This window comes from Agrococcus sp. Ld7, assembly GCF_045064095.1.
GTDB lineage: Bacteria > Actinomycetota > Actinomycetes > Actinomycetales > Microbacteriaceae > Agrococcus.
This window is the reverse complement of sequence record NZ_JBISGY010000034.1, coordinates 110,373-166,332: the sequence shown is the minus strand read 5'-3', so window position 1 is coordinate 166,332 and position 55,960 is coordinate 110,373. Positions and strand designations below refer to the sequence as shown.

54 protein-coding genes (2 of these 54 only partly in view) are annotated in these 55,960 nt (G+C 70.9%); 27 read left to right on the top strand and 27 right to left on the bottom strand.

Going from position 1 to position 55,960, the window contains the following annotated elements; all coding sequences use genetic code 11:
* Positions 1 to 529, bottom strand: the 5' portion of a protein-coding gene (locus ACJJVL_RS11605) for an ABC transporter ATP-binding protein (RefSeq protein WP_405218819.1). 515 nt of this gene lie to the left of the window's left edge; only the first 529 of its 1,044 coding nucleotides appear in the window; it begins with the start codon at positions 527 to 529; its stop codon lies off the left edge, out of view.
* A 222-nt stretch (positions 530 to 751) separates the two neighbouring features.
* On the opposite strand from ACJJVL_RS11605, the gene ACJJVL_RS11600 reads away from it, so the two are divergent.
* Both ACJJVL_RS11600 and nucS read left to right on the top strand, forming a co-directional pair.
* The gene (locus tag ACJJVL_RS11600) at positions 752 to 1,930 is read left to right on the top strand and encodes an MFS transporter (RefSeq protein ID WP_405218818.1); all 1,179 of its coding nucleotides are present in this window, start codon (positions 752 to 754) and stop codon (positions 1,928 to 1,930) included.
* Positions 1,927 to 2,622: an endonuclease NucS gene (gene nucS, locus ACJJVL_RS11595; RefSeq protein WP_405218817.1), complete on the top strand. Its 696-nt coding sequence runs from the start codon at positions 1,927 to 1,929 to the stop codon at positions 2,620 to 2,622. Before ACJJVL_RS11600 ends, nucS begins: the two co-directional genes overlap by 4 nt.
* Positions 2,623 to 2,784: 162 nt before the next feature.
* Here nucS and ACJJVL_RS11590 read toward each other — a convergent pair whose 3' ends face one another.
* From ACJJVL_RS11590 to hemB, 4 genes are read right to left on the bottom strand one after another with little or no spacing between them, the layout of a single operon-like run.
* Positions 2,785 to 3,579 carry a hypothetical protein gene (locus ACJJVL_RS11590; protein ID WP_405218816.1) on the bottom strand — a complete coding sequence of 265 codons (795 nt, stop codon included), beginning with the start codon at positions 3,577 to 3,579 and terminating at the stop codon, positions 2,785 to 2,787.
* A 49-nt stretch (positions 3,580 to 3,628) separates the two neighbouring features.
* On the bottom strand, positions 3,629 to 3,916 hold the full coding sequence (locus ACJJVL_RS11585; protein ID WP_405218815.1) for a cupin: 288 nt from the start codon (positions 3,914 to 3,916) through the stop codon (positions 3,629 to 3,631).
* A 9-nt stretch (positions 3,917 to 3,925) separates the two neighbouring features.
* Complete coding sequence (hemL, locus tag ACJJVL_RS11580; protein ID WP_405218814.1) at positions 3,926 to 5,227, bottom strand: glutamate-1-semialdehyde 2,1-aminomutase; 1,302 nt, start codon at positions 5,225 to 5,227, stop codon at positions 3,926 to 3,928.
* On the bottom strand, positions 5,224 to 6,204 hold the full coding sequence (hemB, locus tag ACJJVL_RS11575) for a porphobilinogen synthase (protein WP_405218813.1): 981 nt from the start codon (positions 6,202 to 6,204) through the stop codon (positions 5,224 to 5,226). The genes hemL and hemB overlap by 4 nt, the downstream gene beginning before the upstream one ends.
* 94 nt (positions 6,205 to 6,298) lie before the next feature.
* Between hemB and ACJJVL_RS11570 the strand changes: the two genes are divergently transcribed.
* On the top strand, positions 6,299 to 6,715 hold the full coding sequence (locus ACJJVL_RS11570) for a hypothetical protein (protein WP_405218812.1): 417 nt from the start codon (positions 6,299 to 6,301) through the stop codon (positions 6,713 to 6,715).
* Positions 6,716 to 6,830: 115 nt separating this feature from the next.
* Here the strand turns inward: ACJJVL_RS11570 and ACJJVL_RS11565 are convergent, their stop codons facing one another.
* The 9 genes from ACJJVL_RS11565 to hemE form a co-directional block, all read right to left on the bottom strand.
* A complete protein-coding gene (locus ACJJVL_RS11565) occupies positions 6,831 to 8,321 on the bottom strand; it encodes an APC family permease (protein WP_405218811.1) in 1,491 nt (496 codons plus the stop codon).
* Between the two features lie 86 nt (positions 8,322 to 8,407).
* Complete coding sequence (locus tag ACJJVL_RS11560) at positions 8,408 to 8,797, bottom strand: hypothetical protein (RefSeq protein ID WP_405218810.1); 390 nt, start codon at positions 8,795 to 8,797, stop codon at positions 8,408 to 8,410.
* The gene (locus tag ACJJVL_RS11555; RefSeq protein WP_405218809.1) at positions 8,794 to 9,807 is read right to left on the bottom strand and encodes a serine hydrolase domain-containing protein; all 1,014 of its coding nucleotides are present in this window, start codon (positions 9,805 to 9,807) and stop codon (positions 8,794 to 8,796) included. Before ACJJVL_RS11555 ends, ACJJVL_RS11560 begins: the two co-directional genes overlap by 4 nt.
* A gap of 146 nt (positions 9,808 to 9,953) precedes the next feature.
* A complete protein-coding gene (locus tag ACJJVL_RS11550) occupies positions 9,954 to 10,757 on the bottom strand; it encodes a uroporphyrinogen-III synthase (RefSeq protein ID WP_405218808.1) in 804 nt (267 codons plus the stop codon).
* A 175-nt stretch (positions 10,758 to 10,932) separates the two neighbouring features.
* A complete protein-coding gene (gene hemC, locus ACJJVL_RS11545) occupies positions 10,933 to 11,871 on the bottom strand; it encodes a hydroxymethylbilane synthase (RefSeq protein ID WP_405218807.1) in 939 nt (312 codons plus the stop codon).
* Positions 11,868 to 13,046 carry a ferrochelatase gene (locus tag ACJJVL_RS11540; protein ID WP_405218829.1) on the bottom strand — a complete coding sequence of 393 codons (1,179 nt, stop codon included), beginning with the start codon at positions 13,044 to 13,046 and terminating at the stop codon, positions 11,868 to 11,870. The genes hemC and ACJJVL_RS11540 overlap by 4 nt, the downstream gene beginning before the upstream one ends.
* Before the next feature lie 194 nt (positions 13,047 to 13,240).
* The gene (hemQ, locus tag ACJJVL_RS11535) at positions 13,241 to 13,933 is read right to left on the bottom strand and encodes a hydrogen peroxide-dependent heme synthase (RefSeq protein WP_405218806.1); all 693 of its coding nucleotides are present in this window, start codon (positions 13,931 to 13,933) and stop codon (positions 13,241 to 13,243) included.
* Positions 13,930 to 15,732, bottom strand: coding sequence for a protoporphyrinogen oxidase (gene hemG, locus ACJJVL_RS11530; RefSeq protein WP_405218805.1), 1,803 nt, complete (start codon positions 15,730 to 15,732; stop codon positions 13,930 to 13,932). Before hemG ends, hemQ begins: the two co-directional genes overlap by 4 nt.
* Positions 15,729 to 16,841, bottom strand: a complete 1,113-nt coding sequence (gene hemE / locus ACJJVL_RS11525; protein ID WP_405218804.1) for a uroporphyrinogen decarboxylase — start codon at positions 16,839 to 16,841, stop codon at positions 15,729 to 15,731. The genes hemG and hemE overlap by 4 nt, the downstream gene beginning before the upstream one ends.
* Positions 16,842 to 16,938: 97 nt before the next feature.
* On the opposite strand from hemE, the gene ACJJVL_RS11520 reads away from it, so the two are divergent.
* The 3 genes from ACJJVL_RS11520 (at position 16,939) to ACJJVL_RS11510 (ending at position 21,994) form a co-directional block, all read left to right on the top strand.
* A complete protein-coding gene (locus ACJJVL_RS11520) occupies positions 16,939 to 18,345 on the top strand; it encodes a glutamyl-tRNA reductase (protein WP_405218803.1) in 1,407 nt (468 codons plus the stop codon).
* 106 nt (positions 18,346 to 18,451) lie between these two features.
* Positions 18,452 to 19,846 carry an MFS transporter gene (locus ACJJVL_RS11515; protein WP_405218802.1) on the top strand — a complete coding sequence of 465 codons (1,395 nt, stop codon included), beginning with the start codon at positions 18,452 to 18,454 and terminating at the stop codon, positions 19,844 to 19,846.
* 132 nt (positions 19,847 to 19,978) lie between these two features.
* Positions 19,979 to 21,994 carry a glycogen debranching N-terminal domain-containing protein gene (locus ACJJVL_RS11510; RefSeq protein WP_405218801.1) on the top strand — a complete coding sequence of 672 codons (2,016 nt, stop codon included), beginning with the start codon at positions 19,979 to 19,981 and terminating at the stop codon, positions 21,992 to 21,994.
* Here ACJJVL_RS11510 and ACJJVL_RS11505 read toward each other — a convergent pair.
* Genes ACJJVL_RS11505 through ACJJVL_RS11490 form a run of 4 tightly spaced genes read right to left on the bottom strand, consistent with a single transcriptional unit; the run spans position 21,991 to position 26,282 of the window.
* A complete protein-coding gene (locus tag ACJJVL_RS11505) occupies positions 21,991 to 22,821 on the bottom strand; it encodes a carbohydrate ABC transporter permease (RefSeq protein ID WP_405218800.1) in 831 nt (276 codons plus the stop codon). The two genes, ACJJVL_RS11510 and ACJJVL_RS11505, sit on opposite strands and share 4 nt — an antisense overlap.
* Complete coding sequence (locus ACJJVL_RS11500) at positions 22,818 to 24,002, bottom strand: carbohydrate ABC transporter permease (protein ID WP_405218799.1); 1,185 nt, start codon at positions 24,000 to 24,002, stop codon at positions 22,818 to 22,820. Before ACJJVL_RS11500 ends, ACJJVL_RS11505 begins: the two co-directional genes overlap by 4 nt.
* 13 nt (positions 24,003 to 24,015) lie before the next feature.
* Positions 24,016 to 25,257: an extracellular solute-binding protein gene (locus ACJJVL_RS11495; RefSeq protein ID WP_405218798.1), complete on the bottom strand. Its 1,242-nt coding sequence runs from the start codon at positions 25,255 to 25,257 to the stop codon at positions 24,016 to 24,018.
* A gap of 11 nt (positions 25,258 to 25,268) precedes the next feature.
* Positions 25,269 to 26,282 carry a LacI family DNA-binding transcriptional regulator gene (locus tag ACJJVL_RS11490; protein ID WP_405218797.1) on the bottom strand — a complete coding sequence of 338 codons (1,014 nt, stop codon included), beginning with the start codon at positions 26,280 to 26,282 and terminating at the stop codon, positions 25,269 to 25,271.
* 115 nt (positions 26,283 to 26,397) lie between these two features.
* Here ACJJVL_RS11490 and ACJJVL_RS11485 point away from each other — a divergent pair, with 115 nt between their 5' ends.
* Positions 26,398 to 28,278 carry a glycogen debranching N-terminal domain-containing protein gene (locus tag ACJJVL_RS11485; RefSeq protein ID WP_405218796.1) on the top strand — a complete coding sequence of 627 codons (1,881 nt, stop codon included), beginning with the start codon at positions 26,398 to 26,400 and terminating at the stop codon, positions 28,276 to 28,278.
* Positions 28,279 to 28,288: 10 nt separating this feature from the next.
* Here ACJJVL_RS11485 and ACJJVL_RS11480 read toward each other — a convergent pair whose 3' ends face one another.
* The 3 genes from ACJJVL_RS11480 to ACJJVL_RS11470 all read right to left on the bottom strand — a co-directional run bounded on the left by ACJJVL_RS11480 (position 28,289) and on the right by ACJJVL_RS11470 (position 32,216).
* Positions 28,289 to 29,263: a carbohydrate ABC transporter permease gene (locus tag ACJJVL_RS11480; RefSeq protein WP_405218795.1), complete on the bottom strand. Its 975-nt coding sequence runs from the start codon at positions 29,261 to 29,263 to the stop codon at positions 28,289 to 28,291.
* On the bottom strand, positions 29,260 to 30,423 hold the full coding sequence (locus ACJJVL_RS11475; RefSeq protein ID WP_405218828.1) for a carbohydrate ABC transporter permease: 1,164 nt from the start codon (positions 30,421 to 30,423) through the stop codon (positions 29,260 to 29,262). Before ACJJVL_RS11475 ends, ACJJVL_RS11480 begins: the two co-directional genes overlap by 4 nt.
* A 461-nt stretch (positions 30,424 to 30,884) precedes the next feature.
* Complete coding sequence (locus ACJJVL_RS11470) at positions 30,885 to 32,216, bottom strand: ABC transporter substrate-binding protein (RefSeq protein ID WP_405218827.1); 1,332 nt, start codon at positions 32,214 to 32,216, stop codon at positions 30,885 to 30,887.
* 278 nt (positions 32,217 to 32,494) lie between these two features.
* Here ACJJVL_RS11470 and ACJJVL_RS11465 point away from each other — a divergent pair, with 278 nt between their 5' ends.
* Both ACJJVL_RS11465 and treS read left to right on the top strand, forming a co-directional pair.
* Positions 32,495 to 33,517 carry a LacI family DNA-binding transcriptional regulator gene (locus ACJJVL_RS11465; RefSeq protein WP_405218794.1) on the top strand — a complete coding sequence of 341 codons (1,023 nt, stop codon included), beginning with the start codon at positions 32,495 to 32,497 and terminating at the stop codon, positions 33,515 to 33,517.
* A gap of 97 nt (positions 33,518 to 33,614) precedes the next feature.
* Positions 33,615 to 35,333, top strand: coding sequence for a maltose alpha-D-glucosyltransferase (gene treS, locus ACJJVL_RS11460; protein WP_405218793.1), 1,719 nt, complete (start codon positions 33,615 to 33,617; stop codon positions 35,331 to 35,333).
* A 4-nt stretch (positions 35,334 to 35,337) separates the two neighbouring features.
* Here the strand turns inward: treS and ACJJVL_RS11455 are convergent, their stop codons facing one another.
* Positions 35,338 to 36,069, bottom strand: coding sequence for a GPP34 family phosphoprotein (locus ACJJVL_RS11455; RefSeq protein WP_405218792.1), 732 nt, complete (start codon positions 36,067 to 36,069; stop codon positions 35,338 to 35,340).
* 127 nt (positions 36,070 to 36,196) lie between these two features.
* Between ACJJVL_RS11455 and ACJJVL_RS11450 the strand changes: the two genes are divergently transcribed.
* Positions 36,197 to 37,441 (top strand): anion permease, encoded by a 1,245-nt coding sequence (locus ACJJVL_RS11450; protein WP_405218791.1) that lies wholly within the window; start codon positions 36,197 to 36,199, stop codon positions 37,439 to 37,441.
* Positions 37,441 to 37,668, top strand: a complete 228-nt coding sequence (locus tag ACJJVL_RS11445) for a hypothetical protein (protein ID WP_405218790.1) — start codon at positions 37,441 to 37,443, stop codon at positions 37,666 to 37,668. Before ACJJVL_RS11450 ends, ACJJVL_RS11445 begins: the two co-directional genes overlap by 1 nt.
* A gap of 3 nt (positions 37,669 to 37,671) precedes the next feature.
* On the opposite strand, the gene ACJJVL_RS11440 is transcribed toward ACJJVL_RS11445, so the two are convergent.
* Positions 37,672 to 38,409, bottom strand: a complete 738-nt coding sequence (locus ACJJVL_RS11440; RefSeq protein WP_405218789.1) for an RDD family protein — start codon at positions 38,407 to 38,409, stop codon at positions 37,672 to 37,674.
* 116 nt (positions 38,410 to 38,525) lie between these two features.
* Between ACJJVL_RS11440 and ACJJVL_RS11435 the strand changes: the two genes are divergently transcribed.
* On the top strand, positions 38,526 to 39,530 hold the full coding sequence (locus ACJJVL_RS11435) for a pirin family protein (protein ID WP_405218788.1): 1,005 nt from the start codon (positions 38,526 to 38,528) through the stop codon (positions 39,528 to 39,530).
* A 728-nt stretch (positions 39,531 to 40,258) separates the two neighbouring features.
* Here the strand turns inward: ACJJVL_RS11435 and ACJJVL_RS11430 are convergent.
* Positions 40,259 to 40,852, bottom strand: a complete 594-nt coding sequence (locus ACJJVL_RS11430; protein WP_405218787.1) for an HhH-GPD-type base excision DNA repair protein — start codon at positions 40,850 to 40,852, stop codon at positions 40,259 to 40,261.
* A gap of 170 nt (positions 40,853 to 41,022) precedes the next feature.
* Here ACJJVL_RS11430 and ACJJVL_RS11425 point away from each other — a divergent pair, with 170 nt between their 5' ends.
* Positions 41,023 to 41,283 carry a hypothetical protein gene (locus ACJJVL_RS11425; RefSeq protein WP_405218786.1) on the top strand — a complete coding sequence of 87 codons (261 nt, stop codon included), beginning with the start codon at positions 41,023 to 41,025 and terminating at the stop codon, positions 41,281 to 41,283.
* Between the two features lie 40 nt (positions 41,284 to 41,323).
* Here ACJJVL_RS11425 and ACJJVL_RS11420 read toward each other — a convergent pair whose 3' ends face one another.
* Positions 41,324 to 41,800 carry a hypothetical protein gene (locus ACJJVL_RS11420; RefSeq protein ID WP_405218785.1) on the bottom strand — a complete coding sequence of 159 codons (477 nt, stop codon included), beginning with the start codon at positions 41,798 to 41,800 and terminating at the stop codon, positions 41,324 to 41,326.
* Positions 41,801 to 41,863: 63 nt separating this feature from the next.
* On the opposite strand from ACJJVL_RS11420, the gene ACJJVL_RS11415 reads away from it, so the two are divergent.
* The 14 genes from ACJJVL_RS11415 (at position 41,864) to ACJJVL_RS11350 (ending at position 54,252) form a co-directional block, all read left to right on the top strand.
* The gene (locus ACJJVL_RS11415) at positions 41,864 to 43,237 is read left to right on the top strand and encodes a glucose-6-phosphate dehydrogenase (protein ID WP_405218784.1); all 1,374 of its coding nucleotides are present in this window, start codon (positions 41,864 to 41,866) and stop codon (positions 43,235 to 43,237) included.
* Positions 43,237 to 43,509, top strand: coding sequence for a DUF2470 domain-containing protein (locus tag ACJJVL_RS11410; protein ID WP_405218783.1), 273 nt, complete (start codon positions 43,237 to 43,239; stop codon positions 43,507 to 43,509). The genes ACJJVL_RS11415 and ACJJVL_RS11410 overlap by 1 nt, the downstream gene beginning before the upstream one ends.
* 62 nt (positions 43,510 to 43,571) lie before the next feature.
* The gene (locus ACJJVL_RS11405) at positions 43,572 to 44,201 is read left to right on the top strand and encodes a heme oxygenase (biliverdin-producing) (protein WP_405218782.1); all 630 of its coding nucleotides are present in this window, start codon (positions 43,572 to 43,574) and stop codon (positions 44,199 to 44,201) included.
* The gene (locus ACJJVL_RS11400) at positions 44,198 to 44,956 is read left to right on the top strand and encodes a DUF3159 domain-containing protein (RefSeq protein ID WP_405218781.1); all 759 of its coding nucleotides are present in this window, start codon (positions 44,198 to 44,200) and stop codon (positions 44,954 to 44,956) included. Before ACJJVL_RS11405 ends, ACJJVL_RS11400 begins: the two co-directional genes overlap by 4 nt.
* Before the next feature lie 245 nt (positions 44,957 to 45,201).
* Positions 45,202 to 45,600, top strand: a complete 399-nt coding sequence (locus tag ACJJVL_RS11395; protein WP_405218780.1) for a GntR family transcriptional regulator — start codon at positions 45,202 to 45,204, stop codon at positions 45,598 to 45,600.
* Between the two features lie 4 nt (positions 45,601 to 45,604).
* Positions 45,605 to 46,300 carry an ABC transporter ATP-binding protein gene (locus ACJJVL_RS11390; protein WP_405218779.1) on the top strand — a complete coding sequence of 232 codons (696 nt, stop codon included), beginning with the start codon at positions 45,605 to 45,607 and terminating at the stop codon, positions 46,298 to 46,300.
* Entirely contained in the window at positions 46,297 to 47,127 is an 831-nt protein-coding gene (locus ACJJVL_RS11385) for a hypothetical protein (RefSeq protein WP_405218778.1), read from the top strand. Before ACJJVL_RS11390 ends, ACJJVL_RS11385 begins: the two co-directional genes overlap by 4 nt.
* 16 nt (positions 47,128 to 47,143) lie before the next feature.
* The gene (locus ACJJVL_RS11380; protein WP_405218777.1) at positions 47,144 to 47,755 is read left to right on the top strand and encodes a protein-L-isoaspartate O-methyltransferase family protein; all 612 of its coding nucleotides are present in this window, start codon (positions 47,144 to 47,146) and stop codon (positions 47,753 to 47,755) included.
* 51 nt (positions 47,756 to 47,806) lie between these two features.
* Positions 47,807 to 48,985 (top strand): M24 family metallopeptidase, encoded by a 1,179-nt coding sequence (locus ACJJVL_RS11375; RefSeq protein ID WP_405218776.1) that lies wholly within the window; start codon positions 47,807 to 47,809, stop codon positions 48,983 to 48,985.
* The gene (locus ACJJVL_RS11370) at positions 48,982 to 50,211 is read left to right on the top strand and encodes a M20 family metallopeptidase (protein WP_405218775.1); all 1,230 of its coding nucleotides are present in this window, start codon (positions 48,982 to 48,984) and stop codon (positions 50,209 to 50,211) included. Before ACJJVL_RS11375 ends, ACJJVL_RS11370 begins: the two co-directional genes overlap by 4 nt.
* Positions 50,212 to 50,271: 60 nt before the next feature.
* On the top strand, positions 50,272 to 51,756 hold the full coding sequence (locus ACJJVL_RS11365) for an MFS transporter (RefSeq protein WP_405218774.1): 1,485 nt from the start codon (positions 50,272 to 50,274) through the stop codon (positions 51,754 to 51,756).
* Between the two features lie 85 nt (positions 51,757 to 51,841).
* Positions 51,842 to 52,198, top strand: a complete 357-nt coding sequence (locus ACJJVL_RS11360; protein ID WP_405218773.1) for a PadR family transcriptional regulator — start codon at positions 51,842 to 51,844, stop codon at positions 52,196 to 52,198.
* Between the two features lie 64 nt (positions 52,199 to 52,262).
* Entirely contained in the window at positions 52,263 to 53,069 is an 807-nt protein-coding gene (locus ACJJVL_RS11355) for a hypothetical protein (protein ID WP_405218772.1), read from the top strand.
* Positions 53,070 to 53,079: 10 nt separating this feature from the next.
* The gene (locus ACJJVL_RS11350) at positions 53,080 to 54,252 is read left to right on the top strand and encodes an alcohol dehydrogenase catalytic domain-containing protein (protein ID WP_405218771.1); all 1,173 of its coding nucleotides are present in this window, start codon (positions 53,080 to 53,082) and stop codon (positions 54,250 to 54,252) included.
* Between the two features lie 9 nt (positions 54,253 to 54,261).
* On the opposite strand, the gene ACJJVL_RS11345 is transcribed toward ACJJVL_RS11350, so the two are convergent.
* Both ACJJVL_RS11345 and ACJJVL_RS11340 read right to left on the bottom strand, forming a co-directional pair.
* A complete protein-coding gene (locus tag ACJJVL_RS11345; RefSeq protein WP_405218770.1) occupies positions 54,262 to 54,888 on the bottom strand; it encodes a response regulator in 627 nt (208 codons plus the stop codon).
* On the bottom strand, positions 54,885 to 55,960 hold the 3' portion of the coding sequence (locus ACJJVL_RS11340) for a sensor histidine kinase (protein ID WP_405218769.1). 199 nt of this gene lie beyond the right edge of the window; 1,076 of the gene's 1,275 nt are visible here — the last part of the coding sequence; its start codon lies beyond the right edge, outside the window; its stop codon occupies positions 54,885 to 54,887. The genes ACJJVL_RS11345 and ACJJVL_RS11340 overlap by 4 nt, the downstream gene beginning before the upstream one ends.

The following is a 55,960-nucleotide window of genomic DNA, read 5'->3' as shown; positions in this document are numbered from 1 at the left end:
GACGGATCTCGGCCTGGAAGACGCTCTCCATCAGCGGATCGAGGCCGCTGGTCGGCTCGTCGAGGATGTACAGCTCGGCCTCGCTCGCGAACGCCGCGATGAGCGCCACCTTCTGCCGGTTGCCCTTGGAGTAGGTCTTCGCCTTGCGCCGCGGATCGAAGTCGAAGGCCTCGATGAGGCGCTGCCTGTCGGCTGCCGGGGCCCCATGGCCGCGGAGCCTCGTGATCGTGTCGATCGCCTCGCCGCCGGTCAGACTCGGCCACAGGGTCACGTCGCCGGGCACGGTGGCGACGCGGCGGTGGATCGCGACGGCGTCGCGCCAGGGATCCATCCCGAACACGGTCGCCTCCCCCGCGCTCGCGCGCAGCATCCCGAGCAGCACCCGGATGGCGGTGGACTTGCCCGCGCCGTTCGGCCCCAGGAAGCCGTGCACGTCGCCCGGCTCGACGACGAGGTCGAGCTGGTCGAGCGCCTGCACCCGACCGAATCGCTTGTCGAGACCCCGGGTCTCGATCACCGGCTCTGCCATGCCCCCGACGCTACCCCCGCGGGGCCTCCGCGGCGCCCGCACAACGCAAGCCCGAGCCCCGCATTGCGCGACGCGGGACGACATCGACGGCCGCCCGCCGCCCGATGCCGCCGCCGGGCTTGCGTTGTGCGCGCCGCGCTGCCGGGTGACTGCGGCGGCCGTGGGGTGACCGCGTGGCGCGCGGCAGCAGCGGGCGGGCGCGAAGCACGGCAGAATAGCCCGGTGCCCTCCCTGATCGCCTGGCGGAACGCCGTCTTCGCCACCTTCTTCGCCATGGGCTGCAGCCTCGCCAGCTGGCTGGCACGCGTGCCCTACGTGCGCGACCAGCTCGACGTGTCCACCGGCGAGATGGGCCTCATCCTGCTGGGCATCTCGATCGGTTCGGTGTCCGGCCTGCTGCTCGCGAGCCACATCATCCACGCGCTCGGCGCTCGGCGCGTGATCCCGCTGGGGATGGTGATCGTGGGCGTGGGGCTCGCCATCGCGGGCTGGGCTGCCGATGCGAGCCTCATGTGGCTGGTCGTCGCCGGATTCATCCTGGGCGGCAGCGTGATCGGCATCACCGATGTCGGCATGAACCTCTCCGGCGCAGCGTACGAGCGGGCGTTCGGTCGGCCGATCATGCCGCTGTTCCACGCCTCCTTCTCGCTGGGCACCGTCGCGGGCGCCGGCCTCGGCGGGCTCTGCGAGTTGCTCGGCATCGGCATCGGCTGGCAGGCGACGGGCATCAGCATCGGCCTGACGGCACTCGCGGCCGCCGTCGCCCGCGCCCTCCCGCCTGAGGTGGTGGAGGAGGACCACGAGCCCGTCAACCTCCGCGAGCGGCTCTCGGTCTGGAAGGATCCGCGCACGCTGCTGCTCGGCCTGCTGGTGCTGGGGATGTCGCTCACCGAGGGCAGCGCGAACGACTGGCTCGCGCTCACGATGGTCGACGGCCACGGCTTCTCGAACGAGGGCGGCGCGTTCGTGCTCGCGCTCTTCCTCACCGCCATGACCGTCGGCCGCGTGCTCGGCGTGCCGCTGCTCGAGCGCTTCGGCCGCGTCGCGGTGCTGCGCGCGACGGCCGCCATGGCCGCGGCAGGGCTGCTGCTGGTGATCTTCGCCGATCCCGCACCGCTCGTCATCGCAGGCGTCGTGCTGTGGGGCGTGGGCGCGAGCCTCGGTTTCCCGGTCGGTATGAGCGCCGCAGCCGACGAGCCGCGGTTGGCTGCGGCTCGCGTGGGCACCGTCTCGGCGATCGGCTACCTGGCCTTCCTCGCCGGGCCGCCGCTGCTCGGCCTGCTCGGCGACGTCGTCGGCCTGCGATTCGCGCTCCTCGCCGTGCTCGCCTTCGTCCTGCTCTCGCTCTTCACCAGCCCCGTCGCCCGCGAGCGCGGCACGACCATCAAGGAGGACGCGTGAGAATCGTCGTCGCCCACTGCTCCGTCGACTACGCCGGTCGACTCTCGGCCCACCTGCCGCTGGCGCCGCGCGTGCTGATGCTGAAGGCCGACGGCTCGATCCTGGTGCATTCCGATGGCGGCTCCTACAAGCCGCTCAACTGGATGAGCCCGCCCGCGGTGCTCAGGGCATCCGAGCCCGATGAGACCCAAGCGGATGCGGGGGTGACCGAGATCTGGAAGGTCACCCACAAGAAGACCGGGGACTCGCTCATCGTGTCGGTGCACGAGATCCTCTCGGACACCTCGCACGAGCTGGGCGTGGACCCCGGCCTCGTCAAGGACGGCGTGGAGGCGCACCTGCAGGTGCTGCTGGCCGAGCAGATCGACCGCCTGGGCGAGGGCTTCGAGCTGTGGCGGCGGGAGTACATGACGCCCATCGGGCCGGTCGACATCCTCGCCCGCGACGATTCGGGAGCGACGGTCGCGGTGGAGATCAAGCGGCGCGGCGAGATCGACGGCGTCGAGCAGCTCACGCGCTACCTGGAGCTGCTGAACCGCGATCCGCGCATCGCGCCCGTCACCGGCGTGTTCGCCGCGCAGGAGATCAAGCCGCAGGCGCGCACGCTCGCCGAGGATCGCGGCATCCGCTGCGTCGTGCTCGACTACGACGACATGCGGGGCATCGACTCGGGGCACGCCCGGCTGTTCTGAGGTCGTCGCAGTCGTCGCCAAGAGCTTTCGCAGCTGCGTCACGAGCGTTGCCGAAGTCCCAGAAGGAGGACGAATCGCGAGGCGAGGACGATCTGTCCTCCGGCGGCGACCGATCCCGCAATCCATCCTCGATCCGGGGCGGCGCGGCACGGGCCCGCCGCACTACTCGGGGCCGCGCGCCGGCCAGCCCTCTTCCTCGGCGTCAGTGAAGTCGCTGGTGTCGAGCGAGTGCAGATCCAGCGCCTCGCCGGGCATCGGCTCCCCCGGCACGCCCTGCGAGCCCGGGTCCGCGGCGAACGGGTCGATGCGCTCGCGCCATTCGCCATCCCGGTCCGGCACCGGGTCCTCCCGCGATGCGTACGGGTCGACGCGATCCGCCGATGGCGCACCGGGATCCGGCACGGGATCCTCCCGCGACGCGTACGGCTCTACGCGATCCGGCGCCGACGCCGCCCGGTCCGGTATCCGGTCGTCGCGGGATGCATAGGGCTCCACAGGAGCGGACGATGCGGACGAGGGCTGCGGCACCTCGTCCTCCCGGGAGGCGTAGGGCTCGACGTGATCGCGCCAATCGCCACCCGAGGCGATGCCGCCGAAGTCCTCGTCGATGAACGGCGCCCCATCGGCCGTCTCGGCGCCGCCGGCATCGCCGGCGTCCTTCGAGTGCTCACGCATGGTGACCTCCTGTCTCGGATGCTGCGCATTGCTGAAGGCGACGCCGAACGGATGCACGGTGGTCTCCGGGGTCGGCCTCTCGAGCGCGATGCCGTGCTCGTCCGTGCGCGTGCCGCACGCGGGGCACTGCAGCGCCGCGACCCGGCCGATGTCGTCGACCTCGATGACGCAGCCGCCGATCACGACGTCGCCCGCGTCGGCGACATCCGCGATCGTGCCGTAGCCCCAGACGATCTCGCGCATGAGAGTGCCGCACGTGGGGCATGCCGTCTGCATCGTCATGCAGCCAAGGTATGCCCGTGTCGGCCCCGCGACCAGGGCACAGATCCGCTCAGGCGCGAGGCGTCTTGACCTCGACCTCCGTGAACACGACGCTCGCCGTGCCACGGTTCTCCATCCTGTGCGTCGCGCCGGCCTCGCGGGCGTACGCCTCGCCCGGCACGATCTGCACCTCGAGCTCTGTGCCATCGGGCAGCACCGCCCACATGGTCGAGCGCGCGATGCCCACCACCGCGTAGTCGAACTCGTGCGTGTGCTGGTCGATCGCGCCGCCGGGCTCGATCGTCCACTCGATGATGCGGAACCGGTCGTCGTCGACGAGTAGCCGGGAGCTGGCCATGACGCGTCCCTACAGCGTCGCGGCCGCGGCAGCCCGCGCAGCAGCCGGCAGCGCGTCGACGATGCGCGCGAGCGGCTCGTCGCCGTGCGCCGCGGTGACGAACCACGCCTCGAACACGCTCGGCGGCAGGCTCACGCCCGCATCGCGCATGGCGTGGAAGAACGGCGGGTAGCGGAACGCGTCCTGCGCCCGCACCTCATCGAAGTTCGCTGGCGCCCCGTCTCGGAACGCAACCGAGAAGAGGCTGCCGACCCGCGTGATCGCGTGGGCGACGCCCTCGGCGTGCAGCGCATCCGTGAGCGCATCCGTGATGACGTCGGCCGCGTGATCGAGCCGCTGGTAGACGCCGTCGGTCGTGAGGCGCAGCGTCGCGAGGCCAGCCGCCACAGCGACCGGGTTCCCGGAGAGCGTGCCCGCCTGGTAGACGGGGCCGGTGGGTGCGAGCTGCTCCATGAGGTCGGCGCGACCGCCGAGCGCGGCGAGTGGCATGCCACCGCCGATCACCTTGCCGAAGGTCACGAGGTCGGGTGCCTCGTCGCCCGTCCATTCCTCGAGCCCCCACATGCCACTGCGGTGCACGCGGAAGCCGGTGAGCACCTCGTCGCTGATCAGCAGCGCGCCGTGCGCGTGCGCGACGCGGGCCAGGAAGCCGTTGAAGTCGCCGTCGGGCTCCACGACGCCCATGTTCGCGGCCCCAGCCTCGACGATGACGGCCGCGATGCGCTCGCCGTGCTCGGCGAAGACGGCCTCGACGGCGTCGCGGTCGTTGTAGGGAACGACCAGCGTGGTGGCGGCGACGGCCTCCGGGATGCCGGCGGAGCCGGGCATCGCGAGCGTGGCGAGGCCGGAGCCCGCCGCGACCAGCAGGCCGTCGGAGTGCCCGTGGTAGTGCCCGTCGAACTTGACGAGCAGGTCGCGACCGGTGGCGCCGCGCGCGAGCCGGATGGCGGTCATGGTGGCCTCGGTGCCGGTGGAGACCAGCCGCAGCCGCTCCACCGGTCCCACGCGGCGCTCGACCTCCTCGGCGAGCAGCGCCTCACCCGGCGTGGACGCACCGAACGAGAGGCCGCGGCCGGCGGCATCCTGCACGGCCTCGACGACCTCCGGATGCGCGTGGCCGAGGATGGCGGGCCCCCAGCTGGCGACCAGGTCGACGAACTCGCGACCCTCGGCATCGGTGACGTACGCGCCCTTGGCGCTGATCAGGAACGAGGGCGTGCCGCCGACGGACCCGAAGGCGCGCACGGGGCTCGAGACGCCGCCGGGGATCGCCAGCTTGGCGCGCTCGAACAGCTCGGCATTGGTGCTCATGAACGGACTCCCAGCCACTCTGCCTGCTCGATCGCCCAGTAGGTCAGCACCGTGTCGGCGCCGGCACGGACGATCGAGGTGATGCTCTCGGTGATGAGGCGGTCGCGGTCGATCCAGCCGCGCTCGGCGGCCGCCTCGACCATCGCGTACTCGCCGGACACCTGGTAGGCCCAGACGGGCACGTCGGATGCGGCGGCCACGTCGGCGAGCACGTCGAGATAGAGGCTGGCGGGCTTCACCATCACGATGTCGGCACCCTCCGCCAGGTCGAGCAGTGCCTCGCGCAGCCCCTCGCGGCGATTGGCCGGGTCCTGCTGATAGGTCTTGCGGTCGCCCGTGAGACTTGAGTCGACGGCCTCGCGGAACGGGCCGTAGAGGGCGGAGGCGTACTTGGCGCTGTAGCCGAGGATCGCGGTGCTCTCGTGGCCCGCGGCGTCGAGGGCGGCGCGCACCCGCTCGACCTGGCCATCCATCATGCCGCTGAGCCCCAGGATCTGGCTGCCCGCCTCGGCCTGCGCGATCGCCATGTCGGCGTAGCGCTCGAGCGTGGCGTCGTTGTCGACCGAGCCGTCGCCAGCGAGCACGCCGCAGTGACCGTGGTCGGTGAACTCGTCCAGGCACAGATCGGTCTGCACGACCGTCGCGTCCCCGAAGCGCTCGGCGAGGAACGCGGTCGCGCGGTTGAGGATGCCGTCGGGGTCGGTGGCACCGGAGCCCTGCGCGTCCTTCTCCTGCGGCACGCCGAACAGCATGATGCCGCCGACGCCGGCGGCGATCGCGCGCTCGACCTCGCGGGCGGCGGAGTCGAGCGTGTGCTGCACCTGGCCCGGCATCGAGCTGATCGGGCGAGGCTCGCTCAGGCCCTCGGCGATGAACATCGGCAGCACGAGCTGCGCGGGGTGGATGCGGGTCTCGGCCACGAGGCGACGCATGGGCGCGCTGGCCCGCAGGCGGCGGGGACGGATGATGGGAGGCATTGCCTCCAGGGTACTCGCGGCCCTGCTCAGCGGGAGGCTCCGCTGCAGGCGGTTGCCGGACCGGGCTCGGGGCTTCTCGTGTGGAGCAGGGCTGATGACCGTCCGCAGCAGGGCGGCCCGCACGGCCGCGGCAACCAACGCCGGGTACGGCGCCTTCCCGGAGGGCGTGCCGCTGCACGAGTGCATCGCCGACCTGCACGGGCATGGCGCGATGGGCGTGCATTGGGTCAACGGGAGCCTCGTCGACACCACGCTCGACCCGGCGCATCCAGAAGTGCTCCTCTACGAACCGACCAGGAACGGACGACTGGCCCTGGTGGCTGTCGAGTACTTCGTCTTCGCAGACGCCTGGGCCGCCGAGCACGGCGACACGGCACCGCGACTGTTCGGAGCGGACCTGACCTACGTCGCGTCACCGAACCGGTATGAGGTCCCCGCCTACTGGCAGCGCCACGCATGGTTGTTCTCGCACAACCCGATGGGATGTTCGCAGATCACAACCCGAGAGTGACCTGCGACCACTGGTGATCTGCGCGGCGAGGGCCGGGCGGGCTGGCGCTGCCGCGCGCCTGGCAGTGCAGTGCGCTCCACCGGCCAACCGTCGCGGCAGCCGGTGGAGCGGGTGCTCACACTCCAGCTGCATCCAGCTCGTCGACGCGCTCGATATCGGTGTCGAGCTGCTCGTAGACGTCAGGCCGACGCGAGCGGAGGTAGACCGCGTAGCCGATGCCGCCGACCAGTGCCACTACCAGCAGCCACGGCATCAGCCGCACGTAGAGCGCCTCGGAGCCGGCGACGAGCGTGAAGTTGAAGATCGCGCCGACGCTGAAGCCGAGCAGCGCCAGGAAGCCGAGACCCGGTGCGATCAGGGTGCTCCACAGGCGGGGATCCGACTGCTTGCGGAAGTACGCGACGACCGACAGCGCTGCGATCGTCTGCACGATCAGCACCGCCAGGGTGCCGAAGCCGAGGCCCACGGGCACGAGCGTGAGCACCGGCGGCAGCGGGTTGCCGTCGGGGTCGGTCTCCACCGCGAGCGCGAAGATGCCGGCCACGGCTACCGCGAAGAGCAGGTTCGCGAGCTGGGCACGCTCGGGTGCGCCGTTGCGGTTGGTCTTGGCGAGCCACCTGGGCAGCACCCGCGCCCTGCCGAGCGCGTAGAGGTAGCGGGCGGCGGCGTTGTGGAACGCGAGCTGCGCCGCGAACAGGCTCACCACCAGCAGGACGAGCGCGATCATCCCGATGATCGGGCCGAGATACGTGTCGATGAGCACGAGCGTCATATCACCGGCCGCGAGGCTGTCGAGCGCGACCGCCTGCGCGCCGTCGACGCCGACGGCGCTGACGATCGCCCATCCGGTGAACGCGTGCAGCACGCCGATCGCGATGATCGCGGTGTAGGTCGCCCGCGGAATGGTCTTGCGCGGCTCGCGCGCCTCCTCGCTGAACAGCGCCGTGGCCTCGAAGCCGATGAACGCGGTCGCGACCATGAGGAACGCGATCCAGATCGAGCCGCCGACGAGGATCTCCGGGCTGATCGCCATGGTGAAGGCCTCGAGGCTGAAGCCGGTCTGCACCAGCACGGAGACCGCGAAGGCGACCAGGATCACGGTCTCGAGCACGAGTGCGACACCCAGCACGATCGCGCTCATGTGGATGCCGGAGCGCGCAAGCAGGAACACGATGCCGAACAGCACCACGCCGGCGAGGAACCAGTGCACCTCGAAGCCGAACAGCGCCGGCAGCACGACAGCGCCGGTGAAGAAGCCGATCGTGCCGAGTGCTCCCGCGACGAAGAAGTTGTAGCCGAGGGTGGCGATGAGACCGGTGACGAGCCCGGCGGTGCGGCCCAGCCCCTTGACGGCGATGGCGTAGAAGCCGCCGGCGTTGACGAGCTCCTTCGACATCTGCGCGTACCCGATGGCGAACAGGAGCAGTGCGAGCGCGACGACGATGACGGCGACCGGGATGCCGCCTCCATTGCCGAAGCCGATCGCGAGCGGCATGACGACGATCGCGACGGTGAGCGGCGCGACGGCCGCGAGGACGAGGAAGACGATGGCCGGGACGCCGAGCTGATTCGGCTTCAGGGCACTCCGTTGTGCTTGGGCGGACACGGGACTCCTTGGGGTCGGGGGCGTGTGCTGCCTCATGCTCTCGCTCCCGGCGCGCGCGCGATTGACTGCCCGTGCCGATGCGTTGACTACCCGCGCGCACCGCGCGGTGCGGTCGGACGGTGCGAGCGGACGCTGGCAGCACGCCGGATGCGCTCGCGGGCGATCGAGGTCGCGTCGGCCGGGAAGGCGGCGTGTGCCTGGAGCTCGCGCCAGGTCGTCCGTGCGCGCTGCGGAGCCCCCGTCGGGTTCCCCGCCGAGTCCGTCGCCACGCTCGTGGAGGTGCAGCCCTCGGCATCGCCGTCGTCGAAGCGCGCGACATGGAAGCTCGTCTCGCCGGAGTCGTCCTCGCGCACGAGCAGTCGGTGGCCGTCGCGGCATCCTGCTCGGATCTCGTCCGCGGTGAACGGCGTCGGCGCGCGATCTGGGCCGAGGAGGTGCGCATCGTTCAGCGGAGTCCGGCGGTGCTCGGGGCTCATGCGAGCGCCGCCTCGATCGCTGCACGCAGCACGCGCATGACGGGCCAGCCTCCCTCAGAGCTGTTGCCCAGCACGCTCACCGTGGTGCGCGACGCCGGGATGTGCCAGGAGCAGAACGAGGCGCCCGCGTCGTAGCCCTCGAGCACGAGCACGGGGAGGGACGCGTGCAGGAAGAGCCCCATCCCGGCACGCAGCTGCTCGTCGGGCACGTCGTGGCGCGGCTGCATCATGGCACGCAGCGACGCGCTCGAGACGATACGGCCGTCGAGCAGCGCGCTCCAGCAGCGATGCAGGTCGTCGGCGGTCGTGAACACGCCCCCGTCGCCGTTGCCGAGCACCGGGAGGTGCAGCGTGTTGACGAGGTCACCCGTGTCGTGCAGGTAGCCGGGCGCCGCATCCGACGGCAGCGCGTTCAGCGGCAGAAAGCCCGTGCGATCGAGACCGGCAGGATCGAGGACGAGGCGGCGCACCGCCCGGTGGTAGGACTCGCCGGTCACCCTCTCGAGGAGCACGGCGAGCACCACGTACGACCCGTTGCAGTAGGCGAAGCGCTGACCCGGCGCGAACGCCTGCGCGAAGCCGTCGAGCATCGGCAGGAACGCCTCGGCGGTCGTGAGCGCATGCACCGGCAGCGGCAGCACGAAGTCGTCGACCTCCCATTCGGCTGCCTCATCGAGGTAGTCACCGATGCCGGAGGTGTGATCGAGCAGCTGCTCCACCGTGACAGCGTCGTCGATGAGCGGCAGGTCGTCGCGCAGCAGCTCGCGCACGCGCTGGTCGAGCCGCATCGAACCCTGCTCGATCAGTCGCATGACCGCGAGCGCGGTGAACGCCTTGCCGCCGCTCGCAATCGCGATCCGTGCGTCGGCGCGCATGGGCACGCCGAGACCCCGATGCAGGAAGCCCTCGGCCCGCTCGAGCGTCCGCTCGTCGCCGACATCGATCGCGATGACGCCCGAGAACGGCTGCTCTGCCACCGCCTCGTCGAGGATCGCCGTGTCGACGCGCATCCTGACCTCCCGGACCGCGCTGCCTCGCTGCCGGTCGCCCTGATGCTACGCCCGAGCGCCCTCGGTCACCATGCCGTCCGAGGCACGATGATGGCCGCCCAGCCAGCCCTGGTGCCGGGCGGCCGTCAGGCCGACATCGCGCGGGATCAGGCGGCCGCCTCGAGCGCCTCGACGAGGCCCGCAGCGCTCGGCTGGCGCGCGATGGCGGCGACTCGCAGCCCCACGCGCCGGCAATCCTCCGCCGTCTGCTCACCCATCGCGATGATGCGGGTGTCGGCCGGCAGCCCCAGCCGCGCCACCTGCTTCGCGACCGAGCCGGAGGTGATGAGGACCGCATCGATCGGCGTCTCGGCCGGTTCGACTGCCGTGAGCACGCCGTCGGCGGCGTCGGCGCTGGCCGCCTGCAGCTCCTGCTGCTGCCGCAGCCCCTCGGCGTCGAGCACCGGGATGACGTCGGTCACCGCAGCGACGAGCTCCTCCCCCGACGAGAACGCGGGCACCGTCTTGTACGCGACGACCTCCGACACCTGCATGCCGTGCTGCCGCAGCCCCGACGCGATCGTCGGCTTCGCATCCAGCGCATGCGGCCAGAGCACGCGACCCTCGCGGATCGGCCACTCGTCGACGAGGCCCGCAGCGGACTGCTTCGTCGGGATGAACGCCACCGGCACGCCGCGCTCGCGCAGCGCGGCCGCGGTGACCGAGCCGACCGCGGCAACCGAGACGCTCGCCGGCACGCGCGGCAGCACTCGGACGGTCGACTGGCTCGTGACGATCAGCCAGTCGAAGCGGCCGTCGGCCAGGTGCCCGAGCATGAGCTGCAGCTGCTGCTGGTCGTCCGCCGGCTCGATCTGCACGAGCGGCAGGATCAGCGGTTCGAAGCCGGCGTCAGTGACGCGCTGGGCGACATCGTCGCCCCAGCTGCCGCCGCGGGGGATCAGGACGCGCATGGGTTTCCTCCGATGGATCGCGTGCCCCGCATCCAACCACCGACGGCGGATGCCGCGCGTCGGCTCCCCCGCGTGGCGCTGAGATGCGCACACCCAGGTAGAGCCGACGCGCGCTGCGGCGTCGCCGCACTCCTGCGGCCGCCTGGCGGCTGCGGGCGGGCGGCCGCGGGGCGCATCAGCGGATGAGCTCGGCCGCGCCCGCCTCCATGAGGTCTGCGACCGCCCGGTCGCCGACGTCGACGGCTGCCGCCTGCAGCTCCGCTGGCTTGGTCGAGTCGAGCGTGTAGGCGTGCGACGCCGCGAGCTTCCTCGACCCGTCGGGCGCGTACGCGATCGCGGTCAGGAACAGCATCCCGTCGGCGACCTCTGCGTGCGCGGCCAGCGGTGCAGCGCATCCGGCCTCCAGCCCGGAGAGCACACGGCGCTCGGCGGCGACTGCGGCGCGCGTCGAGGCGTGGTCGGTCTTCGCGACGGCGGAGCGCGCGGCGGCGTCATCCATGCGGATCTCGACTGCGAGCGCTCCCTGTGCGGGCGCGGTCGGGAAGTCGACCAGGTCGAGGATGTCGGTCGCCGCACCCTCGAGGCCGAGTCGCTTGAGCCCTGCGAGAGCGAGCACGACGGCGTCCAGGTCGGCGCCCTCGCCCGTCTCCGCATCGCCCTGCGCCCGGGCGAGCCTCGTCGGCACATTGCCGCGGATGTCAACGACCTCGAGGTCGGGGCGGGCGACGCGCAGCTGCGCCGCACGGCGCGGCGAACCCGTGCCCACCTTGGCGCCATCCGGCAGCTCGGCGAAGGACAGCCCGTCGCGCGCGCACAGCGCGTCGCGGGAATCCTCCCGCTTCGCGACCGCCGCGAGCTCGATGCCGGGCGCATCCGCCGTCGGCAGATCCTTCATCGAGTGCACCGCCACATCGACGCGACCGTCGAGCAGCGCATCGCGCAGGGCCGACACGAACACACCGGTGCCGCCGATCTGCTGCAGCGACGACCGATCGGTGTCGCCCTGCGTGGTGATCTCCACGATCTCGACCTCGACGCTGAACCGCGCCGCGAGCGCACGGGTCTGCGCCAGGGCGAGGGCGGGGGCGCCGGCAGCGGCGATCGGCGCGCTCACGGCTGCAGCCCGGCGATCGCGGGCCGGAAGCCCAGCCGCGGGTTCTCGCAGCACCCCGGCCGGCAGACGTCGTACCAGGGGTGGATCGACGTCACGGCCTTCCGCTCGGCGGCGGGGCGGCCCTCCAGCCGCTCCTGCACGAGGTCGACGAGGGCCCCGACGTACTGCGGGTCGACGCCCGGCGTCGGCGCGCGCCGCACCCACAGGCCGCGCTCGGTGGCGGTCTCGATGGCTTCCTCATCGAGATCCCACATGACCTCCATGTGATCGCTCACGAAGCCGAGCGGCACGATAACGACGGCCTTGCGCTCGGGTGCGCCATCCGTGCCGAGCGCCTCGATCGCATCGTTGATGTCGGGCTCCAGCCACGGCTGCGACGGCGGCCCGGACCGCGACTGGTAGACGAGCTGCCACGCGAGACCCGGCGCGGCCTCGGCCATGACGTGCTCCGCCGCGGCAAGGTGCTGGCCCTCGTAGCCACCGCCCGGCCCCCACTCGTGCAGGTCGGGGGCGCCGGAGCGCTCCGCGTCGGCGGTCGGGATGCTGTGGGTCGCGAAGAGCACCTCGATGTCGGCATCGCCGAACCCGGCCTCGCGGGCCTCGGCGACGGATGCGCGCACGCCGTCGATGAAGGGGGCGAGGAATCCCGGGTGGTTGAAGAACTGCCGCACCTTGTCGATCTGCATCGTCGTCTGCAGCCCGGTGGCCTCGAGCGCATCCGCCCAGTCCTCGCGGTACTGACGGCACGACGAGTAGGAGGAGTAGGCGGAGGTGGGGATGGCGAGCAGCCTGGAGGCGCCAGCATCGGATGCCTGCTGGAGCGCCTCGTCGAGGTAGGGCGCCCAGTTGCGGTTGCCCCAGTAGACGGGCAGGTCGACACCGGCCGCAGCGAGCGCAGCCTCGAATGCGGCCTTCAGATCGCGGTTCTGCTGATTGATGGGGCTGACGCCGCCGAAGTGGCGGTAGTGGGTCGAGACCTCTTCCAGGCGCTCGTCCGGGATGCCGCGGCCGCGCGTGACGTTGCGCAGGAACGGGATCACGTCATCCTGCCCCTCCGGGCCGCCGAAGCCGGACAGCAGGATGCCGTCGTAGGCCACCGGCTGCTCGACGTGCTCCGGGCCGGACTGCGCGGCGGGCGTCGCGCTCGGCACGGCCGCGCCGGGCTCGAGGTGCACGGTGGTCGCGCCCTGCGGCTTGGTCTCTCGGCGCTCTCCCGCTGCCTCGGCCTGCGCCTGCGCCTGCTGCTGCTGGGTCTGCTGCTGCGCGGCCCGGGCCTGCTCGGGCTGCGCCGATGCGCCCCCGCAGCAGCCGCCGCCGCAGCATCCGCCGCCCTGCTCGGGAGCGGTCTGGTTCCTGTCGATGGTCTCGCTCACGCGAGCACCTCCTCGATCTCGTCGACGTCGATGCGACGCCCGGTGTAGAAGGGGATCTCCTCGCGCACGTGGAGACGGGCGTCGACGGCGCGCAGCTCGCGCATCATGTCGACCAGGTCGGTCAGCTCGTCGGCCTCGATCGGCAGGATCCACTCGTAGTCGCCCAGCGCGAACGCCGCGACCGTGTTGGCGACCACGCCCGGGAAGGCAGCACCCGCCCTGCCGTGCTCGGCGAGCATGCGGCTGCGCTCCTCGGCGGGCAGCAGGTACCACTCGTAGGAGCGGTTGAAGGGGTAGACCGTCACCCATCGCTTCGGCTCGACATCGCGCAGGAAGCCGGGCACGTGCCGTTTGTTGAACTCGGCGTCGCGGTGCACGCCCATCGCGCCCCACACCTGCACGGCGCCGGCGAGCTCGCGCGAACGGCGCACGCGGCGCACCGCCGACTGCAGCGCCTCAGGGGCCGTCGCGGCGCCCTTCGCGCCATGCATCCAGACCAGCAGGTCGGCGTCGGCACGCATGCCGGAGACGTCGTAGATGCCGCGCGTCACGACGCCCTCGGCTGCCAGCTCGGCGAGCACGGTCGCGAGCGCCGTGCCCTCCCCGGCAGAGCCAGCACCGCCCTGGAACACGGCCCAGACCGTGTAGCCGTCGCCGATCTCGGTCTGGGAATCCTGCTGCTCGCTCATGCCTCTCCTCGTGGTGCTGGGGTGTCGGGAATCGCGGATGCGTCCTGCGATCCGGTCTCGGATGTCTCGTCGGTCTCGACCTCGTGCCCGCCGGATTCGCCGTGCCCGCCGTGCTCGTCGTGCTCCTCGGGGAGGATGTCGTCCGTCCAGGGCGAGCCGTGCACTGCGAACTGCTCGCGGCGGATCTCGAGCGCGGTCCGCCGCGCATCGGGTACGACCTGCGCGAGGCCCGTGCCGGCGACCGCGCCGCCGATCACGAACAGGTTCGCGCGCGCAGCCGCGACATCGCGGAGCTCCTGCTGGCGGGCGCGCGCGCCGACGATGCTGGAGGGCTGGCCGCGCCGCCAGCGCACGCGGGCGCTCGCGACCGGCTGCGGTAGCGACGTGCCGAAGATGGCCTGCGCGTCGGCGAGCGCGAGCGCAGCAGCCGCGTCGTCGTCGAGCCCCTCGGTCGCCGGGGCCGCCGCGCCGGAGCCGTACGAGAGGCGCACGATCTCCCGGCCGCCGGCGGCGTCGCGCAGCCACGCCCACTTCGCGGTCGAGTGGGTCATGGCCTTCGCCCGCACCTTCTCGTTGTCTCCGGCGACGAGGACGCCGGTGCCGCGCGGGTCACCCTGGATGGCGCCGGGCGGGAAGACGAGGGTGACGAGCTCGACGGTGACGTCGTGGTCTCCGGACGCGAGCTGCTCGAGCGGCGGGGCGGATCGGTCTCGTGACGCGCGCGGCTGCGCCGCACGCTCCTCGACCGACGGGGCTGAAGCGTGCTCCTGCGCCGCACGCTCCTCGACCGACGAGGCCGACGCGCGCGGCTGCGCCGCACGCTCCTCGACCGACGGGAGCTCCTCGACCGGCGGGAGCTCGTCGACCGGCGGGGCGGCGAGCGGCAGGAGCAGCTGGCGCGCCTCGTGCTCGGGGAGCGCGACGACCAGCGACGACGACTCGTGGGTACCAGCATCCGTCGCGACCGACCAGCCGGCGTCGGTCTCGCTCACGCGCAGCACGCGCACGCCGGTGCGGATGTCTGCGCGGTGCTCACGAGCACGGGCCGCGAGCCGCTCGGAGAGCTGATGGACGCCCCCGCGGATGCCCTGCACGGCGCTGCCGGGCTTGGTGTCCGCGCCGCCTGCCGCCTGCGCGCGCTCCTCGAGCACGAACGCGACACCGCCGGAGAGCGAGCCCGCGCGCGTGATGCCGCCGTTCAGGCCCGGCGCGACGACGGCGACGTCGAGCCGCTCCGGATCGGCCGAGTAGACGCCGCCCGCGAGCGGGGCCACGAGCCGGTCGAGCACCTTCTGGCCCATGCGGCGTCGCACGAGCGGACCGAGCGCGTCGTCGGTGCCGATGCGCAGCACCGGCATGAGCCGGTCGAGATACGCACGCAGGGCACCGCCCCAGCCGAGCGCATCGATGACGTCCTGCGCGAGCGGCGTCGAGGGGATGCCGAGCAGCGTGCGCTTCGGCATGGGCACGGCCCTGTCGGTCAGCTGCAGCCAGGCGCCGGCCGGGTTCGGGTCGACGATCTCTGCTCCGAGCCCCAGCTCGTCGGCGAGCTCGGCGACCGCGCCGCCGCGCACCGCGAACGACTCGGCACCGGCGTCGAGGACGAGGTCAGCGTCGGGCAGCTCGAGCCTCGCGACCGTGCCGCCGACGCGATCCGCGGCCTCGAGCACGAGCACGCGGTAGCCGCGGGCCGCGAGATCGTGCGCGATCGTGAGGCCCGCAATGCCGGCGCCGACGACGATCGTGTCGACGCGTGCGGGCTCTTCGCTCGTCTGCGCATCCGTCTGCGATCCCGTCACCGCGCGTGCACCGCCTGCACGATGCGCGTCAGCACGATCGGGTCGGCCGACGGCGGCACGCCGTGACCCAGGTTGAACACGTGCGCGCGGGCGACGGAGCCGGCCATCAGCACATGGTCGATCGCCGCCTCGATGATCTCCCACGGCGCGCCCAGCACCGCGGGATCGAGGTTGCCCTGCACGGTGACGTCGCTGCCGATGCGCTCGAGCGCGACGTCGAGCGGCACGCGCCAGTCGACGCCCACCGTGTCGACATCGAGATCCATCGCGCCATAGAGCTCGCCGGCGCCGACGCCGAAGTGCACGAGGGGCACCCGGGTGCCGCTCGCGTCGGTGAGGTCGCGCACGGCGTCGAGCGCCAGTCGCGACGCCGGCGCGGCGTGCTCGTGGTACTGGTCGAGCGGCAGGGATCCGGCCCAGGAGTCGAACAGCTGCGCGGCACTCGCCCCCTCCTCGACCTGCGCCCGCAGGAACCGACCGGTGACATCGGCCGCCCAGCGGGCAAGGCGATCCCAGGCCTCGGGATAGGAGCGCATGAGCGTGCGCGCCTCGAGGTGATCCTTCGACGGGCGGCCTGCCACGAGATAGGCGGCAAGGGTGAAGGGAGCACCGGCGAACCCGATGAGCGGCGTCGTGCCGTCGCCCATCTCGGCGAGTCCCGCGACCGTCTGCCGCACGCCCTCGCGCACCGGATCGAGCGTCGCGTCGAGCCCCGCGGGGTCGTTGGCGACCAGCCGATCGACGTCCTCTGGTGTGCGGATGGGCTCTGCCACCACGGGACCGACACCGGGCTCGATGCGCACGTCGACCCCGGCAAGCCGGAGCGGCACCATGATGTCGCTGAAGAAGATGGCGGCGTCGACGCCGTGGCGGCGCACGGGCTGCAGCGTGATCTCGCTGGCCAGCTCCGGCACCAGGCACGTGTCGATCATGTCGCGCGCGGGGCCGTCGGTGCGGGCTCGCAGCTCGCGATACTCGGGCAGCGAGCGGCCGGCCTGTCGCATGAACCAGACAGGGGTGACGTCGGGGCGATCGCCGCGGTATGCCCGCACCAGGCGCGATGCACCGGTGCGGGTGTTGAGCGGGTGGTCTTCACGGAGCGTCGACATCGATGCCATTCTCCCACCTTCCGCGTGTTCGCTCAGCGCCGAGCGCATCCTGCCGCCAGCAATCGGCTATGCATTGCGCAGCCGGTAGGATGGGTCAGTGCTGATCTGCCTCACGGCGAGCCATAAGAACGCCGACTTCACTGCCCTCGAGGCTCTGTCGACCGCCGATGCAGCACAGCTCCCCACCGCCTTCGCTGCGCATCCGGATGTCGATGGCGCGGTGGTCGTCTCGACCTGCAACCGCTTCGAGGTCTACCTCGACGTGCACGCGGACGTCGATGCGACGGAAGCGGCCGCGATCGCGCGATCGGCGGCCGCGGCGGCACTCGGCTCCCACCAGCCCGAGGCCCTCGAGCCGCTCGCGCAGTCACAGGCGGCCGAGCACCTCTTCTCGGTGGCTGCCGGCCTGGAGTCGGTCGTGGTCGGTGAGGGCGAGATCGCCGGGCAGGTGCGCCGCGCGCTCGCCTCCGCGCAGCGGGCCGGCACCACCAGCCCCCACCTCGAACGGCTGTTCCAGCGCGCCTCGGAGACGCAGCGCGGCATCAAGAACCGCACCGGCATCAGCGAGGCCGGACGCTCGATCGTGCGCCTCGCGCTCGATCTGGCCAGTGCTCGCGTGGACTTCACCGACACTCGCGTGCTGCTCGTCGGCACCGGGCGCTTCGCGGGCGTCTCGCTCGCCGAGCTGCGCCGCCGCGGCGCCACGCACATCGAGGTGTGGAGCCCCTCCGAGCGCGGCGACGGGTTCGCGAGGAGCCACGCCATCGGCCACGTCGACGGGCGCGAGGCTGCACTGGCAGCGGCGAGCGCAGACGTGATCGTCACGTGCACGAGCTCCGACCGCTTCGTGGTCGATGCCGCGCTGCTGACGGCCGGCCGCGCGCAGCTCGCCGCAACGCACGCATTCCCCGGATCCGAGATCCGGAGCGGATCCGGCTGCCCCGTCTCCGAGGGCAGGCCGCACGCCGCCGCGCCGCAACCCACGGCCGGGACGGCGACCGATTGCCCCATCGATGCGGGCACGCTCGAGCCGGGGGCGCACTGCCCGGTCGAGCACGGTCGCGCGGCGCAGCTCGTGATCGACATGGGCCTGCCGCGCAACGTCGACCCGGATGTCGCCGGGGTGCACGGCGTCGAGCTGCTCGACCTCGAGACGATCCGCCTGCACGCGCCGCTCGAGCACCTCACCGCGACCGATCACGCGCGCGACCTGGTGCGCAAGGCGGCGCGTCGCTTCGAGCGCGGCACGGCGGAGCACCAGGTCGGGCCCGCGATCGCGGCGCTCCGGCAGCACGTCGAGGACGCCATGGAGGCCGAGCTCGACCGCGTCGCCAAGCGCGGCAGCGAGGCGGAGCGCCGGGCCGCCGAGCAGGCACTGCGCCACTTCGCGGGCGTGCTGCTGCACCGGCCCACCGTGCGAGCGCGCGAGCTCGCGGCAGAAGGACGTCACGACGACTTCCTCTCCGCGATCGACGCCCTGTACGGCATCGATCGCATCGCGTGACTGCGCGGTGCAGCTTTGGGTCGAGGCCCTTTCGGGCCTCGACCGCGACCCCAGCGCCGGGGCCCGTCTCGGGCCCCGGGAAGTCTGGCCCCGGGACGTCGGGCTCGTGACAGAGAGCACGCCGACCGGTGATCACGCGATCCTGCCGCCGACGCCGCTGGTCGGGCCCGACGAGCCCGGCAGGCGACGCCGCTTCGTCGACCTGACACCGCTCAAGGCATCCCCGGCGTTCGCGCGGCTGTGGATCGGCAACGCCATCAGCGGCATCGGCGCACAGATGACGATCGTGGCCGTCGGCCTGCAGATCTTCGACATGACCCAGAGCACCATGATGGTCGCGCTGGTCGGCGGCGTCGCGCTCGTGCCGATGGTGGTCGCGGGCCTGTGGGGCGGGATGCTCGCGGATGCCTTCGACCGGCGTCTCGTGCTCATGATCTCCAGCCTCACGGGCTGGACCGCCGTGCTGGGGCTCGTGGCGCTCTCGGCATGGGATGCCGCCCTGATCGCCGACGGCGAGCGCGCGCTCGTGTGGCCCTTCTACGTGCTGACCACGATCAACACCGTCGCGGCCACCATCTCGGGCGCCACGCGCAGTGCCGTCACGCCCCGCCTGCTGCCGGAGCACCTCATCTCTCGCGCCGCCGCGCTCAACGGCATCGCGATGGGCATCATGCTCACGGTCGGTCCCGCCTCGGCCGGCGTGCTGGTGGCGGCGGTCGGCCTGCCGTACACCTTCGCGATCGACGCGGTGCTGTTCAGCGCCGGCTTCCTCGGCGTCGTCGGACTGCCGAAGCTGCCACCGCTGGGCGTGGTGGTCCGCCCGGGGCTGCAGTCGCTGCGCGACGGTGCGCGCTTCCTGCGCCAGGCCCCGAACATCCGCATGTCGTTCCTGGTCGACATCGTCGCCATGACCTTCGGTCGACCGTTCGCGCTGCTGCCGGCGGTCGCGGCGTTCGCGATCGGCGGCGGGCCCGTGACCGTCGGTGTGCTGACCGCGGCGGCGGCCGTCGGCACCCTGCTCGCGAGCGTCTTCTCCGGACCCGTCGCGCACGTGCACCGGCACGGCATCGCGATCGCCAGGTCGATCCAGATCTACGGCGGCTGCGTCGCGCTGCTCGGTGCCGTGATCCTGGCGACGACGCTGGGGTGGGGCGGGCCGGTCGGCCCGGAGTGGCCGAACGTCTCGTGGGTCGCCCTGGCCGTCGCCGCCGTGGCACTCGCCGGCATGGGCGCGAGCGACGAGATCAGCGCCATCTTCCGCTCCACGATGATGCTCACCGCGGCACCGGACGACATGCGCGGTCGCACGCAGGGCCTGTTCATGGTGGTCGTCGCGGGCGGCCCTCGCGTCGGCGATCTCTACGCCGGTGCCACCGCGACGCTCGTCGCGCTCTGGGCGCCGCAGCTCTTCGGGGGCATCGTCATCATCGTGCTGATCGCCGTGCTCACGCGGGCGCAGCGCACCTTCCTCGCCTACGACGCGCGCACGCCCACGCCCTAGGCGACCGAGGATCTCCTCGGGCTGCGCACCGACGACTGAGGAAGTCGAAGGCCAAGCCTGAGTCGCCCTTCGGCGCCCGTCGAGGGGCCGTGGTTAGCGTGGAATCAGCCTCGTCCAACGATCGGAGGGCCCATGCGCGCAGAGCCCGTCGGCAGTGGAGTGCACGTGCCGCTCCTCCACCGGGAGCTCGTCGCGCTTGCGGCGCCGACGCAGGTCTGGTCGGCGCAGGACGGCACGATGACCGGCGGCGCCCACGGCGTCTTCCACGGGGATTGGCGCTATGTCACAGGCCTCGAGCTGCTGATCGATCGGCTTCCGGTCGCGCCGATCTCGACCTCCGAGGATCCCGACTGGTTCATCTTCCGCGCGGTTCCGCTCGACCCCGAGACCGGGCGCCCCCGTTCCCGCGTCACGATCGAGCGGATGCGCGAGGTCGCCGGCGGTGCCGTCACGGAGCGCGTGACGCTCGTCAACGGCGGGGGCGAAGCGATCGACGCGGTGATCGAGCTCTCGTGCGAGGTCGCGTTCACCCCCGTCGCCTCCGTGCGAGCCGGCAGCCCGGCACCGGTCCCGATCTCACTCGAGATGGAGGGCGACGAAGTGCTCGTCACCGACGGCACCCGCACCCTCCGAGCTCGCAGCCGCGGCGGGCACCTGCGCATCGACGGCAACCGCATCGTCGTGGCGCAGGAGGTGCACGTCGCGCACGACGACTGGTTCGGCATCACGCTCGAGCTGGAGCTCATCGACTCGAGCCTCGTGCTGCACGGCACGGACGGCCCGCCGCTCGCTGACGAGCTGCCCCGCTCTGGCCGCCCGGCGCTGGACCGCTGGATGAAGCGCGCCGTGGCCGATCTCGACAACCTCTCGCTCGACGCCGGCCACGGCGCGTTCCCCGCCGCGGGAGCGCCCTGGCACATGACGCTGGTCGCGCGCGACGCGCTGATCGCGTCCAGGCTGCTGCTGCCGATCAGCACCGGGCTCGCCGAGGGCACGCTGCGCACGCTCGCAGCGCGTCAGGGTGTGCAGCTGGACCCGGTCACGGGTGAGCAGCCCGGGCGCATCCTGCACTCGATGCAGCAGGGCGTGACGGATGCCCTCCGACCGGGCGTCGAAGCACCGCCCGTCTACGCGGGGTCGACCGATGCGACCCCACTCTGGATCGTGCTGCTGCACGATGCCTGGGAGGCGGGGATGCCGCTCGAGACCGTGCGGGAGCTGCGCACCGCGCTGCATGCGGCGCTCGCCTGGATGCGAGCGGCGACGGGCGACGGCTTCCTGGCCTGCACCGATGAGCGCGGCATGGGTGTCGCTGGCAAGCACTGGACGGATGATGCCGCCGGCATGCGCTGCAGCACGGACGAGGTCGGCGTCGCGACCGCGCAGGTGCAGGGTCTCGCGTGCCGTGCTGCGGTCGGCGCGGCACGGCTGCTCGACGCGCTCGGTGACGATGGCGAACCGATGCGTCTCTGGGCCAGGCGGCTGCGCGAGCGGTTCCGCGCACAGTTCTGGGTGCAGCACGAGGGCATCCGATTCCCTGCCATGGCCCTCGACGCTCGAGGCCGGCCGTTCGAGACGCTCGTGAGCGACATCGGCCAGCTCATCGGCACGACCCTGCTCGATCGCGGCGAGGAGGAGACCGTCGCGCGACTGCTGCTCGACGATCGGCTCTCCTCCGGCTTCGGACTGCGCACCATGGCCACGGATGCAGACCGCTACTGGCCGCTCGCCCACTACTGCGGCGCGATCTGGCCGCACGACACCGCCATCGCGATCGAAGGGCTGCTGCGATCCGGATTCGGCGACGAGGCACGGAACCTCGCCGAGCAGCTCGAGCGAGCCGCTGGCACCTTCGACGGCCGGATGCCGGAGGTCTACGCGGGCTACGGCATGGAGGACACCCCGGTGCCGATACCGCACCCGGCCGCGTGCTCGCCGCACGCCTGGGCATCCGCCGCTGTGATCCCCGTCCGCACGGCCCTGCTCGAGGGCTCCGCCAGCACGCGGCCGCACGACCGGGTCGCGGCGGTCGTCGGCCTGGTAGCACACCGTTCGGTCGACGCTCCGATGCGCTCCACGCCGCCTGCGCCGAGCAGGTCGCGCGCGCACCTGCACCTCGTGCCGTCGGCGCCGAGCGCTCTCGATTAGCCCTTCTCGCCGCCCTCCGTCGTCGACATGATGCGTCGCTGGAAGATGAGGAACACGATCGCGACCGGGATCGTCATGAGCACCGCGGCAGCCAGCTTGAGCGGGAACTGCGTGCCGGAGCCCAGCTGGCCGGAGACGAGCGAGCCCACACCGGTGGTGAGGGTGCGCAGCTCTGGGCTCTGACTCGCGACGACGAAGTGCGCGAACTCGTTCCACGAGCCCTGGAACGACAGGATCGTGAGCGTGATCAGCGCCGGCGTGGCCATCGGCAGCGTCACCGACCAGAAGATGCGGAAGACGCCCGCGCCGTCGATCCGCGCCGCCTCCTCGATCGACGCCGGGATCGAGTCGAAGAACTGCTTCATGATGAAGATGCCGGCGGCGGTCGACAGCAGCGGGATGATCATGCCGCCATAGGTGTCGTACAGCCCCATCTCCTTCAGCACCAGGAAGCGCGGGATCATCAGCACCACCGACGGCACCGCGAGCACCGCGATGAACAGCGCGAAGATGGCGCTGCGGCCCTTGAAGCGCAAGCGAGACAGCGCGTAGCCGGCGAGCGAGTCGAAGAACACCCTGAAGACGGTCACGACGATCGTGATGAACGCCGAGTTGGCCGCCCACAGCGGCAGGTCGCCCTGGAAGAGCCGCTCGTAGGCGGCGAAGGTGAACGTCTCGGGGATGAGCGCCATGGGGTCGGCGTTCGCCTCGGCGTCGGTCTTGAACGACCCGCTGATCGCGATGATGAAGGGGTAGATGTAGACGAGCGCCAGGACGGTGAGGATGACGTAGCCGGTGATCAGTCCACCGGTGACGCGCTCTTTCATGGTGCCCCCCGTCCGGTCGGCGCTGCCCGCACGTGCGCGGTCGCCGCGGCCGCCGAGCCGCCGGCGATGGCGCGGCGACGGCGGCGACGCTCGCCACGGGGCTGGTCGCGGTCGGCAAGCACCCATCGCTGGATGAGGGTCATGGCGATGATGATGAGGAACAGCACGAATGCGATGGCGGCTGCGATGCCCGGCTCGTTGTTCGTGAACGCCTGCTCGAAGGCCATGTAGGCGGGGCTGGACAGCGTCGGCGCCGCCGGCGTCCCACGCGTCAGGTAGATCTGGTCGAACACCTGCCAGGTGCCGATCAGCCCGAGGGTCAGGACGGTGAACAGCGTCGGCTTGAGCATCGGCAGGGTCACCGAGAAGAACGTGCGGATCGGACCCGCGCCGTCCATCACGGCAGCCTCGCCGACCTCGGCGCCGATGGTCTGCAGACCGGCGAGGAACAGCAGCATGAAGGTGCCGGAGGTGGTGAAGATCACCAGCGTGATGAGCACGCTCATCGCGACCGAGGGGCCGGCAGCCCACTCCCAGGCGCTCACGCCCAAGAACCCGGGCTCGTCCCAGCCGGGAGGCGGCCCGCTGACGCCCACGAGCGCAAGCAGCCTGTGGAAGATGCCGCTGGGGTCGGCGAACCAGTTGGGGCCGTCGATGCTCAGCATCGCGAGGATGCGGTTGACGACGCCCGTCGCGCCGAACAGGAAGAGGAACACACCCGTGATGGCGATGGACGAGGTGACGGACGGGAAGTAGAACGCGGTGCGGAAGAAGCCCTTGGCCTGCAGCATGCGCCGATTCACCTGCACCGCGAGGAACAGCGCGAGCGCCGTCTGCAGCGGCACCACGAACGCCACGAAGAAGACGGTGTTGCGGATGGTGCGGCCGAACAGCTCGCGGGTCAGCGAGTCGTCGGTGGTGATCGAGGCATAGTTGTCGAGACCGACCACGTCGACGCTGTCGTTGAACAGCGGTGAGTTGCGGCCGTTCCAGTCGGTGAACGACACCCAGAGCGCGAGCGCGATCGGCGCGATCAGGAAGACGCCGATGATGATGAGCGCCGGCAGCGTGAAGAGCCAGCCGGCGGCCGACTCACTGCCTCGGGTCGTGCGCCGCCGCAGCGGCGCCCGGGGCGCGCTCCGGCGCCGCGTGAGCGGCGCCGGAGCGGACGCGGTCGTCATGACGTGCCGCCCGTCAGCCCTGCGAGGCTTCGGACGCTGCCTCCAGCTGCGACTGCACCTGGTCGAGCACCGCCTGGGCGTCCGCGCCCTGCAGGGTCGTGATCGCATTGTTGAACTCGCCCACGACATCCGCCGCGCCAGCGAAGGCGACGGGGCTCACCGCATAGTCGGCACCAGCGACGAAGGCGGCGTTCTCCGGGTAGGTCTCGGCGTACGTCGCCGCGGCCGACTCGGTGGAGGGGATCACGCCGAAGGCAGCCGAGAACTCCAGCTGCTGCTCATCGCTCGTCAGGAACGCGACGAGCTCCTGAGCGGTCGCAGCGGTCTCCTGGCCCTCCGGGATGCCCCAGCAGTTCGAGAACGTGAACGTGCCGGAACCGGCGGGTCCGGCGGGCAGTTCGGCCACCTGGAACTCGACGTCCGGGAAGTCGTTCTCGAGCGCGCCGCGGATCCACGGTCCCTCGATCACCATTGCGGCCGAGCCGTTGCCGAAGGCCTCGCCGCCCCAGCCGGCACCGAGATCGGCCGGCCACGCGAGCACGCCGGCGTCGAGCAGGCCCTGCACGTACTCGAGCGCCTCGACGTTCTCCGGCGAATCCGCCGTCACGCTGTCGCCGTCCATCAGGCCGCCGCCCGCCTGCTCCATGAACACGCCGACGCGTGCGTACTCCGCGCCCATCGACAACCCGACGGTGTCGCCGCTCGTGAGCGTCTCCGCCGCCGACTGCAGCGACGCCCAGTCGGTGGGGATGTCGGCATCGGTCAGGCCCGCATCCGTCCACAGCTGGGTGTTGATGACGAGCCCCAGCGTCGAGAAGTCCTTGGGCGCGCAGACGAACTCGCCGTCGTACGAGAACGCATCGACGAGCGCCGGGTAGAAGGCATCCGCGTTCTCGAGGTTCATCGCATAGGGCTCGAGGAAGCCGTCGCTCGCGTAGGTCTGGAACTGATCCCAGCCCATGTAGAACACGTCCGGCGCCGAGTCGCCCGCGAAGCCCTGGGCGAGCTCCTGATTGAGATCGGACGCGGCGATCACTTCCACCTCGTTGCCCGACTCCGCTGCCCAGGCGTCTGCTGCTGCCTGGACGGCGGCCGTCTCGGCCTCCCCGGAGGAGCCGATGAGCATGGTGAGGCTCTCGCCCCCGGCGCCCGGCTCCTCGGAGGAGCCGGGGTCGCTGCTGCCGCCCGAGCACGATGCCAGGGCGAGGGCCAGGGCGCCTGCGAGGGCCGCGCCGCCCAGCTTGCTGTGTCGCATGGTCGTTCCTTTCAGGGGGTGGATGCGGCGGGGGCGATCCCCCACCGTGGGTGGTCTCGCCGCACCAGCTGCGGCCGGACGATGGAGGTGCTGAACGGCGCGTCGTCGTCGATCGCGGTCAGCGCTGCCGACGCGACATCGCCCAGGCTCTGGTCGATGCTGGAGAACCCGATGCCTGCTGCCAGCGAGGTGTTGTCGAAGCCGATCACCGGCAGGCTGCAGCCGAGCTGCATGGCCGCACCGATCGCCCCGGCGGCGAGCGAGTCGGAGGCGCACACGAGCGAGTCGGCGCCCAGCTGGATGAGCCGCTGGGCGGTGGCGACAGCCTCATCGGGACGATCCTCGCAGCGCGCGGTGAGCGTCTCGAGCATCGCCTCGTCGAAGCCGAGTCGCTGCCGCAGCGCGCGGGCCCAGCCGAGCCTGCGGTCGTCGCCCGAACCGCTGCCGCGCGGCCAGCCGAGGAAGCCGATGCGCCGGTGCCCGGCGTCGATGAGCGCCTCGGTTGCCTCGCCGACGCCCGCTGCGCCGTCGACATCCACCCAGGAGTGCGTCGGTGCCGGGCTCCACGGCCGCCCGAAGGCGACGAAGCGCATGTCGGATGCCAGCAGCGCCGCGATTCGCGGGTCACCGGCGTGCGTCGAGGTGAGCACGAAGCGGTCGGCGGCGCGCTGTCGGGCGAGCTCGCCGATCTTGCGCACCTCCTCCTCTCCGGAGGTCGCCGTGAACAGCATCACGTGCTCGCCGCGCTCGTCGGCCCTGGCCGTCAGCTCGTGCAGGAACCGGTCCAGCAGCGAGGAGGCGATGTTGTCGGTGATGGGCTCGATGCGCACGCCGATCGTCGCGACCGTGCGCTGCCGGAGCCGCCGAGCCTGCACGTTCGGTGCGTAGCCGAGCGCCTCGACCGCGAGCAGCACGCGCTCGAGCGTCTCGCGCTTGAGCAGCGCCGGGTTGTTGAGCGCATTGGAGACCGTCTGCACGGACACCTCGGCGTGCGCCGCGACATCGGCAAGGGTCTTCGTGCCCATGGTCACTCCTTCGTGCGCGATCGGATCCCACCGATCGTCGACCCGCTATTGGATCGTTCCAATCGTGACGGTAGCGTGTGCATGGTCGGATGGGAACCCCAGTCGGAGGCCAAGGATGAGCAGCGCAGCTGAGCACGACGAGCGCGGCGGGCAGCCGCTGCTGAACGACGCGCTGGTGGTGCTGGCGGCACCGACGCAGGCGTGGTCCGACGACGCCGGCGACATGGGTGCAGCTCCGATCCACGGCATCTTCCACGGCGACTGGCGCTATGTGCGCGCGCTGGGCCTGCGCATCGCAGGCGAGCCGCTGGAGACCATCGGCACGTCGCGCGGCGCCGACAGCGCCGTCTTCCACGGTGTCGCCCGCGCGGTCGACGACGAGACACCGGATCCGCGTGTGCTGGTCGAGCGGAGGCGGGAGGTCGCCGCCGGCCGCGTGGTCGAGCGGGTGCGCGTCCGCAACGGCCTCGACGAACCCATCACCGCGCCCGTCGAACTGCGGCTCGAGGTCTCGCTCGCCGAGCTCTCGAGCGTCAAGGCGGGGCTGCCCGCACCGGTCGTGCTGACGTGGCGCGAGCGCGACGGAGGGCTGCAGGCGGGCGACGGCACGCGCAGCCTGACGCTGCGGGCGACGGATGCCGCGATCGAGCGGGACGGCGACCGGGTGCGTGCGAGCTGGAGCCTCGCAGTGCCCCCGGGCGGCTCAGCCGAGGCGGAGCTGGAGCTCGGCATCGCCGACCCCACGACGGTGGTCGGCCCCGCGGCAGCCCGCGGCATCCAGCCGCTGCCGCCCAGCGGCGACGCCGCCCTCGACCGCTGGTCGGCCCGCGCGATCGACGATCTACAGGCGATGCTGCTCGATGCCGGGCAGGGGCCGTTCCCCGCCGCGGGCGCCCCCTGGTTCATGACGCTGTTCGGCCGCGACACCCTCATCACGGCCAGGCTGCTGCTGCCGCTGTCGCTCGACGTCGCACTGGGCACCCTGCGCACCCTCGCGGTACGGCAGGGCTCGGTCGTCGACCCCGGATCCGCAGAGCAGCCCGGAAAGATCCTGCATGAGATTCGACAGGGCACCTTCTCGATGCCGGGCGAGGGCATCGCGCTGCCGCCGGTCTACTACGGCACGATCGACGCGACCCCGCTGTGGATCGTGCTGCTGCACCGAGCGTGGCAGGCGGGTCTCGGCCTCGAGACCGTGCGCGAGCTCCGACCGGCACTGGATGCAGCCCTCGCCTGGCTGCGCGACTCGTCGAGCCCCGACGACTCCGGGTTCCTGAAGTACATCGACGAGTCCGGCACGGGCCTCGCGAACCAGGGCTGGAAGGATTCGGGAGATTCCATCCGGTTCCGCGACGGCCGCATCGCTGAGGGCCCCATTGCGCTGTGCGAGGTGCAGGCGCAGGCCTGCCAGGCAGCCGCAGCAGCCGCCGAGCTCCTCGAAGCGCTGGGAGAGGACGGCGCCGAGTGGCGTGCATGGGCGGAGACGATGCGCACCCGCTTCCGCGACGCGTTCTGGGTCGAGCGCGCGGGCGAGCGCTACCCCGCCATCGCACTCGACGGCAGAGGAACTCCCGTCGACAGCAAGTCCTCGAACATCGGCCAGCTGATCGGCACGACCCTGCTCACCGCTGACGAGGAGGCCCAGATCGCGCGACTGCTCGTCGACGATCGCTTCGCCTCGGGCTTCGGGCTCCGCACGATGGCGAGCGATCAGGGCGGCTACTGGCCGCTGTCCTACCACTGCGGCTCGGTCTGGCCGCACGACACCGGGGTCGTCATCGAGGGGATGCTGCGCGCGGGCCTCGCCGTCGAGGCGCGCCTGCTCGCCCAGCAGCTGCTGCGCGCGGCCGACGCGTTCGACGGGCGCATGCCCGAGCTCTTCGCCGGTTTCGCGGCGGTCGAGGTGTCGAGCCCCGTCTCCTACCCGGCGTCATGCCGGCCACAGGCGTGGAGCGCTGCGGCAGTGGTGCCGGTGCACCGGGCCCTCACCGAGTAGGCCGCCCCGATCAGCCCTTCGCCGAGCCCGCCAGCAGTCCTCGGACGAAGTACCGCTGCAGACCGAAGAAGACGATGAGCGGCACGATGAGCGACACGAACGCACCCGCCGTGAGCCGCGCCCAGTTCTCCCCTCTGGATCCCGCGAGCTCTGCCAGCCGCTGCGTGAGCGGCGCGGTATCCGGTGTGCCGGAGGAGAAGACCAGCGCGACCAGCAGATCGTTCCACACCCACAGGAACTGGAAGATGCCGAACGATGCGATGGCCGGCATCGCCAGCGGCAGGATGATGCGGAAGAAGATCTGACCGTGACCGGCACCGTCCACGCGCGCGGCCTCGATGACCTCTCCGGGGATCTGAGAGATGAAGTTGTGGAGCAGGAAGATCGCCAGCGGCAGCCCGAAGATCGCGTGGGCGATCCAGACGGGCATGAACTGCTTGTCGCTGATGAACGGCACAGCCTGGTGCAGCGCGTTCTGGAACGGCTGCACAAAGGTGACGAACAGCTGCAGCAGAGGGATGAGCGCCATCTGCAGCGGCACGATCTGCAGCGCGAAGACGATCACGAACAGCGTCGACGATCCGCGGAACTTCACCCACGCGAAGGCGTAGGCCGCGAGGCATGCCAGGACGAGCGGGATGATCGACCCCGGGATCGCGATCATGAGCGAGTTCACGAAGTACTCGCCGAGCTGCGGCGAGCTCGCCGACCCGGAGAACAGCACCTCGGTGTAATTGTCGAGCGTCAGCTCCGGGTTCGAGAAGAACGTCCACCAGCCGGTCGTCGCGATCTGATCGGCCGGCCGGAAGGACGACAGCAGCAGGCCGAAGGTCGGGATCGTCCACAGCACCGCGATCACCAGCGCCGCGATCGTCGCCCACGGGCTCGTCAGCCGGCGCTTGACACGACCGGCGCGCGTCGTGACCGCGGGAGCCGCCCGATCCGGCGTGATCTCGGGGTCTGGGGTCACTGCGACTTGACTCATCGGATCGCCTTCTGCTGGTTCAGGACGCGGATGTTGTAGACGACGATCGGCAGCACCATGAGGAACAGGATCAGCGCCAGGGCGGCGCCGCGGCCGGGTTCGCCGGAGCGGAACGCCTGCGTGTACATCTCGTTCGCGATCACGGAGGTGTCGAAGTTGCCGGCCGTCATCGTGCGGACGATGTCGAACACCTTGAGCGTCGCGATGGAGATCGTGGTGACCACCACCACGATCGAGGTGCGGATGCCGGGCACGGTCACGTTCGTGAACCGCTGCCATGGATTCGCGCCATCGATCTCGGCCGCTTCGAGCTGCTCGGTCGCCACACCCTTGATCGCCGCTGAGAGCACGACCATGGCGAAGCCCGTCTGGATCCAGATCATCACGATGATCAGCGCGAGCGTGTTCCACGGGCTGTTCTGCAGGATCTGCTGCGGCTCGCCGCCGAACAGCACGATCAGCTGGTTCACCAGTCCGATCTGCTCCTGCGCCGCACCGCGATAGGCATACATGAAGTTCCAGATGATGCTCGCACCGACGAACGAGATCGCCATGGGCATGAAGACGAGCATCTTGTAGAAGCGCTCTCCACGGCTCTTGTCGATGAAGACCGCGTACGCGAGCCCGACCGCCGTCGACAGCAGCGGCACGAGCACCACCCAGGCGACCGTGTTGGCGAGCGTGATGAGCGCCTCGCGCTGCGTGAACATCCAGACGAAGTTGTCCAGACCGATGAACGCACCGGTGCGATCGGTGAAGGCGAGCAGCGTCGTGCGGATCGCCGGGTAGATGAGGCCGATCGACAGCAGCAGCGCGGCGGGCACGATGAAGACGAGCATCGGCTTCGAATCCTCGTCCCGATCGGCGAGGTAGCCGAGCACGCCGAGGACGCTGAGCGCGAGCGCGCCCGCCCACGGCCAGACACCGATCGGCTGCTCGCGGCCCTGCTCGAGCACCAGTGCGATCACGACCACGGCGACCGCGGCGAGCAGCCAGACGATCAGACGCCCCTGGCGACGCATGCGGTGGCGCGCGAAGGCGAGCGCGGCAGTCACAAGCAGCGCGGCAGCGACCGGCCAGCCGACGAGATTCGCCGCGAGCACGAGGGCGGGGGTGACCCAGTCGAGCAGCGCGATGCGCTCGGCGAAGGACGCCACCATCGCGACCGCGGCGACGGCAGCGGCACCGATGGTGCGCAGCACGGCGGAGCGCACGGCCGGGCTCGCGGGCTGCAGCAGACGCTCGAGCAGCCACTGGAGCACGACCAGGGCCACGCCGGCGATCGCCACGATGATGAGCGTGTTCGTCAGCTCCTGCGTCACCCAGGAGACGACGCCGTAGAGCAGCCGGCCGAGCAGCGCGAGCAGCACCAGCACGCCGATGATGATGAGGCGAGGCCGCAGGCCCTGCGTGAGTGCCGCCCGCCAGGTCGCGGCGCGCGGCTTGTCCTCAGGACGGTCGAGGAAGGCCAGCAGCAGCGCCATGACGACGCCGAACGCCGCCAGGCCGACGACTCCCTGCAGCAGCTTGCCGAGCAGATCCATCGTGGTCATTCGTCACCTCCGGTGGATGCCGGTGCGGGGGCGGCGATCGTCGCCCCCGCACCGGCATCGGCGAGTTCTTACGGCCAGCTGGATTCGACCTGGCTGAGCACCGTCTCGGTGTCGGCGCCGGAGACCCAGTCGACCATCGCCGTCCAGAAGGTGCCTGAACCGACGGCGCCGGGCATCAGGTCCGACCCGTCGAAGCGGAAGGTCGTCTCCGGGTTCTGCAGCGTCTCAACCGCAGAGGTGAGCAGCGCGCTCGAGGCGTTGGCGGGGTCGAGCCCCGAGTTCGCAGAGATCACGCCGCCGAGCGAGACGCGGCTGTTGGCCCACTCCGCGCTCGAGAGATAGGTCTGCACGGCGACCACTTCTTCGTCGTCGCTGAACGCGCCGACGAACTCGCCACCGCCGGTGACCGCCGCCGCGTCAGCCTCCGTGCCCGGGAGGATGAAGCCCCACACGTCGCCGTCCTCGGCGACCGTCACGCCATCGCCCCAGAAGCCCTCGTAGAACGAGGCCTGGTGGTGCATCGCGCACTCAGCGTCGAGCACGGGGAGTCCGGCCACGCCGAAGTCGGTCGTGGCGATCGTCGAGACATCGCCGATGCCGCCGTTGACGTAGTCGGGGTTCTTGATCAGGTCGCCGACGCGGTTCATTGCGTCCACGATGGCGGGGTCGTCGAACGGGATCTCGTGCGCGATCCACTGGTCGTAGACATCCGGACCAGCGGTGCGCAGCACGTAGTCCTCCACCCAGTCGGTGCCCGGCCAGCCGGTCGCCTCTCCGGAGCCGAAGCCCACGCACCAGGGCTTCATGGTCTCGGAGCTCGCGATCGTGGCAGAGAGCTCGTCGAGCTCGTCGAGCGTCGTCGGCACCTCCCAGCCGTTCTCGGCCCAGACGGACGGCGAGTACCAGACGAAGCCCTTGACGCTCGCCATCAGCGGCGCGGCGTAGAACGTGCCATCGACCGTGCCGTAGTTCTGCCAGTCCTCGGTCCAGAACTCCTGCGCGTTCGCGGCGACCGACTCGGGGGCTTCGAGCACGCTGCCCGTGCCGGCGACGGATGCCAAGAGGCCCGGCTGCGGGAAGATCGCGAGGTCGGGCGGGTTGCCACCCTGCACGCGCACGTTGATCTGCGCCTCGAACTCCGTGGAGCCCTCGTAGACGATCTCGATGCCGGTGCATTCGCTGAACTCGGACCACGACTCGTTGAGCCGATCGGCCTCGACGTCGAGGATCGTGCCGTAGATGTCGACCGATGCGCCGTCGAAGGTGCCGTAGTCGGCGTAGGCCTCGCAGCCGGCGGCAGGCTCTGCGCCGCCGCCCGGCGCTGCAGAGGGGTCGGTCGGTTCGTCGCCGACGCACCCGGTGAGGGCGAGCGCTGCGACGCCAGCGATGCCTAGCGGCATCGCGATCCTGCGTGCGTGCTTCACGTGAACTCCTTCGCTCAGTGCCTTCGACACGCGCCGCACGGAGCGCACCGCGTCGTGCCGAGAACCGAAACCGGAACCGGTTCCATTGCGTGCGACGGTAGCGCACCGCGCGTCATGGTGTCGCGCATTCCGAGGTTGCGATTCGGCAACGATCGCCGCGAAGGCCCGCGGTTCGCGGCGCCAGGGGCGACTATCGTCGGAACCGGTTCCAGCCGGCAGGGCGAGCCGCGATCCACGCGGGGACGGAGGGAGCGATGCCACGACTCGACGACGTCGCCCGCGTCGCGGGCGTCTCCAAGGCCACCGCGTCGCGCGCCCTCTCCGGTGCGGGCGCCGTCTCGCCCGCGACCCGCGAGCGCGTGCAGCGTGCCGCGGCGGAGCTCGGGTTCCGAGCCTCCGGCGCCGCCCGCAGGCTCGCGACCGGCATGACCAGGACGATCGGCGTGCTGACCCCGTCGGTCGACCGGTGGTACTTCGGCAGCGTGCTGCACGGCATCGCGCAGGCCGCGGATGCGCATGAGCACGACCTGCTGCTCTACGACCTCGGCACGCTCGGCCGCGGCGGGCACGAGAAGTTCGAGCGCTTCATGCGACGCGGAGAGGTCGATGGGCTGGTCACCATCACCTGGAGCCTCGTGGGCGACGACCTGGCGCGCCTTGCCGACCTCGGCATCCCGGTCGCCACGGTCGGCGAGCCCACGCCGCACACGCGATCGTTCAGCCTCGACGACGACGCCGCTGCGGAGCTCGCGACCGAGCACCTCGTGCAGCTCGGCCACACCGATCTGCTGCACATCGCGAGCGCCACCGAGGTGCAGCCCTTCGACGCCTCCTCCTCCGACCGCCGTCAACGATCGTTCCAAGCGGTGATCGCGAAGCACCGCCTGCGACCGCGACCGGTCCCGACGGTGCCGACCACCCTCGATCTCGCACACAGCGCAGTCCGAGAGATGCTCGCGGCCCCGGACCCTCCGACGGCGATCTTCGCCGGCACTGACGAGGTCGCGATCGCCGTGCTGATCGCTGCGCAGCAGCTCGGCATCCGGGTGCCGGAGGAGCTGAGCGTCGTCGGCGTCGACGATGTCCCGTCGTCGAAGACCCTCGGCCTGACGACCATCAGGCAGGACCCGGCGCAGCACGGCGAGGATGTCGTCGCCTGGATGATGGGCGCCCTGCAGCGCAACCCGGACGGCTCCAGGGGTGCCGAGCCCGATCGCACCCACACCAACTACGCCCCTGAGCTCGTGGTGCGCACATCGACGGCGCGGCCGCGATGACGTTGCGCTCCATGCGCATGCGGCTAGCGTGGTGGGGGAACGACCGCAGCACGCCCGCCGCTCGATCCACCGCACCCGCCCCCGGCAAGGAGCGCCCGTGAGCTTCACCTCCCCCATCCCCCTCCAGTCCTCGCACGCGCCCGGGCTGACGCTCGACTACGAGTGGCACCGCAAGGCGGTGTTCTACGAGGTCATGGTGCGCTCCTTCGTCGACTCGAACGGCGATGGCTTCGGCGACTTCCAAGGGTTGACGTCGAAGCTCGACTACCTGCAGTGGCTCGGCATCGACGGCATCTGGGTGCCCCCGTTCTTCCAGTCGCCGCTGCGCGACGGCGGCTACGACGTCTCTGACTACAAGGCGGTGCTCCCGGAGTACGGCACGATCGACGACTTCGGCAACTTCGTCGCGGAGGCGCACGCGCGCAACATGCGCGTGATGATCGACCTGCCGATCAACCACACCTCCGACCAGCACCCCTGGTTCCTGGCCTCGCGCGAAGACCCGGAGGGGCCCTACGGCGACTTCTACGTCTGGCGCGACACCGACGAGGGCTACCCCAACGTGCGCATCATCTTCGTCGACACGGAGGAGTCGAACTGGGCGTTCGACTCCGTGCGCCGGCAGTTCTACTGGCACCGGTTCTTCTCGCACCAGCCCGACCTGAACTTCGAGAACCCTGCCGTGCACGAGGCCATCGAGGACACGCTGCGGTTCTGGCTCGACCTGGGCGTCGACGGCATCCGGCTCGACGCGATCCCCTACCTGTATGAGTCGGAGGACGGCAACGGCGAGTCGGAGCCCGCCACGCACGAGTACATCCGCAAGCTGCGCCGCATCGTCGACGACGAGTACCCGGGCCGCGTGCTCATCGCCGAGGCGAACCAGTGGCCGGCGGAGACCGCCGCCTACTTCGGCACCGCCGAGGAGCCCGAGTGCCACATGGCCTTCGACTTCCCGACCATGCCGCGAATCTTCTACTCGTTGCGCGCGCAGAACGCCGTCGAGCTCAAGCGCATCCTGGCCGAGCAGGTTGACGTGCCGCCGGGCGCGACGTGGGGCGTGTTCCTGCGCAACCACGACGAGCTCACGCTCGAGATGGTCAGCGAGGAGTACCGGCAGGCGATGTACGGCTGGTACGCCTACGACCCGCGCATGCGCTCCAACATCGGTGTGCGACGCCGGCTCGCGTCACTGCTCGACAACTCGCGCGCGGAGCTCGAGCTCGCCAACGCGCTGCTGTTCTCGCTGCCGGGATCGCCGTTCCTGTACTACGGCGACGAGATCGGCATGGGCGACAACATCTGGCTCGACGACCGCGACGCATCCCGCACGCCCATGCAGTGGACCCCGGATCGGAACGCCGGATTCTCCAGCGCCGATCCCGGCAAGCTCTTCCTGCCCGTGGTGCAGTCGCTCGTCTACCACTACTCCGCCGTGAACGTCGAGTCGCAGATGGCGCAGGCGTCTAGCCTGCTGCACTGGATGCGATCGGTCCTGCACGTGCGCAGGCAGCACCCCGTGTTCGGCCTCGGCGACATCACGGTGCTCGACACCGACAACGACGCGGTGCTCGCCTTCGTGCGCTCCTACGAGGGCGACGGCACCTACAACGGCCCGCGCGCGGAGGATGTGCTGTGCGTGTTCTCGTTCAGCCACAACCCGGTGCACGTCACCATCGACGCGCCGATGTTCGCAGGCTCCCGACTCAACGATCTCTTCGGCGGCGGCGCCTTCCCGACCATCGCCGAGGACGGCCGCTTCTCGCTCACGTTCGGCACGCAGTCCTTCTACTGGCTGGGCGTGACCAGGCCGTAGGCGCTCAGCTGGTGACGATCGTCGGCACGATGACCGTCGTCACCATGATCGCGACCATGGCACCCTCGAGGGCCTGGAGCGAGTCGCGCACCGTCTCGCTCGCCCAGTCGTCCGCGGCCAGTGCCTGGCCTGCCGCGACCACCTGCTCCTCGGGCAGCTCAGGGAAGACCTTCGGCAGTGCCTCGACCGTGTGCAGGATCGCGAGCGCCGCGGCCAGCACCGCGTCGCGCTGCACGGCCTCCGGCGAGGCGTCGCCCGTCGCACCGACGCCCTGCAGGATCTTCCGCGCTCGCGCCTGCAGCGCATCCTCGACCTCGATGCGCGCACCCCGCTCCCAGCGCCTGCCGAAGGTGATGCCGAGCAGCTTCTGGTCTCGGCGCGCGAGCAGCCCCGCAGCGTCGAAGTCCTCGAGCGTCTGCGCGCGCAGCTTGCCCGCTGGAGCGCCCGGGCCGTTGAACCCGACGATCTTGCCGAGGGCGTCCTCGGGAGTTCTGCCGACGAGGTGCTCGACCAGCGGCTCGAGGCGCTCGTCTGCCTGACCGTCGCCGCTCACGAACGTGCCGGGCTTCGCGTCGGTGGCGTCCACGCCCGAGATCCGGATGCGGCCCTGCAGCACGAGCTGCGCCGCGGCGCCCGCCGCGAAGGCCATGCCGACGGCGGAGTCGCTCACGACGGGTTTGCCCGTCTCGTCGTCGATGGCGAGCAGGAGGATCGCTTCCGGGATGGAGATGTCCATGCTCCTGACGCTACGGACGTCGCGAATGCCGCGCATCCCCCGCCGGTGGGAGGCGCGACTCCGCCGGAATGCGGAGGAAAAGGCCCCGGCGCGCGCACGACACCGCGCGGGGTGGCAGACTGGCGCGGTGCCGGAAGTCGCCATCCTCGTCATCGTCATCGTCGTCGCACTCGCGTTCGACTTCACGAACGGCTTCCACGACACCGCGAACGCCATGGCTCCCTCGGTCGCGACCGGGGCGCTCAAGCCGAAGCCTGCCGTCGCACTGTCTGCGATCCTGAACCTGGTCGGCGCCTTCCTCTCGATCGAGGTGGCGCGCACCGTCGGCAGCGGCATCGTCGACCTCACCGGAGTCGACGGTGAGCAGCTCATGCTCATCGTGCTGTGCGGACTCACCGGCGCCATCGTCTGGAACGTGCTCACCTGGTTGTTCGGCCTGCCGTCCTCCTCGAGCCACGCGCTGTTCGGCGGCCTCATCGGAGCCACCGTCGCTGCGCTCGGCATCTCGGGCGTGCTGTGGGGCGGCGTCGCGCAGAAGATCCTCATCCCGGCGCTGTTCGCTCCCGTCATCGCGGCCGTGGTCGCGTTCGGGGGCACCTGGCTCGTGCAGCGCGTCACCCGCACGATCAGCGAGCGCGCGCAGCAGCGCAGCTTCCGCTGGGGTCAGATCGGCGCGGCCTCGCTCATGTCGCTCGCGCACGGCACCAATGACGCGCAGAAGACGATGGGCGTGATCTTCCTCGCACTGGTGGCGCACGGATCCCTCGACTCGTCGTCGGACATGCCGCTCTGGGTGCGCTTCTCCTGCGCGGTCGCGATCGCGCTGGGCACCTACACGGGCGGATGGCGCGTGATCCGCACGCTCGGCAAGGGCATCGTCGACATCTCGCCGCGCCAGGGCATGGCCGCTGACTTCTCCAGCGCCTCCATCATCCTCACCTCCAGCCACCTCGGGCTGCCGCTGTCGACGACCCACGTCGCCTCCGGCTCCGTGATCGGCTCCGGGCTGGCTCGCGAGGATGTCAAGGTGCGCTGGAGCGTGGCTCGCAGGATGCTCGTGGCCTGGCTCATCACGCTGCCGGCTGCCGGCGCGGTGGGCGCGGTGTGCCTGTTCATCGCGGGCGTGTTCGGGAACTTCTGGGGTGCGATCGTCGTCACCACGATCCTCATCATCGCGTGCACGGCCATGTGGCTGCGCTCGCGCATGAGTCCCGTCGGCCACCACAACGTCACCGACGATTGGGAGCAGCCGAAGCGCGAGCGCAAGCGCGGCATCGACCGGGAGTACAGCGCCGTCGCCTCCCACATCGCACCGCTCTCCCGACCTCGCAAGCGCAAGCGCAAGGCGAACCGCAAGAAGCGAGGCCTGTGATGGAGTTCGACTTCGGAGCACTTGCGAGCGCGGTCATCCAGGTGCTGCTCGTCGGCCTGCTGCTGGGCGCCGGCATCCCGCTCATCTACGCGCTCGGGATCCGCACCTACGAGAGTCGTCGGCCGGGGTCGACGGTGCTCAGCGTCGTGCTGATGAGCTTCTGCGTGCTGCTGGCCGTCGCCGGGATCCTCGTCATCATCTTCGGCGATGCGATCTTCGGCGGCTGATCGCTAGCGCGACCGCACCACCAGCGTGCGCCCGACCTTGTCGTGCAGTGCCTGCGAATCGGCGTCCCAGATCGGCCACAGGTGGTCGGCGATGCTGAAGAGGCCACTGAGCATGCCGAGCAGCGGCACGCCGTTGAGCACCCCCGGTCCGAACTGCACGAGCCACCGCACGCTCGCCGCGGAGAGCTGCGGGTTGCGATCCTGCTGGGTCTGGCGCACGCGGATGCCCACGAGCATCTTCCCCGGGGTCGCGCCCCGAGCGACGTGGAAGCCGATGTTGTAGAGCGCGGCGAAGGCCAGGTTCGCGACCGTGATCGCCATGCCGGTGGGGCTGAACGCCGCCACCATCGCGTTCGCCGCATCGATCGCTGCGGCATCCTCCGCCTCGATCGCCCTCGTCAGCGCGTCGGTCACGCCGAGCAGCTGCAGCAGCAGCATCGTGAGGACGACCAGGGGGATCGCGTCGAGCAGGTAGGCCCCGGCACGACGGCCCCAGCTCGCGAGCTGCATCTCGCCGCCCCCGATGCGCTGCTCGGAGGCATCTGGGTGGCCGGCGGACCCATAGCCGAAGCCGCGGCTCGGCGCAGTGAGCTCCGGCCGTGACGGCTGCGGATGCACGGGCTGCGGCTCGGGCATGGGTGCCTGCGCGTGACTCGTCCAGCGCTCGCCGTCCCAGTAGCGGCTCGCGCCGGGCACGGCGGCGAACGGATCCGGGTACCACCCTGCAGGCTGCTCAGTCACCCTGCGATGGTACGACGAGCGCGAGCGACGCGCGTGCCGCAGCAGGACGGTCGCTCCCCGCGGGCGCCCGACTCCAGCCCGCAGGCGTGGCAGCGGGCCTCGGCTACCGTGGCGTCATGAGCAACGATGAGGCGACCATCGTCGAGAACAGCGAGGCGGCCTGCGTCGAGCAGGCGGCGGCGGCGGGTCTCGAGCTGCTGCTGCCCCGTGACGTGCCGCTCGGCGGGCCGCGCGCGATGCCCGTGCAGCGCGTGCTGCCCAACAAGCACCGCCATTTCGTGGGCGCATGGTGCTTCGCCGATGCGTTCGGCCCCACGTCGATGCTCGGCGGGCCGGGCATGGACGTGCCGCCGCATCCGCACACGGGCTTGCAGACCTGGAGCTGGCTCGTCGACGGCGCGATCGAGCACCGCGACTCGGCCGGCTTCTCGCACACGGTGCGGCCCGGCGGCCTCAACATCATGACCGCGGGCCGCGGCATCGCGCACAGCGAGTACTCGACCCCCGAGACCGACGTGCTGCACGGTCTGCAGCTGTGGACGGTGCTGCCGAGCCACGAGCGCGACCGGGAGCCGTCGTTCGACGGCCTCGACGCAGTGCCGCAGGTAGCGCTCGCCGACGGCGTCACCGGGAGCGTCTTCGTGGGCGACTTCGCGCGCGCGACGAGCCGGGTCGGTGCGTACACGCCGCTGCTCGGCGTTGAGCTGCGCATGGAGGCCGGCAGCGAGGTGCGGCTCGACCTGCGTGGCGACTTCGAGCACGGCGTGCTGGCGCTCACCGACGGCATCTCGGTCGACGACGTGGTCGTCGGCGGCGGCGCGATGGCATACGCGGCGCCCGGTCGCGAGGCGCTCGTGGTCTCGGCGGAGCACGACGGCGTCGCGGTGCTGCTCGGGGGCGAGCCGTTCGGCGAGGAGATCGTGATGTTCTGGAACTTCGTCGGCACCGACCACGACGACGTGCAGGAGGCGCGGGAGCAGTGGATGGGCGAGCGCGATGCCGACCCCGGTGACCGGCCCCGCTTCGGCACGGTCGTCGACGACGAGAAGCATCCGCTGGCGAGCCCGCGCCTGCCGTCGGTGCAGCTGCTGCCCCGCGGCCGCGCGCAGCGCCGCACCTGACCCCACCCACGTAGGTCGAGGAGCACACGCCGCAGGCGCGCCCCCGTAGGTCGAGAAGCGCACGCCGCAGGCGCGCCCCCGTAGGTCGAGGAACGGGCGCCGCAGGCGCACGTGTCACGAGACCGGAACGCACCATCGGCAACCGGCCTCGTGACGGCCACGACCCTCCGGGCCGCGACCTCCTCGACCTGCGAAACCCCGTCGGACGAGGCGCGCAAGCCGCAGACCCACCCCCGTAGGTCGAGGAACGGGCGCCGCAGGCGCACGTGTCACGAGCTTGGCGGGGCGCCCTGCGGGCGCCGCTTTGGATGGGCGAAAGTGGGGCTATGGCTGGGTCTGGTGGCGGGCCATGCTGGGTGTGCTGCGGTCGACGCCGGTCGGTCTTAGTGCTTGTGAGCCTGTTCACGAGCTTGGCGTGGAGGGCTTCCACGGGGACCGTGGATTGGTGCGTCGACTACTACGACCACCGCAACCCCGACCAGATCAAACGACGCGCGCTCCGCAGCCTGCGCGGCCTCGGCTACGACGTCGACCTCACACCAGCAGCCGCATAGCTCACGTCACTTTCCTAGGAGGAGACCGGAACGCACCATCGGCAACCGGTCTCGTGACGGTCACGACCCTTCGGGCCACGACCTCCTCGACCTGCGGGAGTGACGGGAGCGACGGCGGCATCTCCGGGCGCCCGAATCCTCGATCTGCGGGAGAACGCGCCATCGGCGATCGGTTCAGGCCTTCGTGGCCTTCGCCTGCTTGGCCGCTGCCTTCGCCGCCTGCTTTGCGGCCCGCACCTCGGCGAGCGATTCCGGATCGACGATGTCGGCCACGGACCAGCGCGCGCACGGCTCACCGTAGGGGTCGGATGCCTCGGCCCACCCAGCGCCATCGAAGCCCGCGCGCTTGCCCAGCAGCGCGAGGAAGATCTTGGCCTTCTGCTCGCCGAAGCCCGGCAGCGCCTTGAGCCGGCGCAGCACCTCGGCGCCGTCAGGCTCGCCCTGCTGCCAGATCGCTCCGGCATCGCCGCCCCACTGCTCGACGATCACGCCCGCGAGCGCCTGCACGCGCTTCGCCATCGAACCGGGGAAGCGATGCACGGCTGGCTTCTCGCTGAAGGCGGCGAGGAACGCATCGGGGTCCATCCGCGCGATCTCAGCGGCATCGAAGCGCCCGATTCGAGCGAGCAGCTTGGCAGGTCCGGAGAACGCGCTCTCCATCGTCACCTGCTGATCGAGCAGCATGCCGGTGAGCAGTGCGAAGTCATCGTCGGAGAGCAGACGGTCGGCGGTCGCATCGCCCGTGATGTGGAGGTCGCGCTTGTTCATGGCCCCAGCCTGCCACGACCTCCACCTCACGGTCTTGACCGCGCCCCCACCCGGTCACGACGGGTGAGGGCGCTGCAGACTAAGTATGACACTGTTATGGCTCGCGTCAAGAGCGAGTCCGGAGCGGTGCGTTCGGCGATCTCGAAGCCGCGGCACGAGAGGATGGGGACATGCAGATCAAGCGCTCCAACCCGTGGGCATGGTGGGCATTCTGGCTCGGCCTCCTCGGAATGATCCTGATGCCCATCCCGCTGTTCGTCGGCCTCATCCTCGGCGGCGGCCTGGGTGCCGTGGCGGGGATCCTCGCCGTCATCGCGCTGTTCAAGTCCCGTCACGCCGGGGGGCGGGGCATCGCGCCCGCAGTGCTCGCGATCGTCTTCGTGTTGATCACCTACAGCGGCATCTCCGTCGGCGGCGGCACGGTCTGGTGATCGCGCTCGGCTGACGCGCGCAGGATCCGTCGCGAGCGCTTCAGCCCCGGTTGGTGCGATCGTCGTGCAAGGCGTCGCGGCCGCGCGGGCCCAGGAGCGACCGCGCGGCCAGCCCCAGCAGCGCCAGGAGTCCCACGATCAGCAGGCCATCGGCAGCGATGTAGAGCAGGTGCATGCCCGAGCCGCCCTCGCGGTCGCCGGCGACCACCGCGTCCGTCGTGCCCTGGACCAGCGGGCGCACCACCAGCGCCTTGAGCGCGAGCACCGCGGCGATCGCGATGGCCAGCACGCGCTCTGGCCGCGGCGCACCAGATCGGAAAATCGCCAGCAGCAGCAGTGCAGCCAGCACGGCCTCGACGACGTTCATGGCGGCGAAGACGAGCCGCCCGATGCCGAGACCGAGTGGGATCGTCATGCCCGGCGCCTGGAACTTCAGCGGCGTCTCGATGAGCGAGATGCCGACGATGAGACCCAGCCAGACGGCGGGCAGGACGAGCCGGGCAGTACGAGCGATCATGCTTCGACGCTACGCCGCTTCCGGCCCCAGCGCGCCCATCGCTGCGAGTGCAAGGATCGAGCCATGGCCTCGAAGCACACGACCACGCTGCTCATCCTCGGCGCCTCCGGCGACCTCACCAGCCGCCTGCTGCTCCCCGGCATCGCCACGCTGCTGCGCGCGGAGCCCGATCGTCGCGTGCAGGTCGTCGGTGCCGACTTGCGCGAGCTGAGCGAGGACGACTGGCACGATCGGGTGCGCACTGCGCTGCAGCTCGACGGCGTCATCGGCACCGCCGCCAAGGCAGTGCTGGGCTCGACCCGGTACGTCGCCGCGGACGCCACCGACCAAGGAGCCCTCCGGACCCTCCTCGAGTCGATCGCGTGCGATCGGCTCGTCATCTACTTCGCGCTGCCGCCGCACGTCACCGAGTCGGTCTGCGCGACGCTCGAGCGAGTGAGCGTGCCGGACGGCACCATCCTGGCCGTCGAGAAGCCCTTCGGCGGCAGCCGCGAGGCCGCCGTGCGACTCAACGAGCTGGTCACGCGCATCGTGCCGGAGGAGCGCATCTTCCGCATCGATCACTTCCTCGGCCTCCACACCGTGCTCAACCTCATCGGGATGCGCTTCGCGAACCGGCTCCTGGAACCGGTCTGGGATCGAGACAGCATCGCCAAGATCGAGATCCTCTACGACGAGACCGTCACGCTCGAGGGCCGCGCCGGCTACTACGACCGCAACGGCGCGCTGCGCGACATGATCCAGTCGCACCTGCTGCAGATCATGGCACTGCTCGCGATCGAGCCGATCGCGAGCGTCTCCGCCCGTGATCTGCGCGACGCCATCAGCCAGGTGCTGCGCGCCTCCAGCATCATCGACCCGATCGAGCACTCGCGCCGCGCCCGCTACACCGCCGGCAGCGTTGAGGGCCGTGACGTGCCCGACTACACCGCCGAGGACGGGGTGGACCCAGAGCTGCGCACCGAGACGCTCGCCGAGGTGCAGGTCGACATCGCCACCGCTCGCTGGGCGGGGGTGCCCTTCATCCTGCGCTCGGGGAAGTCCCTCGAGGGCATCCGCAAGCGCGCGATCGTGCACTGGAAGGCCCCGGCGCACGTCCCAAACGGCTTCGCAGGCCAAGACACCCCCGACCGGCTGGTGATCGACTTCAAGCCCGACGGCTTCGAGCTGCACATCACCACCAATGGCAAGGGCGACCCCTTCACGCTCGAGCAGACGGTGCTGCGCGGCGAGCTCGGCGGCGGAGAGCTGCTCCCCTACGGTGAGGTGCTCGCATCCATCCTCGACGGCGATCCGCGGCTCGCCGTGCGCGGGGATGCCGCAGAGGAATGCTGGCGCATCGTGGAGCCCGTGCTGGCTGCCTGGAACCGCGACGACGTGCCCATGGACGAGTACCGAGCCGGCTCGCGGGGGCCTCGCGACTGGCAGAGCAGCTGATGGCGATCGACTTCACCGCCGACGTCGTGCAGGCGGTGGTCACGCACATGAACGGCGACCACCTGGACGACCAGCTCGCGATCGTGCGCGCCCACGCACGTCCCGGCGCGACCTCGGCCACCCTTGCCACGATCGGGGAGGGTGGGCTGACGTTCGACGTGCGGACAGACCGGGATGCTGCTCCCGAGCGTGTGACCGTGCCGTGGCCGATGCCGATCGACGAGCGCGTCGACATCCGGCGCGCCGTCGTGATGCTGATGCCCAGGGCCTGACCGGGCCTGCCGCGATCACCGGCGCTGGCGCGCCGAGCGCGAGTAAGGCTAGCCTTACTTCCATGTCCCCTGCATCCAGCCTCGCAGCTCGCCTTCGCGAGGCGACCTGGGCTGCGCACGAGCAGGCCGCGGACGACGGCTTCCTCGCCGGACTGCTGCGCGGCACACGGGACACCCGCGACTACGCGCGCCTCGCCTCTCAGCACCTCGTGGCCTATCGCGCCCTCGAGGCCGCGATCGCATCCTGCGACCGGGGTCTGGTCGCGGCGCTGCACGATCCCGCACTGGAGAGGCTCGCGGCCGTGGAGACCGACCTGGCCGCCCTCGGCGGCGCCCAGGCGCCCACCGACGCATCGCTCGCCTACGCGGAGCATCTCGCATCGCTCGCAGACGATCCCGTGCGGCTTGCCGCCCACCACTACACCCGCTACCTCGGCGACCTCTCCGGCGGCCAGCACATCGGTCGTGTGCTCAGTCGCCGCTTCGGTGCCGACACGACCGCGTTCTACCGCTTCGACATCGACGACCTCGACGCGTTCAAGGATGGCTACCGCGCCACCATCTCGGGCTTCGAGCTCGAGGCCGCGGACGAGAGCGCACTCCTGGCCGAGACCGCGAGCGCCTACGCATCCGCCGAGGCGATGCACGCGTCGCTCGTCGACGGCGAGCCGGGTTCTCGGGTCGCCGCGTGAGCGCGGCACCGCGGACGGGCGACTCTCCCCTGTCCGGCCAGGACGCGTCGGACGACGCCGCGGCCGAGCTCGTGCCGGCGGCATTTGACGACGGGCGCTACGACGCCGACGGCGACCCAACCCGCGAGGAGTCGCTCTCGCGCCTGCTCGGCGGCGGCAAGGCGGCGATCGAGGGCAGCGTGCCCCCGGTCGCGTTCCTGTTCGCCTGGCTCGCGACCGGCGGCGAGCTGCTCACCGCCGTCATCGCCTCGCTCGCCGCGAGCGTGGTGGTGTTCGGCTACGCGATGATCGAGCGCCGCAAGCCGAAGGCCGTCTTCATCGGCATGCTCATGACGGTGATCGCGGCGATGATCGCCTACTACACGGGCGAGGCGCGCAACTTCTTCCTCATCCAGCTGCTCTCGAACGCCGCGAGCGCACTCGCGTGGGCGGTGTCGATCGTGATCGGCTGGCCGTTCCTCGGCGTCATCGTCGGCGGGCTGATCGGCACGAAGACCCGTTGGCGCAAGGATCCGGTGCTGCTGCGGGCCTATCAGCGCGCGTCCTGGATCTGGGTGCTGCAGTACGTCATCCGCGTGGCGGTCTTCTCGGTGCTGTGGTGGCTGGACGAGACGACCTGGCTCGCGATCATGCGCGCGGCGCTCACCTACCCGCTCATCATCGCCTGCGTCGCTGCCTCGGGCTGGGTGCTCTTCGCCGCGATCCCGCGCTCGCACCCCGGCATCCGCAAGCCGCAGCTCGTCGCTGCCGACTGACCGCACGCTCCACAACTCGCCCGCAACCATTGCGCGCCGGTCAGCGACGGCGTACAGTCACCGGCAAGCAAGCGATGCGGACCGACCAGGCGCCTTCACCAGTTCTTGCATTCGAGCAAGCGCCACTGAGCCAGTCCGCATCGCTTCTTCTCTGCCCCGACGCCGATCGGGGTCGCGCGCTTGCGCGCCTCCGCGTTGCTGTTCTATTGTATTGAGTACTTAGTACAAGTGGACAGAGGACGGCGATGGAGTTCGACAGCACGCAGCCGATCTGGCTCCAGCTGGTGCGCGAGTTTTCGCGGCGCATCGTCGCCGGGGTGTGGCAGAACGGCTCGCGCATCCCCGCGGTGCGCGAGCTGGCTGCCGAGCTGCAGGTCAACCCCAACACCGTGCAGCGCGCATTCGCCGAGCTCGAGCGCGACGAACTGGTGCGCTCCGAGCGCACGAGCGGGCGCTTCGTCACCGACGACAGCACCCGCATCAGCGCACTCCGGCGGCAGCTCGCCGCCGACGCAGCACAGCAGTACACCAGCCGAGTTCGCGGCGTCGGCCTCAGCCTGGCCGACGCGCAGAGCCTGCTGGCTGAGAGATGGGACGACCATGACCGCCACAGCCAACCCACCAGCGACGCAGCGAAGGGCTGACAGCATGACCAACGCGATCGAGATCCGCGGGCTCCGCAAGTCCTACGGTGCTCTCCGAGCCATCGACGGACTTGACCTGACCCTCCCCTACGGCCAGGTGATCGGCCTGCTGGGCGAGAACGGCTGCGGCAAGACCACGCTGCTCAAGGTGCTCGCCGGTGTGCTCGCAGGGTACGAGGGAGAAGTCCGCGTCGCCGGACACGCGCCCGGCCCGGCATCGAAGGCGCTCGTCTCCTTCCTCCCCGACGTCAGCTTCCTGCCGGACGGCGCCACCGTGGCCGCGTGCCTGCGGCTGTACGGCGATTTCTTCGCCGATTTCGACGCCGCGAAGGCGCGCGAGCTGATCGGCTTCTTCCGGCTCGAGGAGCGGATGCGCCTGCGGGAGATGTCGAAGGGCATGCGCGAGAAGGTGCAGATCTCGCTCGCCATGGCGCGGCAGGCCCGCGTCTACCTCCTCGACGAGCCCATCTCGGGTGTCGACCCCGCGGCCCGCGACGTCATCCTCCAGGGGATGCTGCGCGGCCTCTCGGAGGAGTCGCTGCTGGTGATCTCCACGCACCTGATCCACGATCTCGAACCCATCCTCGACGGCGTCGTCCTCATGCGGCGCGGCCGCGTGGTGCTCAGCGGCCAGGTCGACGACCTGCGCGCTGAGCGCGGCACATCCATCGACCAGCTCTTCCGGGAGGTCTACCGATGATCGGCACCCTGCTCAAGCACGAGGCGATCCGCACGCGCGGATTCCTCCTCACCATCACGGCTGCCGCTCTCGGTCTCGCGGCCGTGGGCTCGGCACTTGCCGTCACCGGCTGGCCGGTGCTGGCGCAGTTCGGCCTGGTGCTCGGTGCGATCGGCGCCTTCGGGGTGCTGCCAGCGATGCAGCTCGCCCTCGCGGTCGACTACTGGCGCAGCAGCTACGGTCGCATCGGCTACTTCACGCAGTCGCTGCCGATCCGCGGTTCGCGCATCTACTGGGCGAAGCTCGCTTGGGCGAGCATCGTGGTGCTGATCGGCCTCATCGCCACCCTCGCCCTGTGGCTCCTCGTGATGATCGCCTCCGCGCAGACGATGTTCGGCACGGCACCCGCCGTCTTCCTGGAGCAGATCGGCGAGGTGCTGCGCGCGGCGTACGCGGCCGCTCCGTGGCTGGTCGCCGTCGGGGCGCCGGCCACCCTGCTGCTGCTGTACATCTTCAACACGGTGCTGTACGACGCCGCCGCATCGCTCGGCTCCGAGCGCTGGCTGCAGCGCCTCAGCTGGGGTGGCCCGGTGCTCGTCTGGTTCCTGCTCTCCGCGATCGCACAGCTCGTGATGCTCGGCGGGATCCTCGCGATCCCCTTCGGGCTCGGGATGACGCCCGCAGGTGTCGTCGGGTTCGTGCCGGTGGACATGCTGGGCGCCATGCTCGGAGGCACCACCGACCGGCAGCTGATGCCCATCGGCTTCGTGCCCGCGCTCCTCGTGGTGGTGCCGCTGCTCATCTGGCGGACGGTCCACTCCTGGAACCACAAGGTGGCGCTGGCATAGCGGGTACCGTGCAGGCATGCAGGGGCTGCGGGTGGGGCAGGACACGATCGATCGCGTGCGCGCGGCCATGCGCGCCGCCGATCGCGCGAGGTTCCTGCCGGCGGAGGCGCGCCATCTGGCCGGCATCGACAGCCCGGTCCACATCGGCTGGGATGCCACCAACTCGCAGCCCTCAACCGTCGCACGGATGCTCGAGCTGCTCGATGCGCATCCGGGCCAACGCGTGCTCGACGTCGGCGCCGGCTCCGGCTGGACCACCGCGATCCTCGCCGAGCTGGGCGCCGACGTCGTCGGTGTCGAGCTCGTCCCCGAGCTCGTCGAGCTGGGCAACACCAACCTCGCCGCGCATGCCTCGGCCCGGGGCCGCGACGCGAACGCGCATCCCGCACGCCGCATCAGGCAGGCGGTCGACGGCGTGCTCGGCCTGCCCGATGACGGGCCGTGGGATCGCATCCTCGTCTCCGCCGACCTCGGTCGGATGCCCGAAGCACTCGTGGCACAGCTGGCCGAGGGCGGCCGCATGGTGGCGCCGGTCGCCGGCGCCATGCGGGTGGTCGACATCCGCGACGGCCGACCGCGGGCGCGCACCGACAGCGGCACCTACGCCTTCGTTCCACTGCGCGAATGACCGAGCCATGCGCCCTGACATAGGGTGACCAGACTGAGGCAAGGAGGCCCCGTGCAGTGCAGCCCGGCGGAGTACGCGGATCGGCTCGAGCGCACCCGCGCTCGCATGGCCCGCAGCGGCCTCGACGGCCTCGTGGTGGTCGATCCGGCCAACCTGCACTACCTGACGGGCTACGATGCCTGGTCGTTCTACATGCCGCAGCTGCTGTTCGTGCCGCTCTCGGGCGATCCGCTGCTGATCATGCGGGAGATGGATGCGGGCGGCGCGCACCGCACGGCCGCCGCGACACCTCGCGAGCGCATCCTCGGCTACCCCGAGTCGCTCGTGCACCAGCGCAACGTGCACCCGTTCGACTGGGCGGCGGAGCAGCTGCGTGCGCACGGCTTCGGGAGGCGCGGACGCGTCGGCTACGAGGGCGAAGCCCACTTCCTCTCGGTGCGATCGTTCCTTGCGCTGCAGCGCGGCCTGCCCCAATGGCAGCTCGTCGACGCGCACGATCTCGTCAACTGGGTGCGGCTGGTGAAGAGCCCCCACGAGCTCGAGCTCATGCGCAAGGCCGGCCGGGTCGCCTCCGCCGCCATGCAGGCGGGGATCGACGCGGTCGCGTCGGGCGCGCGGCTGAACGACATCGCCGCCGCGATCCAGTTCGTGCAGACCACCGGCATCGACGACATCGAGGGTGACTACCCGGCGATCGTGCCGATGCTCCCGACGGGCGAGTCGGCCGATACGCCCCACATGACCTTCAGTGCCCGCAGGCTCGACGACGGCGAGGCCATCTCGCTCGAGATCGCCGGCGCGCATCGCCGCTACCACGCGCCCCTCGCCCGCACCCTCGTGCTCGGCCGCCCGAGCGATCGCCTCGCGCGCCTCGCCGACGTCACGGCCGCCGGCCTGCAGCTGGTGCTCGACGGCATCCGGCCCGGCCGCACGGTCGCTGAGGTGCACAGCATCTGGCAGTCGCACATCAGCGCGGAAGGGCTCGAGAAGCCGTCGCGACTGGGCTACTCGATCGGCATCGGCTACCCGCCCGACTGGGGCGAGCGCACGGTCTCGATCCGTGGCGACGAGCAGACGGTCATCGAGCCGGGCATGTGCCTGCACGTGATCGCAGGCATGTGGATGTCGGGCTACGGCTGCGAGCTGAGCGAGTCGATCGCGGTCACGGATGCCGGTGCAGAGGTGCTCACGTCAGCACCGCGAGAGCTGCTGGCGAAGGAGAGCAGATGAACCCCGAAACGCCCCGTCACGAGGATGCCCTCGACGCTGCGCTCGCGCTCATCGAGGATGCCACGATCGTCGCCGACGCCTCGTCGCTCATTCTCGCCGCGAGCGAGAACCCCGGTGGCACGGAGATGCTCACGGTGCGTGTGCTGGAGACGATCGCGTCGCGCCTCGGCGGTCGCACCGAGCGCACCCTGGTGGCGCCGGAGCGGCCGAACCTCTCGATCCGGTTCGGGCCGGATCCGACGCCGGAGCGTCCCGCCGTGCTGCTGCTCGGGCACAGCGACGTCGTGCCCGCGGGAGAGGGGTGGACGGCAGCGCCCTTCAGCCCTCGCGTCGATGACGGCTGGCTGACCGGCCGCGGCGCCACAGACATGAAGGGCGGCATCGCCGCAGCCCTGCAGGCGATGGCTGCCGTCAACCACGTGCGCGCCGACCTGCCGCTGGAGATGATCGTGACGGTCGACGAGGAGGATCTCGCGACCGGGATCCAGGCGCACATCACGGAGCCCCCCGGGCACTACCTGGCCTGCATCGTCGCCGAGCCCACGGACCTGGCCGTGGTGATCGCCTGTCGCGGAGCCGCCAATCTCGAGATCGAGGTGGCCGGTCGTGCTGCGCACGCCGGTCGACCGGAGGATGGCGCGAGCGCCATCACCACCGCAGCGCGCATCGCGACCTGGATCGCCGACGACCACGCGCGGATGCGCTCGGGCGCCTCCGGACTGCTGGGCTCGGCCACCTGGAACGTCGGCCGCATCGAGGGCGGGCACGGCACGTCGATCGTTCCGGACCGCTGCACGCTGCTGGTCGACCGGCGACTGATGCCGGGCGAGACGGGTGCGCAGGCGCTCGAGCAGCTCTCCACAGGCATCGCCGAGGCAGTGCGGCGCGAGGGCATCGCCGACGTGGGCTGCAGCGCAGACGCCCGATTGCTGATGGAGATGCCGGGCTTCGAGACCGAGGAGAGCGACCCGCTGGTCGCGAGCGCCGTCGAGGCACTGCAGGCCGAGGGCGAGGACGCCCCCGTCGAGGCGTGGACCGCGGCCTGCGAGGGTGGCTTCATCGCGCGCCATCACGGCTGCCCGACGATCATCCTGGGGCCCGGCGACATCACCGGCCAGGCGCACCAGCCGAACGAGCGGGTGCGGATCGCGCACCTGGCCACCGCCGCACGCGCGTACACTCGCTTGCTCATGCGCTTGCACCAGCGCGCATCATCCATTTCCTGACCGCAACGACACAGCACGACACAGCACGACCCCAACGGCAGCACCAGAAGGGACACGGCCATGACCGAGCAGACCGCAGCGGGAGGTGCGCACCCCGCGCACGAGCCCCCCACCATCACCAGAGAGATCGATCTCTCACCGCTCCAGCGCAAGACCGTCAAGAAATCGGTCATGGGCGCGATGGCGGGCAACGCCATCGAGTGGTTCGACTACGGCATCTACGGCTACCTCACGGTGCACCTCGCGAACCAGATCTTCGGGGGGTCTGAGAACTCCGTCCTGTGGGCGCTGTTCGGCTTCGCCGTCTCCTTCCTCATCCGGCCCATCGGCGGCGCGGTGCTCGGCCCGCTCGGCGACCGCATCGGGCGCCAGAAGGTGCTGGTGTTCACGATCCTGCTGATCTCGGTCTCGACGGCCTGCATCGGCATCCTGCCGACCTTCGACATGGTCGGCTGGCTCGCACCGATCCTGCTGTTCACGCTGCGCATCATCCAGGGCTTCTCGGCGGGCGGCGAGTACGCCGGTGCAGCCGTCTACATGGCCGAGCACGCGCCCGACGACCGGCGCGGCTTCTGGGGCTCCTTCCTGGAGTTCGGCACGCTGCTGGGCTTCTCGATGGCGGCGATCCTCGTCACGGCGCTCGAGCTCATCGTCGGCAGTGACGGCATGGAGGCCGGCTGGTGGCGACTGCCGTTCCTGCTGACCCTGCCGCTGGGCATCGTGGCGCTGCTGATGCGCAAGAACCTGCACGACTCGGAGACCTTCACGGAGGCGCAGGAGCAGGACACGCGCACGAGCGCCTGGCAGGTGCTGCGCGATCTCATCACGAAGCAGCCGAAGCAGCTCGTGAAGATCATGGGCATCACGGTCCTCATCAACACGGCGTTCTACCTGGTGCTGACCTACATGCCGACGTATCTGAATACCTCACTCGACATGGATGCGACGCAGGCCGGCCTCATGCTCGTGGGCGTGCAGCTGGTGATGATGGTCGCGATCATCCCGCTCGGGGCGCTCACAGACCGCATCGGCAGGCGGCCGGTGCTGCTGACCGCAGCGGTCGGCTTCGTGCTGTTCTCGATCCCGGCGGTGCTGCTGCTGGAGACCGGCAATGTCGTCCTGCAGGTGCTGGGGCTGGCGATCTTCGGTCTCTTCCTGGTGATGCTGCTCTGCAACATCTCGGCGACGCTGCCAGCGCTGTTCCCGACGACGGTGCGGTACGCGGGCTTCGCGCTCGGCTACAACGTGGCGACATCGCTGCTCGGCGGCCCCGCCGGTCTCATCAACGAGTCGCTCATCCAGAGCACCGGCTCCACCCTCATCCCCGGCATCTACATGACGATCGCTGGCATCATCGGCCTGATCGCGATCCTGACCTTCAACGAGACGGCGGGTCGCAGCCTGCGCGGCGACATCGTGCCCGGCGATGACGACGTCGACCGCATCGCGATCGGTCAGGACCTCGTCGGCAAGGTGAAGGACCCGAACAACGAGGTCGTCGACGGCCAGTACCGGGCGGGTGGCGGCACCAGCCGCACCAGCTGACGCATGATCCAGGGGCGTCCCGCATCGCGGGGCGCCCCTGCCTCATGCCCTTCCGCTTCTATCTCTATATATGTAGAGTGTGGCCATGGTCCGCCCGCTCGCCCGCATGACGCCCGCGACGCTCGACGTGCTCTCGCACCTCGTGGCGCAGGATGCGCCGACCTGGGGGCTCGAGATCGCCGGTGCCACGGGACGACCCACGGGCTCCGTCTACCCGATCCTCGAGCGGCTCGAATCCCACGGATGGGTGGTGAGCGACTGGGAGGCCGGGGGCGCTCGCCCTGGCGCTCGCAGACGGCTCTACCGGCTGACTCCCGACGCCCGCGATGCAGCGATGGCCGCTCTGCAACGGGCGCGCGCCGCGGCCGCATCCGAGCAGGCCAAGGCCGCGGCAGCCGCTCCGGCACGCCGGCCGCGTCCCGCGCTGGGCGGCGCGGCATGAGGCGCATCGTCGAGCTTGCCGCAGCATCGCTGCCATTGCACCAGCGCGGATCGACGCCGCCTCCGTGCTGCTCGCCGTGGCGGTGCTCGTGCACTCCGCAGTGCTGGTCGTGCAGCTCCATCTCGCCGGCGTCACCGTCGGCGGCGCAGCACGGCTCGCGGCGCCGCTCTGGCTGCTCGGCCTCATACCCGTGGCGATCGCGGCCGCCCTCGCCCTCGCCGGCGATGCGCACTGGTTCGGGTGGGCGGGGCCGGCTTGGGCGTGCTTGATCGCGAGCGGCATCGCCGCAGAGGTCGGGAAGCCGCCGAAGCCCTGGCTGACCGAAGTCGTGCGGCCCGCCATGCGGCCACGGCTCCGCGCCGTGGGTGCTGCGCTCTTGACGCTCACTGCGGTGCTGTGCCTGCTCGAGGCTCTCGTGCTGCTGCCGCTGCGCTCGGCGCCCGGGTCTCTCCCCGACGGGTGGCGCGCGATCGCCGCGGCGGGAGGTCCTTCCTCGCCGCTGGCCGCAGCCGCAGTGATCGTCGCGCTCATCGTCGTGCCACTGGCCCTCGGAGGCCTCGGCGCACGGCGCTGGGCGCGCTCTGAGCGGAGCATCCTCGGCTGGGCAGGGGCCGGCGCTTTGGTCGCCGTGATGCTGACGCACGGCTACGGCGTCTGGCTCGCCGCAGACCTCTCCCCAGGCATCCCCCAGGCTGCGGCCCGAGGTATCGTCCTGCCGCTGCTCGCAGGAGTGCTGCTGCACTTCCTGCACCGCGCAGGACCCGACACCGCGCCGCTCCCACCCGCTTCCGTGCCGCTGCCGCCGGGGCCGTGGCACGTGCGACTCGATGCCGACGCGAACTCGGTTCCGAAGCCCAGGATGATCCCGTAGCGTCTGCCGCATGCGAGCACTCACCTGGCAGTCCAAGCGCACCGTGACGGTCGAGGAGGTGCCGGATCCCACCATCCAGCGGCCGTCCGACGCCGTCATCCGCGTCACGTCGACCGCGATCTGCGGCTCCGACCTGCATCTCTACGAGCTCTTCGGGCCGTTCCTCAGCAAGGGCGACGTGCTCGGGCACGAGACCATGGGCATCGTCGAGGAAGTCGGATCCGATGTCACCCAGCTGCAGCCGGGAGACCGCGTCGTCATCCCGTTCGTGATCGCGTGCGGCGACTGCTTCTCGTGCAGCCGCGGGCTCACCACGCAGTGCGAGACCACCCAGAACCGCGACCAGGGCACGGGCGCCGCGCTCTACGGCTACACCTCGCTGTACGGCTCCGTGCCCGGCGGCCAGGCCGAGCGGCTGCGGGTGCCGCTGGCCGACTTCAACGCTACGAAGGTGGGGCACGACCTGCCGGATGACCGCTACCTGTTCCTCAGCGACATCCTGCCCACCGCGTGGCAGGGCGTCGCCTACGCCAACCTCGAGCCCGGCAGCACGCTCGGCGTCATGGGGCTGGGTCCCGTGGGGCAGTTCGTCGCGCGCATCGGTCGCCACCTGGGGCACCGTGTCATCGCGGTCGAGCCCGTCGCTGAGCGGCGGGCGATGGCGGAGCGCTACGGCGTCGAGACGCTCGAGATGGAGGGAGCCGTCGACGCGCTGCGCGAGATGACCGACGGCCGCGGGCCCGACGCGATGGTCGACGCCGTCGGCATGGAGGCCCACGGGGCGGGCGCTGCCGCTGCCGCTCAGGCGGTGGTCGGGTTGCTGCCGGATGCGCTGGCGCGACCGATGATGCAGCAGGCCGGGCTCGACCGCCTGAGCGCCATGATGACCGCCTTCGATGCGGTGCGCCGGGGCGGCACCGTGTCGCTCAGCGGCGTCTACGTCGGCACGGCCGACCCGATCCCGATGATGACGCTCTTCGACAAGCAGCTCACCATCCGCATGGGCCAGTGCAACGTGCACGCGTGGCGCGACACGCTCCTCCCCCTTGTCGAGGACCCTTCCGACCCGCTCGGCGTCGAGGATCTCGTCACCCACCGGGTGCCGCTGGACCGTGCACCCGAGATGTACGAGATGTTCCAGAAGAAGCACGACGGCTGCATCAAGGTGGTCCTGGAGCCCTGACGGCGCCGTTCACCGCTCCAGCAAGCCGCGTTCTCTGGCGACATGCACGGCACGAGCGCGGCTGTCGACCTCGAGCTTGGTGAAGATGTGCACCAGGTGGCTCTTCACCGTCGCCTCGGTCACGAACAGCGACTTCGCCATCTCGCGGTTGCCGGCTCCGGTGGCAAGCAGCTGCAGCACATCCCGTTCGCGCTCGGTCAGCTTCGGCAGGGGATTGCGGATGCCCTGGATCACCCGTGCGGCGAGCTCGGGCTCGAGCACGGTGTCGCCGGTGGCAGCACGACGGATGCCGTCGACGATGCGCGCGGGCGGGACATCCTTCAGCAGGTAGCCGGCGGCCCCGGCCTCGATCGCGCCGAGGATCTCTGCCTCGCGGTCGAAGGTTGTGAGGATCAGCACGGCGGGTGCCGGTTCGAGCGCGCGCAGCGCCGCTGTCGCCGCAATCCCGTCCATCCCGTCGCCGAGCCGAAGGTCGCAGAGCACCACGTCGGGACGCAGGTGCTCGGCGAGCGCCACCGCCTCCTCGCCGGTGGCCGCCTCGCCGACCACCGTGAGGTCGGCGGATGTCTCGAGCACGGCACGCAGGCCGCTGCGGACCACGGGGTGGTCGTCTACGAGCAGGATCTCGATGGTCATGGCTGCTCCGTGCTCCCTCGTGTGTGGATCGGCAGGTGGGCCGACAGCGCCATGCCCTCGCCCGGCGCGCTCTCGAGATCGAGGCCACCGCCCAGTTCGCGCAGCCGTGCGCGCATGAAGCGCAGGCCATAGCTCGACGGGCCGGCCGACGACGACCCGGTGCCGTCGTCGGCCTCCCAAGCGGCGATGTCCATGCCGCGACCGTCATCGATGATGTCGAGGCGCACGTCCTCCCCCGCGTCGATCAGGCTCACGACCACGCGCGTCGCGCCCGCGTGCTGGCGCACGTTCGCGAGCGCCGACTGCGCGGTGCGCAGCAGCGCGACCTCGACAGCGGTCGGCAGCAGCGGCAGCGATCCATCCACGTGCACCTCCGAGCGCACCCCGGTCTCGTCGCGCATCCGGGCGAGCATGCGCTCGAGCGCCGCCGCGAGCGCATCGTCGAGCTCGGACGGCGCAAGCGCGGCGACGATGCGGCGCACGTCGGCCAGGCTCTCGCTCGCGATCGTCTCGATCTGCTCGAGCGTGCGTGTCGCAGCCGCATCCCGCGCCCGGTCGATCTCGGCGTGCGCGATCAAGTGGATCGACGCGAGCGATTGCGCGATGGTGTCGTGGATGTCGCGAGCGAGCCTCGCTCGTTCGGCCACCGCGCCCGAGTGCCGCTGCGCGAGCGCGAGCTCATCCTGCAGCGCCGCGGTCTCGCGCTGGGCCGCGGCGAGCGACGCGACCAGGCGCTCGCGCTCGGCCGCCTCCCGCAGCAGCTCGAGGTAGCCGCGGGAGATGCCGAGCGCGAAGACGCCGCCGATGAGCGGCCCGAAGACATTGGCGTAGCTCGTCGTGCCCTCGTGGATGACGGGCGCGACCACCACCACGGCGAACACGACGATCGAGAAGACGATCGACCACCCGCCCGCGAGCAGGTGCCCGGCAAGCAGCCAGAGCAGGAACGCGACCCACACGAACTCGGCGGAGACCGCGACGGCAGCGACCCACACCAGCACGAACCCGAGCAGCCACCAGGTGACCGCGCGCCGCGAGCCCCTCCTCGCGAGCAGCATCGAGCCGGCAGTGT

Coding starts and splice junctions, on each gene's coding strand:
- ACJJVL_RS11470 (WP_405218827.1), bottom strand. CDS start 32,216: ATGCCGCTAGGCATCGCTGGCGTCGCAGCGCTCGCCCTCACCGGGTGC.
- ACJJVL_RS11455 (WP_405218792.1), bottom strand. CDS start 36,069: ATGGACATCTCCATCCCGGAAGCGATCCTCCTGCTCGCCATCGACGAC.
- ACJJVL_RS11490 (WP_405218797.1), bottom strand. CDS start 26,282: ATGGGCACGAAGACCCTTGCCGATGTCGCGGCGCACGCCGAGGTGTCC.
- ACJJVL_RS11405 (WP_405218782.1), top strand. CDS start 43,572: ATGTCCCCTGCATCCAGCCTCGCAGCTCGCCTTCGCGAGGCGACCTGG.
- ACJJVL_RS11425 (WP_405218786.1), top strand. CDS start 41,023: ATGCAGATCAAGCGCTCCAACCCGTGGGCATGGTGGGCATTCTGGCTC.
- ACJJVL_RS11445 (WP_405218790.1), top strand. CDS start 37,441: ATGGAGTTCGACTTCGGAGCACTTGCGAGCGCGGTCATCCAGGTGCTG.
- ACJJVL_RS11420 (WP_405218785.1), bottom strand. CDS start 41,800: ATGATCGCTCGTACTGCCCGGCTCGTCCTGCCCGCCGTCTGGCTGGGT.
- ACJJVL_RS11500 (WP_405218799.1), bottom strand. CDS start 24,002: ATGACGACCGCGTCCGCTCCGGCGCCGCTCACGCGGCGCCGGAGCGCG.
- ACJJVL_RS11410 (WP_405218783.1), top strand. CDS start 43,237: ATGGCGATCGACTTCACCGCCGACGTCGTGCAGGCGGTGGTCACGCAC.
- ACJJVL_RS11550 (WP_405218808.1), bottom strand. CDS start 10,757: ATGCGCGTCCTGATCCCCCGCGGCGGCAGCTGGGGCGACGATGTCGCC.
- ACJJVL_RS11480 (WP_405218795.1), bottom strand. CDS start 29,263: ATGAGTCAAGTCGCAGTGACCCCAGACCCCGAGATCACGCCGGATCGG.
- hemQ (WP_405218806.1), bottom strand. CDS start 13,933: ATGAGCGAGCAGCAGGATTCCCAGACCGAGATCGGCGACGGCTACACG.
- hemL (WP_405218814.1), bottom strand. CDS start 5,227: ATGAGCACCAATGCCGAGCTGTTCGAGCGCGCCAAGCTGGCGATCCCC.
- ACJJVL_RS11555 (WP_405218809.1), bottom strand. CDS start 9,807: ATGCGCGTCGACACGGCGATCCTCGACGAGGCGGTGGCAGAGCAGCCG.
- ACJJVL_RS11590 (WP_405218816.1), bottom strand. CDS start 3,579: ATGACGATGCAGACGGCATGCCCCACGTGCGGCACTCTCATGCGCGAG.
- ACJJVL_RS11365 (WP_405218774.1), top strand. CDS start 50,272: ATGACCGAGCAGACCGCAGCGGGAGGTGCGCACCCCGCGCACGAGCCC.
- ACJJVL_RS11380 (WP_405218777.1), top strand. CDS start 47,144: ATGCAGGGGCTGCGGGTGGGGCAGGACACGATCGATCGCGTGCGCGCG.
- ACJJVL_RS11370 (WP_405218775.1), top strand. CDS start 48,982: ATGAACCCCGAAACGCCCCGTCACGAGGATGCCCTCGACGCTGCGCTC.
- hemB (WP_405218813.1), bottom strand. CDS start 6,204: ATGCCTCCCATCATCCGTCCCCGCCGCCTGCGGGCCAGCGCGCCCATG.
- ACJJVL_RS11485 (WP_405218796.1), top strand. CDS start 26,398: ATGAGCAGCGCAGCTGAGCACGACGAGCGCGGCGGGCAGCCGCTGCTG.
- hemE (WP_405218804.1), bottom strand. CDS start 16,841: ATGTCGACGCTCCGTGAAGACCACCCGCTCAACACCCGCACCGGTGCA.
- ACJJVL_RS11390 (WP_405218779.1), top strand. CDS start 45,605: ATGACCAACGCGATCGAGATCCGCGGGCTCCGCAAGTCCTACGGTGCT.
- ACJJVL_RS11345 (WP_405218770.1), bottom strand. CDS start 54,888: ATGACCATCGAGATCCTGCTCGTAGACGACCACCCCGTGGTCCGCAGC.
- ACJJVL_RS11585 (WP_405218815.1), bottom strand. CDS start 3,916: ATGGCCAGCTCCCGGCTACTCGTCGACGACGACCGGTTCCGCATCATC.
- ACJJVL_RS11505 (WP_405218800.1), bottom strand. CDS start 22,821: ATGAAAGAGCGCGTCACCGGTGGACTGATCACCGGCTACGTCATCCTC.
- ACJJVL_RS11360 (WP_405218773.1), top strand. CDS start 51,842: ATGGTCCGCCCGCTCGCCCGCATGACGCCCGCGACGCTCGACGTGCTC.
- ACJJVL_RS11430 (WP_405218787.1), bottom strand. CDS start 40,852: ATGAACAAGCGCGACCTCCACATCACGGGCGATGCGACCGCCGACCGT.
- ACJJVL_RS11570 (WP_405218812.1), top strand. CDS start 6,299: ATGACCGTCCGCAGCAGGGCGGCCCGCACGGCCGCGGCAACCAACGCC.
- ACJJVL_RS11435 (WP_405218788.1), top strand. CDS start 38,526: ATGAGCAACGATGAGGCGACCATCGTCGAGAACAGCGAGGCGGCCTGC.
- ACJJVL_RS11385 (WP_405218778.1), top strand. CDS start 46,297: ATGATCGGCACCCTGCTCAAGCACGAGGCGATCCGCACGCGCGGATTC.
- ACJJVL_RS11475 (WP_405218828.1), bottom strand. CDS start 30,423: ATGGTGGCGTCCTTCGCCGAGCGCATCGCGCTGCTCGACTGGGTCACC.
- ACJJVL_RS11415 (WP_405218784.1), top strand. CDS start 41,864: ATGGCCTCGAAGCACACGACCACGCTGCTCATCCTCGGCGCCTCCGGC.
- ACJJVL_RS11465 (WP_405218794.1), top strand. CDS start 32,495: ATGCCACGACTCGACGACGTCGCCCGCGTCGCGGGCGTCTCCAAGGCC.
- ACJJVL_RS11350 (WP_405218771.1), top strand. CDS start 53,080: ATGCGAGCACTCACCTGGCAGTCCAAGCGCACCGTGACGGTCGAGGAG.
- ACJJVL_RS11510 (WP_405218801.1), top strand. CDS start 19,979: ATGCGCGCAGAGCCCGTCGGCAGTGGAGTGCACGTGCCGCTCCTCCAC.
- ACJJVL_RS11560 (WP_405218810.1), bottom strand. CDS start 8,797: ATGAGCCCCGAGCACCGCCGGACTCCGCTGAACGATGCGCACCTCCTC.
- ACJJVL_RS11395 (WP_405218780.1), top strand. CDS start 45,202: ATGGAGTTCGACAGCACGCAGCCGATCTGGCTCCAGCTGGTGCGCGAG.
- ACJJVL_RS11495 (WP_405218798.1), bottom strand. CDS start 25,257: ATGCGACACAGCAAGCTGGGCGGCGCGGCCCTCGCAGGCGCCCTGGCC.